The organism is Bradyrhizobium sp. RP6, from assembly GCF_003837805.1.
In the GTDB taxonomy this organism is placed as follows: Bacteria; Pseudomonadota; Alphaproteobacteria; order Rhizobiales; family Xanthobacteraceae; genus Bradyrhizobium.
The window spans coordinates 1-54,015 of record NZ_RQIT01000007.1; the positions used below are offsets into that span (position 1 = coordinate 1).

57 protein-coding genes and 1 riboswitch (1 of these 58 only partly in view) are annotated in these 54,015 nt (G+C 65.4%); of the genes, 21 read left to right on the plus strand and 36 right to left on the minus strand.

The window, feature by feature from the left end:
* Positions 1 to 53: 53 nt before the first annotated feature.
* Complete coding sequence (gene purD, locus EHH60_RS15550; RefSeq protein ID WP_124160346.1) at positions 54 to 1,337, plus strand: phosphoribosylamine--glycine ligase; 1,284 nt, start codon at positions 54 to 56, stop codon at positions 1,335 to 1,337.
* A gap of 203 nt (positions 1,338 to 1,540) precedes the next feature.
* Positions 1,541 to 2,443, plus strand: a complete 903-nt coding sequence (locus EHH60_RS15555) for an alpha/beta fold hydrolase (RefSeq protein WP_124160347.1) — start codon at positions 1,541 to 1,543, stop codon at positions 2,441 to 2,443.
* A gap of 104 nt (positions 2,444 to 2,547) precedes the next feature.
* Here the strand turns inward: EHH60_RS15555 and EHH60_RS15560 are convergent, their stop codons facing one another.
* Positions 2,548 to 3,006, minus strand: coding sequence for a nucleoside deaminase (locus tag EHH60_RS15560; RefSeq protein ID WP_124160348.1), 459 nt, complete (start codon positions 3,004 to 3,006; stop codon positions 2,548 to 2,550).
* 120 nt (positions 3,007 to 3,126) lie between these two features.
* On the opposite strand from EHH60_RS15560, the gene EHH60_RS15565 reads away from it, so the two are divergent.
* Together EHH60_RS15565 and rsmD are read left to right on the plus strand one after the other, a co-directional pair.
* Positions 3,127 to 5,178: a pseudouridine synthase gene (locus EHH60_RS15565; RefSeq protein ID WP_199751495.1), complete on the plus strand. Its 2,052-nt coding sequence runs from the start codon at positions 3,127 to 3,129 to the stop codon at positions 5,176 to 5,178.
* A 1-nt stretch (position 5,179) separates the two neighbouring features.
* Positions 5,180 to 5,737 carry a 16S rRNA (guanine(966)-N(2))-methyltransferase RsmD gene (gene rsmD, locus EHH60_RS15570; RefSeq protein ID WP_124160350.1) on the plus strand — a complete coding sequence of 186 codons (558 nt, stop codon included), beginning with the start codon at positions 5,180 to 5,182 and terminating at the stop codon, positions 5,735 to 5,737.
* Between the two features lie 85 nt (positions 5,738 to 5,822).
* Here rsmD and mutL read toward each other — a convergent pair whose 3' ends face one another.
* Positions 5,823 to 7,634 carry a DNA mismatch repair endonuclease MutL gene (gene mutL / locus EHH60_RS15575; RefSeq protein WP_124160351.1) on the minus strand — a complete coding sequence of 604 codons (1,812 nt, stop codon included), beginning with the start codon at positions 7,632 to 7,634 and terminating at the stop codon, positions 5,823 to 5,825.
* 250 nt (positions 7,635 to 7,884) lie between these two features.
* On the opposite strand from mutL, the gene EHH60_RS15580 reads away from it, so the two are divergent.
* Positions 7,885 to 8,202: a ribbon-helix-helix domain-containing protein gene (locus EHH60_RS15580; RefSeq protein ID WP_124160352.1), complete on the plus strand. Its 318-nt coding sequence runs from the start codon at positions 7,885 to 7,887 to the stop codon at positions 8,200 to 8,202.
* A 107-nt stretch (positions 8,203 to 8,309) separates the two neighbouring features.
* On the opposite strand, the gene EHH60_RS15585 is transcribed toward EHH60_RS15580, so the two are convergent.
* From EHH60_RS15585 to EHH60_RS15600, 4 genes are read right to left on the minus strand one after another with little or no spacing between them, the layout of a single operon-like run.
* Positions 8,310 to 9,878 carry a GMC family oxidoreductase gene (locus EHH60_RS15585; RefSeq protein ID WP_124160353.1) on the minus strand — a complete coding sequence of 523 codons (1,569 nt, stop codon included), beginning with the start codon at positions 9,876 to 9,878 and terminating at the stop codon, positions 8,310 to 8,312.
* A 30-nt stretch (positions 9,879 to 9,908) separates the two neighbouring features.
* Entirely contained in the window at positions 9,909 to 10,457 is a 549-nt protein-coding gene (locus EHH60_RS15590; RefSeq protein ID WP_124160354.1) for a gluconate 2-dehydrogenase subunit 3 family protein, read from the minus strand.
* A gap of 35 nt (positions 10,458 to 10,492) precedes the next feature.
* A complete protein-coding gene (locus tag EHH60_RS15595) occupies positions 10,493 to 10,888 on the minus strand; it encodes a VOC family protein (protein WP_124160355.1) in 396 nt (131 codons plus the stop codon).
* Positions 10,889 to 11,275 (minus strand): c-type cytochrome, encoded by a 387-nt coding sequence (locus tag EHH60_RS15600; RefSeq protein WP_199751520.1) that lies wholly within the window; start codon positions 11,273 to 11,275, stop codon positions 10,889 to 10,891.
* 309 nt (positions 11,276 to 11,584) lie between these two features.
* Between EHH60_RS15600 and EHH60_RS15605 the strand changes: the two genes are divergently transcribed.
* Complete coding sequence (locus EHH60_RS15605; RefSeq protein ID WP_124160357.1) at positions 11,585 to 11,893, plus strand: hypothetical protein; 309 nt, start codon at positions 11,585 to 11,587, stop codon at positions 11,891 to 11,893.
* 62 nt (positions 11,894 to 11,955) lie between these two features.
* Here EHH60_RS15605 and arfB read toward each other — a convergent pair whose 3' ends face one another.
* The 7 genes from arfB to EHH60_RS15640 form a co-directional block, all read right to left on the minus strand.
* Positions 11,956 to 12,372 (minus strand): alternative ribosome rescue aminoacyl-tRNA hydrolase ArfB, encoded by a 417-nt coding sequence (gene arfB / locus EHH60_RS15610; protein WP_028176613.1) that lies wholly within the window; start codon positions 12,370 to 12,372, stop codon positions 11,956 to 11,958.
* Between the two features lie 118 nt (positions 12,373 to 12,490).
* Positions 12,491 to 13,855 carry a M16 family metallopeptidase gene (locus EHH60_RS15615; RefSeq protein WP_199751496.1) on the minus strand — a complete coding sequence of 455 codons (1,365 nt, stop codon included), beginning with the start codon at positions 13,853 to 13,855 and terminating at the stop codon, positions 12,491 to 12,493.
* The gene (locus EHH60_RS15620; protein WP_502697408.1) at positions 13,852 to 15,246 is read right to left on the minus strand and encodes a M16 family metallopeptidase; all 1,395 of its coding nucleotides are present in this window, start codon (positions 15,244 to 15,246) and stop codon (positions 13,852 to 13,854) included. The genes EHH60_RS15615 and EHH60_RS15620 overlap by 4 nt, the downstream gene beginning before the upstream one ends.
* 195 nt (positions 15,247 to 15,441) lie before the next feature.
* The gene (locus tag EHH60_RS15625) at positions 15,442 to 16,164 is read right to left on the minus strand and encodes a hypothetical protein (protein ID WP_199751521.1); all 723 of its coding nucleotides are present in this window, start codon (positions 16,162 to 16,164) and stop codon (positions 15,442 to 15,444) included.
* Between the two features lie 96 nt (positions 16,165 to 16,260).
* Entirely contained in the window at positions 16,261 to 16,755 is a 495-nt protein-coding gene (lspA, locus tag EHH60_RS15630; RefSeq protein WP_124160361.1) for a signal peptidase II, read from the minus strand.
* Between the two features lie 10 nt (positions 16,756 to 16,765).
* The gene (gene ileS, locus EHH60_RS15635; protein WP_124160362.1) at positions 16,766 to 19,774 is read right to left on the minus strand and encodes an isoleucine--tRNA ligase; all 3,009 of its coding nucleotides are present in this window, start codon (positions 19,772 to 19,774) and stop codon (positions 16,766 to 16,768) included.
* Positions 19,775 to 19,975: 201 nt separating this feature from the next.
* Positions 19,976 to 20,947, minus strand: coding sequence for a bifunctional riboflavin kinase/FAD synthetase (locus EHH60_RS15640; protein ID WP_124160363.1), 972 nt, complete (start codon positions 20,945 to 20,947; stop codon positions 19,976 to 19,978).
* A 229-nt stretch (positions 20,948 to 21,176) separates the two neighbouring features.
* Here EHH60_RS15640 and EHH60_RS15645 point away from each other — a divergent pair, with 229 nt between their 5' ends.
* The gene (locus EHH60_RS15645) at positions 21,177 to 21,572 is read left to right on the plus strand and encodes a response regulator (protein ID WP_008567674.1); all 396 of its coding nucleotides are present in this window, start codon (positions 21,177 to 21,179) and stop codon (positions 21,570 to 21,572) included.
* Positions 21,573 to 21,725: 153 nt separating this feature from the next.
* On the opposite strand, the gene EHH60_RS15650 is transcribed toward EHH60_RS15645, so the two are convergent.
* On the minus strand, positions 21,726 to 22,580 hold the full coding sequence (locus EHH60_RS15650; RefSeq protein WP_124160364.1) for a TIGR01459 family HAD-type hydrolase: 855 nt from the start codon (positions 22,578 to 22,580) through the stop codon (positions 21,726 to 21,728).
* 15 nt (positions 22,581 to 22,595) lie between these two features.
* On the minus strand, positions 22,596 to 24,062 hold the full coding sequence (locus tag EHH60_RS15655) for an EAL domain-containing protein (RefSeq protein WP_124160365.1): 1,467 nt from the start codon (positions 24,060 to 24,062) through the stop codon (positions 22,596 to 22,598).
* A gap of 272 nt (positions 24,063 to 24,334) precedes the next feature.
* Here EHH60_RS15655 and EHH60_RS15660 point away from each other — a divergent pair, with 272 nt between their 5' ends.
* The gene (locus EHH60_RS15660; protein WP_124160366.1) at positions 24,335 to 25,174 is read left to right on the plus strand and encodes a class I SAM-dependent methyltransferase; all 840 of its coding nucleotides are present in this window, start codon (positions 24,335 to 24,337) and stop codon (positions 25,172 to 25,174) included.
* Positions 25,175 to 25,220: 46 nt separating this feature from the next.
* On the opposite strand, the gene EHH60_RS15665 is transcribed toward EHH60_RS15660, so the two are convergent.
* The 7 genes from EHH60_RS15665 to uvrC form a co-directional block, all read right to left on the minus strand.
* Complete coding sequence (locus EHH60_RS15665) at positions 25,221 to 26,351, minus strand: YihY/virulence factor BrkB family protein (RefSeq protein ID WP_124160367.1); 1,131 nt, start codon at positions 26,349 to 26,351, stop codon at positions 25,221 to 25,223.
* A complete protein-coding gene (locus tag EHH60_RS15670) occupies positions 26,351 to 26,935 on the minus strand; it encodes a phage holin family protein (protein WP_124160368.1) in 585 nt (194 codons plus the stop codon). The genes EHH60_RS15665 and EHH60_RS15670 overlap by 1 nt, the downstream gene beginning before the upstream one ends.
* 91 nt (positions 26,936 to 27,026) lie before the next feature.
* Complete coding sequence (prmB, locus tag EHH60_RS15675) at positions 27,027 to 27,986, minus strand: 50S ribosomal protein L3 N(5)-glutamine methyltransferase (protein WP_124160369.1); 960 nt, start codon at positions 27,984 to 27,986, stop codon at positions 27,027 to 27,029.
* Entirely contained in the window at positions 27,986 to 28,453 is a 468-nt protein-coding gene (locus EHH60_RS15680; RefSeq protein ID WP_124160370.1) for a molybdenum cofactor biosynthesis protein MoaE, read from the minus strand. Before EHH60_RS15680 ends, prmB begins: the two co-directional genes overlap by 1 nt.
* A gap of 4 nt (positions 28,454 to 28,457) precedes the next feature.
* Positions 28,458 to 28,709 carry a molybdopterin converting factor subunit 1 gene (gene moaD, locus EHH60_RS15685; RefSeq protein WP_124160371.1) on the minus strand — a complete coding sequence of 84 codons (252 nt, stop codon included), beginning with the start codon at positions 28,707 to 28,709 and terminating at the stop codon, positions 28,458 to 28,460.
* Positions 28,706 to 29,323, minus strand: coding sequence for a CDP-diacylglycerol--glycerol-3-phosphate 3-phosphatidyltransferase (gene pgsA, locus EHH60_RS15690; protein ID WP_124160372.1), 618 nt, complete (start codon positions 29,321 to 29,323; stop codon positions 28,706 to 28,708). Before pgsA ends, moaD begins: the two co-directional genes overlap by 4 nt.
* Before the next feature lie 97 nt (positions 29,324 to 29,420).
* The gene (gene uvrC, locus EHH60_RS15695; RefSeq protein WP_124160373.1) at positions 29,421 to 31,496 is read right to left on the minus strand and encodes an excinuclease ABC subunit UvrC; all 2,076 of its coding nucleotides are present in this window, start codon (positions 31,494 to 31,496) and stop codon (positions 29,421 to 29,423) included.
* Between the two features lie 235 nt (positions 31,497 to 31,731).
* On the opposite strand from uvrC, the gene EHH60_RS15700 reads away from it, so the two are divergent.
* Complete coding sequence (locus EHH60_RS15700) at positions 31,732 to 32,355, plus strand: outer membrane protein (protein WP_199751497.1); 624 nt, start codon at positions 31,732 to 31,734, stop codon at positions 32,353 to 32,355.
* A 170-nt stretch (positions 32,356 to 32,525) separates the two neighbouring features.
* On the opposite strand, the gene EHH60_RS15705 is transcribed toward EHH60_RS15700, so the two are convergent.
* From EHH60_RS15705 to EHH60_RS15720, 4 genes are all read right to left on the minus strand, one after another.
* Positions 32,526 to 32,741, minus strand: coding sequence for a cold-shock protein (locus tag EHH60_RS15705; RefSeq protein WP_008544396.1), 216 nt, complete (start codon positions 32,739 to 32,741; stop codon positions 32,526 to 32,528).
* Between the two features lie 262 nt (positions 32,742 to 33,003).
* Positions 33,004 to 33,864 carry a 23S rRNA (adenine(2030)-N(6))-methyltransferase RlmJ gene (locus tag EHH60_RS15710; protein WP_124160375.1) on the minus strand — a complete coding sequence of 287 codons (861 nt, stop codon included), beginning with the start codon at positions 33,862 to 33,864 and terminating at the stop codon, positions 33,004 to 33,006.
* Positions 33,865 to 34,033: 169 nt separating this feature from the next.
* Positions 34,034 to 34,726, minus strand: a complete 693-nt coding sequence (locus EHH60_RS15715; protein WP_124160376.1) for a ribonuclease T2 family protein — start codon at positions 34,724 to 34,726, stop codon at positions 34,034 to 34,036.
* A 118-nt stretch (positions 34,727 to 34,844) separates the two neighbouring features.
* A complete protein-coding gene (locus tag EHH60_RS15720; protein ID WP_124160377.1) occupies positions 34,845 to 35,306 on the minus strand; it encodes a hypothetical protein in 462 nt (153 codons plus the stop codon).
* A gap of 183 nt (positions 35,307 to 35,489) precedes the next feature.
* Here EHH60_RS15720 and EHH60_RS15725 point away from each other — a divergent pair, with 183 nt between their 5' ends.
* Together EHH60_RS15725 and EHH60_RS15730 are read left to right on the plus strand one after the other, a co-directional pair.
* The gene (locus tag EHH60_RS15725) at positions 35,490 to 35,789 is read left to right on the plus strand and encodes a hypothetical protein (RefSeq protein WP_124160378.1); all 300 of its coding nucleotides are present in this window, start codon (positions 35,490 to 35,492) and stop codon (positions 35,787 to 35,789) included.
* Positions 35,790 to 35,832: 43 nt separating this feature from the next.
* Positions 35,833 to 36,363 (plus strand): DUF3617 domain-containing protein, encoded by a 531-nt coding sequence (locus EHH60_RS15730; protein WP_124160379.1) that lies wholly within the window; start codon positions 35,833 to 35,835, stop codon positions 36,361 to 36,363.
* A 64-nt stretch (positions 36,364 to 36,427) separates the two neighbouring features.
* On the opposite strand, the gene EHH60_RS15735 is transcribed toward EHH60_RS15730, so the two are convergent.
* The 3 genes from EHH60_RS15735 to EHH60_RS15745 are packed head-to-tail and all read right to left on the minus strand — an operon-like array spanning position 36,428 to position 39,111.
* The gene (locus EHH60_RS15735) at positions 36,428 to 37,816 is read right to left on the minus strand and encodes an ATP-binding protein (RefSeq protein WP_124160380.1); all 1,389 of its coding nucleotides are present in this window, start codon (positions 37,814 to 37,816) and stop codon (positions 36,428 to 36,430) included.
* A 24-nt stretch (positions 37,817 to 37,840) separates the two neighbouring features.
* Positions 37,841 to 38,572, minus strand: coding sequence for a response regulator (locus EHH60_RS15740; protein WP_124160381.1), 732 nt, complete (start codon positions 38,570 to 38,572; stop codon positions 37,841 to 37,843).
* Complete coding sequence (locus EHH60_RS15745; protein WP_245454503.1) at positions 38,569 to 39,111, minus strand: MarR family winged helix-turn-helix transcriptional regulator; 543 nt, start codon at positions 39,109 to 39,111, stop codon at positions 38,569 to 38,571. Before EHH60_RS15745 ends, EHH60_RS15740 begins: the two co-directional genes overlap by 4 nt.
* A gap of 335 nt (positions 39,112 to 39,446) precedes the next feature.
* On the opposite strand from EHH60_RS15745, the gene EHH60_RS15750 reads away from it, so the two are divergent.
* The 5 genes from EHH60_RS15750 to EHH60_RS15770 all read left to right on the plus strand — a co-directional run bounded on the left by EHH60_RS15750 (position 39,447) and on the right by EHH60_RS15770 (position 43,689).
* On the plus strand, positions 39,447 to 40,529 hold the full coding sequence (locus tag EHH60_RS15750; RefSeq protein ID WP_124160383.1) for a branched-chain amino acid aminotransferase: 1,083 nt from the start codon (positions 39,447 to 39,449) through the stop codon (positions 40,527 to 40,529).
* A gap of 128 nt (positions 40,530 to 40,657) precedes the next feature.
* Positions 40,658 to 41,182: a YegJ family protein gene (locus EHH60_RS15755; protein WP_124160384.1), complete on the plus strand. Its 525-nt coding sequence runs from the start codon at positions 40,658 to 40,660 to the stop codon at positions 41,180 to 41,182.
* 157 nt (positions 41,183 to 41,339) lie between these two features.
* A complete protein-coding gene (hisS, locus tag EHH60_RS15760) occupies positions 41,340 to 42,854 on the plus strand; it encodes a histidine--tRNA ligase (RefSeq protein ID WP_124160385.1) in 1,515 nt (504 codons plus the stop codon).
* A 67-nt stretch (positions 42,855 to 42,921) separates the two neighbouring features.
* Positions 42,922 to 43,176 carry a tautomerase family protein gene (locus tag EHH60_RS15765; protein WP_276477896.1) on the plus strand — a complete coding sequence of 85 codons (255 nt, stop codon included), beginning with the start codon at positions 42,922 to 42,924 and terminating at the stop codon, positions 43,174 to 43,176.
* 117 nt (positions 43,177 to 43,293) lie between these two features.
* A complete protein-coding gene (locus tag EHH60_RS15770; RefSeq protein ID WP_124160386.1) occupies positions 43,294 to 43,689 on the plus strand; it encodes a thioesterase family protein in 396 nt (131 codons plus the stop codon).
* A gap of 80 nt (positions 43,690 to 43,769) precedes the next feature.
* Here the strand turns inward: EHH60_RS15770 and proC are convergent, their stop codons facing one another.
* Together proC and EHH60_RS15780 are read right to left on the minus strand one after the other, a co-directional pair.
* Entirely contained in the window at positions 43,770 to 44,597 is an 828-nt protein-coding gene (proC, locus tag EHH60_RS15775; RefSeq protein ID WP_124160387.1) for a pyrroline-5-carboxylate reductase, read from the minus strand.
* 197 nt (positions 44,598 to 44,794) lie between these two features.
* The gene (locus EHH60_RS15780; RefSeq protein ID WP_028176645.1) at positions 44,795 to 45,295 is read right to left on the minus strand and encodes a type III secretion system chaperone family protein; all 501 of its coding nucleotides are present in this window, start codon (positions 45,293 to 45,295) and stop codon (positions 44,795 to 44,797) included.
* A 544-nt stretch (positions 45,296 to 45,839) separates the two neighbouring features.
* Positions 45,840 to 45,999, plus strand: a riboswitch (FMN riboswitch).
* Positions 46,000 to 46,077: 78 nt separating this feature from the next.
* Between EHH60_RS15780 and EHH60_RS15785 the strand changes: the two genes are divergently transcribed.
* Positions 46,078 to 46,638 (plus strand): 6,7-dimethyl-8-ribityllumazine synthase, encoded by a 561-nt coding sequence (locus tag EHH60_RS15785; RefSeq protein ID WP_124160388.1) that lies wholly within the window; start codon positions 46,078 to 46,080, stop codon positions 46,636 to 46,638.
* 101 nt (positions 46,639 to 46,739) lie between these two features.
* On the opposite strand, the gene EHH60_RS15790 is transcribed toward EHH60_RS15785, so the two are convergent.
* The 5 genes from EHH60_RS15790 to lgt form a co-directional block, all read right to left on the minus strand.
* Positions 46,740 to 47,693: a ribose-phosphate pyrophosphokinase gene (locus EHH60_RS15790; RefSeq protein WP_199751498.1), complete on the minus strand. Its 954-nt coding sequence runs from the start codon at positions 47,691 to 47,693 to the stop codon at positions 46,740 to 46,742.
* Positions 47,694 to 47,887: 194 nt separating this feature from the next.
* Entirely contained in the window at positions 47,888 to 48,514 is a 627-nt protein-coding gene (locus EHH60_RS15795) for a hypothetical protein (protein ID WP_124160390.1), read from the minus strand.
* Positions 48,515 to 48,706: 192 nt separating this feature from the next.
* Positions 48,707 to 49,474 carry a peptidoglycan editing factor PgeF gene (gene pgeF, locus EHH60_RS15800; RefSeq protein ID WP_124160391.1) on the minus strand — a complete coding sequence of 256 codons (768 nt, stop codon included), beginning with the start codon at positions 49,472 to 49,474 and terminating at the stop codon, positions 48,707 to 48,709.
* Positions 49,471 to 50,589: a class I SAM-dependent methyltransferase gene (locus tag EHH60_RS15805; RefSeq protein ID WP_124160392.1), complete on the minus strand. Its 1,119-nt coding sequence runs from the start codon at positions 50,587 to 50,589 to the stop codon at positions 49,471 to 49,473. The genes pgeF and EHH60_RS15805 overlap by 4 nt, the downstream gene beginning before the upstream one ends.
* Before the next feature lie 18 nt (positions 50,590 to 50,607).
* Positions 50,608 to 51,453, minus strand: coding sequence for a prolipoprotein diacylglyceryl transferase (gene lgt, locus EHH60_RS15810; RefSeq protein WP_124160393.1), 846 nt, complete (start codon positions 51,451 to 51,453; stop codon positions 50,608 to 50,610).
* Positions 51,454 to 51,651: 198 nt separating this feature from the next.
* Between lgt and EHH60_RS15815 the strand changes: the two genes are divergently transcribed.
* The 4 genes from EHH60_RS15815 to ychF form a co-directional block, all read left to right on the plus strand.
* Entirely contained in the window at positions 51,652 to 51,915 is a 264-nt protein-coding gene (locus EHH60_RS15815) for an accessory factor UbiK family protein (RefSeq protein ID WP_124160394.1), read from the plus strand.
* Between the two features lie 265 nt (positions 51,916 to 52,180).
* Positions 52,181 to 52,897 carry a 50S ribosomal protein L25/general stress protein Ctc gene (locus EHH60_RS15825; protein ID WP_124160395.1) on the plus strand — a complete coding sequence of 239 codons (717 nt, stop codon included), beginning with the start codon at positions 52,181 to 52,183 and terminating at the stop codon, positions 52,895 to 52,897.
* A 58-nt stretch (positions 52,898 to 52,955) separates the two neighbouring features.
* Positions 52,956 to 53,561, plus strand: a complete 606-nt coding sequence (pth, locus tag EHH60_RS15830) for an aminoacyl-tRNA hydrolase (protein ID WP_124160396.1) — start codon at positions 52,956 to 52,958, stop codon at positions 53,559 to 53,561.
* Between the two features lie 124 nt (positions 53,562 to 53,685).
* Positions 53,686 to 54,015, plus strand: the 5' portion of a protein-coding gene (gene ychF, locus EHH60_RS15835) for a redox-regulated ATPase YchF (RefSeq protein ID WP_124160587.1). It continues 768 nt past the right edge of the window; only the first 330 of its 1,098 coding nucleotides appear in the window; its start codon is at positions 53,686 to 53,688; the stop codon falls past the right edge of the window.

Sequence of the window (54,015 nt, forward strand, 5' to 3'; positions counted from 1 at the left end):
CCCCGATTCATGCGACCTCCGCCCCCAGCCAACCCCCACACTCTGAGCCCTCGATGCACATTCTCCTGCTTGGTTCCGGCGGCCGCGAACATGCCCTGGCGTGGAAGATCGCAGCCTCTCCCCTGGTGACCAAATTCTGGTGCGCGCCCGGCAATGCCGGCATCGCCAGGGAGGCGGAGTGCGTGGCGCTCGATGTCGCCGACCATGCCGCCGTGATCGAGTTCTGCAAGACGAACGCGGTCGAGCTCGTGGTGGTCGGGCCGGAGACGCCGCTGGCGGCCGGCATCGTCAATGATCTCACGGCTAGCGGCATCAAGGCGTTCGGGCCGAGCAAGGTCGCGGCCCAGCTCGAAAGCTCAAAAGGGTTCACCAAGGCGCTGTGCACCGAATTCGGCATTCCCACAGGCGCCTACAAGCGGTTCACCAATCCCGAAAACGCGCGCGCCTATGTGCAGAGCCAGGGCGCGCCGATCGTAGTGAAGGCCGACGGGCTCGCCGCCGGCAAGGGCGTCGTCGTTGCGAAAACCGTGCGCGAGGCCGAGGACGCCATCGCCATGATGTTCGAGGGCGCCTTCGGCGAGGCCGGCGCGGAGGTCGTGATCGAGGAGTTTCTGCCCGGCCGCGAGATCAGCTTCTTTGCGCTGTGCGACGGCGAGACCGCGATTCCGCTGGCTTCCGCCCAGGACCACAAGCGCGTGTTCGACCACGATGTCGGCCCGAACACCGGCGGCATGGGCGCCTATTCGCCGACGCCGCTGGTGACGCCCGCCATCCACGACGCGATCATGGCGAAGATCATCCTGCCGACGGTGGCGGGCATGAAGCAGCGCGGCACGCCGTTCCGCGGCGTGCTCTATGCCGGCATCATGTTGACGACGCAGGGCCCAAAGCTGTTCGAGTTCAACGTCCGCTTTGGCGATCCCGAGTGCCAGGTCCTGATGCTGCGCATGATGAGCGACCTCGTGCCGGCGCTGCTCGCCGCCTGCGACGGGCAGCTGAAGAATTTCGACCTGCGCTGGCACAAGGAATCCGCGCTCACAGTGGTGATAGCGGCGAAGGGCTATCCCGGCGATTATCAAAAAGGGACCCGCATCGAGGGGCTTGAGGAAGCTGCCAAGGTCGAGACGGTCGAGATCTTCCACGCCGGCACGGTGGCGAAGGACGGCGCGATCCTCGCCAATGGCGGCCGCGTGCTCAACGTCTGCGCGCTGGGAGCGACCGTGACGGAGGCGCAAGCCCGCGCCTACCAGGCCGTCGATCGCATCCGCTGGCCGGAGGGTTTTTGCCGCCGCGACATCGGCTGGCAGGCGGTGGAGGCGGAGAAGGCCAAAAATTAGCGCGTCACGCCGGATGGCGCGCGCCAACGCGCCGATTCGGAATCTCGCGTTTACGTCACCGCGCCGCCATATCCGTGTTCCAGAATATGCAATCGGTTGTTGGGGTTAGTGACCCCGATGATAATACCGGTACTGTGCATGGGGTTGTTTTCGAACTTTTGTTTGTCGAGGCCCCCGCGACCGACCAACAAGGATGCAAGAAGATGTCCGATCTCGCCGACCTCTATCCGGGCTTTGCCGCCGAATGGATCGACACCTCGTTCGGCCGCATCTTCGCCCGCGTCGGCGGCAAGGGCCCGCCGCTGCTGCTCCTGCACGGCTTCTCCGAGACCCACGTGATGTGGCATCAGGTGGCGCCTGAGCTGGCCGAGCACTTCACCCTGATCATCGCCGACCTGCCGGGCTACGGCTGGTCCGACATGCCCGCGAGCGATGCGCTGCACATGCCCTACAGCAAGCGCGCGATGGCGAAGGCCATGGTCGAGGCGATGGAGCGGCTCGGCCACGTGCACTTCGCGCTCGCCGGCCATGACCGCGGCGGCCGCGTATCGTATCGGCTCGCGCTCGACCATCCCGGCCGGCTGTCGCGCCTCGCCGTGCTCGATATCTTGCCGACCTATAATTACTGGGAGCGGATGAACCGCGCCTACGCCCTGAAGATCTATCACTGGACGTTCCTGGCGCAGCCCTATCCGCTGCCGGAGACGCTGATCTCGGGCAATGGCGAGTTCTTCCTGCGCATCAAGATGGCGAGCCAGACCAGGTCGAAAACGCTGGACGCCATCGATCCGCGCGCGCTCGAGCATTACCTCGCCCCGTTCCGCGATCCCGCCCGCATCCACGCCATGTGCGAGGACTACCGCGCCGGCGCCTATTTCGACTACGACCTGGACAAGGCCGATTTCGAGGCCGGCAAGAAGATCACGATCCCGATGCTGGCGCTGTGGGGCAATGCCGGGATCGCCCAGGCCGCCGCGACGCCGCTGGACACGTGGAAGCAATGGGCGACGAACGTCAACGGCATGCCGGTGGATTCGGGGCACTTCCTCACCGAGGAGAACCCTGAGGTGACCGCAAAGGCGCTGCGCGAGTTCTTCTTGGCCTGACGATCTTGTAGCCCGGATGGAGCGCAGCGTAATCCGGGATTCTCTCCTCGCCGCGACACTGTCCCGGATTGCGCTTCGCTCCATCCGGGCTACGCGACTCCGACCTACCGCCGCTCGCGAAAGAACTCCCGCAGCAGCCGCGCCGCCTCGCTCTCGCCGACGCCGGAGTACACGTCCGGGGCGTGGTGGCAGGTCGGCGAGGCAAAGAAGCGCACGCCCGACTCGACCGCGCCGCCCTTGGGATCGGCGGCACCGTAATAGAGCCGCCTGACCCTTGCAAACGAGATCGCGCCCGCACACATGGTGCAGGGCTCCAGCGTCACGTAGAGATCGCAATCCACGAGGCGCTCGCTGCCGATCTTCGCGGCCGCCTCGCGCAGTGCGATGATCTCGGCATGGGCGGTCGGATCATGGTCGGTCAGCGTCCGGTTTGCGGCGGTGGCGATGACCTCGTAATTGCGGACCACCACGCATCCGATCGGAACTTCGCCCGATTTTCCGGCATTTTCGGCCGTCTGAAGCGCCAAATCCATGAAAGAAGGGGCTTTCGTGCCTCGTATCATCGCCAGAAACCTGCTACTAGCTCCGCCTTCAGCAAGAGTGGATACCGATTTTGCCTGAGCATGCGGCTCGCAGCGAGCGCGCACAATGCTCATCGCGCTACCCCCTAGGTGAGATTATTCATGCCTCGCGACAGCGACAAAGACAACGATTCCCGCGGCCGGCGAGGCCCGGCCAAAGGCCGTAGCGGCAAGCCGCGTGGCCCCGAGAAGAAATTCGCCAAGCGCGGCTTCGAGGGCAAGGGCGAGCGTAAGGGCGACCGCGACAGCCGCGCGCCCCGTGGCGATCGCGAGAACCGCCCGTTCCGTCGCCGCGAGGAGGGCGATGCCCCGCGCCGCGATTTTTCCGACCGTCCGCGCTTCAAGCGCGACGACCGGGGCGGCGAGGGCCGCGGCGAGCGCAGCTTCAAGCCGCGGGGCGAGCGCCCGTTTTCCGACCGCACCTCGCGCGATGGCGAGAAGCGGCCCTTCAAGCCGCGCGGTGATCGCCCGTCGTATGATCGTGACGACCGTCCGCCGCGTAGCCGTGATCGCGATGAGTCCCGTCCCGCCGGCCGGTTCGGCGACAAGAAGTTCGGCGACAAGCGGCCGTATTCGCCGCGTGGCGACCGCCCCGAACGCAAGTTCGACGGCGAGCGGAAGTTTTCGCGGAGCGGCGACCGTGGCGATCGCGGTGACCGTCCGCGCGATCGTGGCGAGCGCGGCGATTCCAAGCCCTGGCAGAGGCGCGATGACCGTCCGCGCGGTGATCGTCCGCCGCGCAAGGACTTCGGCGGTCGCGATCGCGGCGACGACAAGCCCTGGCAGAAGCGCGAAGGCGGCGAGGACCGTCCGCGTTTCTCGCGTTCGCGCGACGATCGTGCCTCGGGCGACCGTCCGTTCCGCGAGCGGCCCAAATTCGATCGTCCACGCGACGACCGTCCCAAGTTTGATCGGCCCCGTCGCGACAGCGATGGCGAGCGCGGTGGGCGCGGCGGTGATCGCCCGAAATTCAGTCGTCCACGCGAGCGCTCCGAGGGCCGCGCCGACTGGCACGAGCATCCACGCAGCGAAGGCCGTTTCGGCGATCGTCCGCGCCGCGAAAACGAGGATGAGAGCAGGATCTTCGAGAAGCGCCCCGCCTTCGGCGGCCGTGGCGCCTATCGCGAGCGCGATCGCGATTTCGAGGGCCGGCCGCGCCGCGAAGACGTGCCGAAGCCGAAGAAGGCCGGCGAGCGCATCGCAAAAGTGCTGGCGCGCGCGGGCCTTGCCTCGCGCCGCGATGCCGAGGAGATGGTCACGCAGGGCCGCGTCACGGTCAATGGCCGCGTCATCAACTCGCCGGCGCTCGACATCACCAAGAACGACGTCGTCCTGGTCGACGGCAAGCCGTTGCCGGAGCGCGAGCGCACGCGGCTGTTCCTCTATCACAAGCCGCGCGGGCTGATGACGACGCATGACGATCCCGAGGGGCGTCCGACCGTGTTCGACAATCTGCCCGAAGGCCTGCCGCGCCTGATCAGTATCGGCCGGCTCGACTTCAACACCGAGGGTCTGCTCTTGCTCACCAATGACGGCGGGCTCGCGCGCACGCTCGAGCTGCCCGATACCGGCTGGCTGCGCCGCTATCGCGTCCGTGCCTATGGCGACGTCACCCAGGCGCAGCTCGACGAGCTGAGGAACGGTATCGAGGTCGAGGGAGTCAAATACGGTCCGATCGAGGCAACGCTCGAGCGCGACCAGGGGGCTAATGTCTGGCTGGTGTTCGCGATCCGCGAAGGCAAGAACCGCGAGGTGCGCAATGTCTGCGCCCATCTCGGGCTCGAGGTGAATCGGCTGATCCGCGTCTCCTACGGCCCGTTCCAACTCGGCGAGATTGCTGAAGGTCAAGTCGAGGAGGTCCGCTCGCGCGTGCTGCGCGAGCAGCTCGGCGACAAGGTGATCGAGAAGTCGGGCGCGCAGTTCGACGTACCGCAGAAATCGTCTGCGGCCGATGACGATGCGCCCCGCGAGGGCAAGCCCGCCAGCAAGCGCGCCGTGATCAACGACCGCAAGGGCCGCCGCGTGCTGGTGCAGCGCACCGGCAGCGAGGAGGCGCGCGAGCGCAACGAGATGGACGCGAGCGGCTACGGCCCGCCGCGCCGTCCCAAGCGCGGCTATCACGGCAAGCGCGACCTGAAGCCGCGGGAGGACTGACTTGCGCGTCGTCGGCGGCCGCTTGAAGGGGCGCAATCTCGCCTCACCGTCCTCGCGCGACATCCGTCCCACGGCGGACCGGTTGCGCGAGTCCGTGTTCAACATCCTCGTGCACGCCTATGGCGATCCGATCGAGGATGCGCGCGTGCTCGATCTCTTCGCCGGCACCGGCGCGCTCGGCATCGAGGCCGCCTCGCGCGGCGCCAAGTTCACGCTGTTCGTCGACAACGGCGCCGAGGCGCGTGCGCTGCTCCGTAACAACGTCGAGGCGCTCGGTCTCGGCGGCGTCACCAAGGTCTATCGCCGCGATGCCACCGATCTCGGCCCTGCGCATCCCGTCGAGCCATTCTCGCTGGTGTTCCTCGATCCGCCCTATGGCAAGGGGTTTGCCGAGAAGGCGCTGGCGTCCTTGCGCGACGGCGGGTGGCTCACGCCGGGCGCGCTGCTTGTGGTGGAAGAGGCGAAGACCGCACAGTTCGCGACGCCGGAAGGCTATGAGGAGCTGGAGCGGCGGACGTATGACGACACGGAATTCGTGTTCCTGCGTAGGGCGGATTAGCGAAGCGTAATCCGCCGTCTGTCGCGGCATCTGCAGAAGGTGGATTACGCCTTCGGCTAATCCACCCCAGGGCACCACGGCACCGTCACCTTCGCCCGAACAGCTTCTCCACGTCGCTCAGCTTCAACTCCACATAAGTCGGCCGGCCGTGATTGCACTGGCCGGAGTTCGGTGTGTCCTCCATCTCGCGCAGCAGCGCGTTCATCTCCTCCGGCCGCAGCCGGCGGCCGGCGCGCACCGAGCCGTGGCAGGCCATGGTCGCCGCGACGTGCATCAGGCGGCGCTCCAGCGGCAGCGCCTCGTCCCATTCGGCCATGTGCTCGGAAAGATCGCGCAAGAGGCCGCCGGCATTGGCCTTGCCGAGCAGCGATGGCGTCTCGCGCACCGCGACCGCGCCGGGTCCGAAGGATTCGATGGCAAGGCCGAACGAGGCCAGCTCGTCGCTGCGCTCGAGCAGGCGCTCCACCGTCGCCTCGTCCATCTCGACGATCTCGGGGATCAAGAGTATCTGCCGCTGCACGCCGTTGGCCGCCAGCGAGGCCTTCAGCCGCTCGTAGACGATGCGCTCATGCGCGGCGTGCTGGTCGACGATGATCAGGCCGTGGCGGGTCTGCGAGACGATGTAGGTCTCGTGGATCTGCGTGCGCGCAGCGCCGAGCGGGCGATCGACGAGGTCGCCGGTCGGCTGCGATTCGAACCGCACATCCGCGCTGGGCGCGCCGACATCGAATGCAGCCTGTAGGCGCTCGGCGAATGCGGGGGCGGCGGCGCCTTCGAAGGACGGCATGGGCGCGACCGGGGCGGCTGGCGAGGCGCGCCAGTCCCAGCTTGCGGGACGCGGCGTAAAGGCAGGCCGGAACGAGGACAATGCGCTCTCGCCGCTGTTGGCGGCGGTGCGCCGGCCCTCGCGCGCGAGTGCTTCCTTCAGCCCGTGCACGATCAATGCGCGCACAAGGCCGGCGTTGCGGAAGCGCACCTCGGTCTTTGCCGGATGCACGTTGGCGTCGACCTCGCGCGGATCGAGCGTGACGAACAGCGCCAGCACCGGGTGGCGATCGCGCGGCAGGTAGTCGGAATAGGCGGCGCGCACCGCCCCCAAGATCAGCTTGTCGCGCACCGGTCGGCCATTGACGAAGAGATACTGCCCGAGCGCGTTGGCCTTTGTGAGCGCGGGCGCTGCGGCATAGCCGGCGACCACCACGCCCTCGCGCTCCGCATGGACCTCGATGGCGTGGCTGCGGAATTCAGCGCCCAGAATGTCGCCGAGCCGGGTCAGCCGGCCGGCGGCGCCGGGCAGCGCCGCAGCCCAGGTCACCGGCGCGCGCTCCTCGCCCGCCAGCGTAAAGGCGATATCGGGCCGCGCCATCGCGAGCCGGCGCACCACCTCGCGGATGGCTTCCGCCTCGGTGCGGTCCGTCTTCAGAAACTTCAGCCGCGCCGGCGTCGCATAGAAGAGGTCGCCGACCTCGACGCGCGTACCGTGCGCCAGCGCGGCCGGCATGATCTCGGACTTCGCGCCGCCCTCGACGGTGAGAGCCCAGGCATGCGGTTCGCTGGCATGTCGCGTGGTGATCGAGAGACGCGCCACCGAGCCGATCGAGGGCAGCGCCTCGCCGCGGAACCCGAGCGTGCGGATCTGCAGCAGGTCCTCGTCGTCGAGCTTGGAGGTGGCGTGGCGCTCGACCGCGAGCGAGAGGTCCCTCGCGGTCATGCCGCTGCCGTCGTCGGTGATGCCGATCCGCCGCCGCCCGCCGCCGTCGGTGAAGACGTCGATCTGGCTCGCGCCGGCATCAATGGCGTTCTCGACCAGCTCCTTGACGACGCTCGCGGGACGTTCGACCACTTCGCCGGCGGCGATGCGGTTGACGACCTGTTCTGGCAATTGACGGACGGGCATGAATTCGATCGGGGACTCGGCCCTGGATTCGCTGGGAGTGCTATTCTAGGCCGTGTTGCGTCAAAAGCATGGGTTGGGCAATAGTCGCGTGACGGGCTGGGGAAGAAGGCCCCCTATCACATTGAAGACATTGGACGTTCGGGACAATCCCACGGCGTCGATCAGCCGGCTTTCGGCCGTGGTCGCGATTGTGGAGGCCCGGGCAGCGGTGTAGCATCGTGAAAAAACGGCAACAGGACGGGAGGACGCCATGTGCCATCTCTTCGCGCATCAGCCCCAACGCGACTACGAATCCCAGACTCGTTCTTTGCGGATCGGCGGGCACTGCACGTCGATCCGTCTGGAAATGGCGTTCTGGGACACGCTGGAGGAGATCGCGGCCAAGGAGAGCATGAGCCTCGGCAAGTTCCTGACCACGCTCTACAACGAGGTGCTCGACCACCATGGCGAAGTCAACAATTTCGCCTCGTTGCTGCGATGCTCGTGTTTGATCTATCGCTCGAGGAGCATGGTGCCGGTGCAGCAATTCAAGGCCACGGTGGCGCCGATCCTTGATGCGGCCGAGTAGCCGCTCGACCCTCGGTGTCGTCCCGGCGAACGCCGGGACGACAGCTTGAGTGTGGATACGCAATCCCTCCTTAATGCCGTCCCAGCAACCGCAATGGCAACGTCAGATCAAATCTCCTTCTTCTGCATTGCACCTGCGATGTAGTCGGCCTGCCGGATCGCCAGCGCGACGATGGTCAGCGTCGGGTTGCAGGCCGCGCCGCTGGTGAACTGGCTGCCGTCCGAGACGAACAGATTCTTGATGTCGTGGCTCTGCCCGAACTTGTTGACCACGCCGTCCCGGGGCTTTTCGCTCATCCTGTTGGTGCCGAGATTGTGCGTGCTTGGATAGGGCGGTGTCGGATAGGTCACGGTGGCCCCGACGGCGTCATAGACCGCGGCGCCCTGCTTGTAGGCATGCGCGCGCATCGCGACGTCGTTGGGATGGTCGTCGAAATGCACGCTCGCGACCGGCTGACCGAACTTGTCCTTCACGACCGGATCGAGCGTGATGCGATTGGTCTCCTGCGGCATGTCCTCGCCGACCAGCCACATGCCGGCCATCCTGGGATAACCGTCGAGCGCTGACGTGAACGAGCGTCCCCAGGCGCCGGGGTTGAGGAACGCCGCCATGAACGGCAGGCCGATCGACAGCGTCTCCATCTCGTAGCCGCCGACGAAGCCGCGCTTCGGGTTGTTGGCGGCCTCGTCGCGGATGATGCCGGCCATGGTGGTGCCGCGATACATGTGCACCGATTTTTCGAACACCGCGTAGACGCTGCCGGTCATGTGCCTCATGTAGTTGCGGCCGACCTGGCCACTGGAGTTGGCGAGGCCATCGGGGAACATCGTGGAGGCGCTGTTGAGCAGCAGCCGCGGGCTCTCGATCGAATTGCCGGCCACCGCAACGATGCGCGCCTTCTGGCGCTGCATCGCGCCTTGCTCGTCAGCGTAGACGACGCCGGTGACCTTGCCGGTGGCATCATGCTCGATCTTCACCACCATGCTGCCGGGGCGGACCTCGAGATTGCCGGTCGCCTCGCCCTTGGGGATCTCTGTGTAGAGCGTCGACCATTTCGCGCCGGATTTGCAGCCCTGGAAGCAGAAGCCGATCTGCTGGCAGGAGCCGCGTCCGTCGCGCGGCTGACTGTTGATGGCCATGTTGCCGGTGTGTACGGTCTTGTAGCCGAGCTTCCTGGCGCCGGCCTCCAGCACCTTGAAGTTATTGTTGCCGGGAAGTCCGGGAATGCCGTTGGTGCGAGTCACGCCCATCTTGTTCTCGGCCTTGGCGTACCACGGCTCCATCTCGGCAAGCGTGACCGGCCAGTCCAGGAGGTTCGCGCCGGGAATGTTGCCGTAGGTGCTCTTCACCTTGAACTCGTGCTCGTCGAACCGCAGGGAGGCGCCGGCCCAATGCACGGTCGAGCCGCCGACCGCCTTGACGATCCACGCGGGAAGACCCGAAAAGTCCTTGGCGACGCGCCATGTGCCCGACGTGGTGCGCGCATCGGTCCAGGCGAGCTGGGAGAAGCTCTCCCATTCGTCGTTGATGAATTCGTGGTTCTCGATGCGGGGACCTGCCTCGAGAATGACGACCTTGACGCCTTTCTGCGCGAGCTCGTTGCCCAGTGTGCCGCCACCGGCACCGGAGCCGACGATCACCACGACGCTGGAGTCGTTCAGATCGAATTTTGCCATATGCGTTCTCCTGAACCGTTGGGTGGTGATCTAAGCCTTCGGCAGCCAGTCGATGTCGGCGAAGCCGCGGTTGATGTAGCCGCCGAACTCGGCGGAAGAGCCCTCGTATCCGAACCGCGGCCAGATCTCTTTTTGGTTGTAGAGCGAGACGACGAGATCGCCGCGCACCTTCTGGAAAAAGGCGGTTTGCTCGATCTCCTTCAGGAGCACCACGCGGTCGGCTTCCCAGGCCACTTCGACATAAGGCACCTTGTGGCGGTCGCGCGCGTTCTGATCGAGCCGCGCAATGCCGTCGCTGATCAGCGACTTGACGGCAGGATCCTTCGCCGCCTTGCCGTCCCACGGCTTGATCGCGGTGATGTAGTAGCTGTCGCCGAGCACGTCGTGCGGATAGATATCGCGCGCGACCTTCAGCAGCGTCTTCATCGTCGAAGGCGAGAGCGCGCTTGTCTCTTCGGCCCAGGCATTGTCGATGCTGACTCCGGCGCTGGTCGCAACGGCCGCGACCGGCACGGCGGCCGCGGCGCCCTTGATAAAGACGCGGCGGCTGTGCTTGCTTCGACGATCGACTTCTCTCATGGCATGTCCTCCGTAGATTTCTGATTTTGGTTCGGTCAGTTGAAACGGCCGCCCCGCTGGATCACCTCGATCTTGTAGCCATCGGGATCACTGACGAAGAAGAAGCGCGCCAGCGTTCGGCCGTCGTGCTTGAAATCGCGTAAGGGTCCCGGTGCGAGCTTCTCGCGCTCGAAGCGGGCATGCTCGGCATCGAGGTCTTCAACGACCACGGCGAGATGGCCGTAGCCATCGCCGAGCTGGTACGGCTCCTTGCGATCGAAATTGACCGTCAGCTCGACCTCGAACGGTGAGGAGGGGTGACGCAGATAGATCAGGGCGAAATCCGCGAACTTCAGATGGTCGGTGACCTCCAGGCCGAAGGCACGCTTGTAGAAGTCGAGCGAGCGCGCCTCCTCCAGCACGCGGATCATGGAATGGACCGGCTTTGCCATTCAGTTCAGCTCCTTGAGGTAAGTGATGATGGCGGCGCGCGTCTCTGGCCTGGCCTGCCGATAGGCCATGATCGCACCGGGGATCACGGCTTGCGGATTGGCCAGCCACGCGTCCAGCCGGGCCTCATCCCAAGTGAAGTCAGCCTTGGCGAGGCCGTCTGAAAAATGAAAGCCTTCCACCTTGCCGGCGGCCCGGCCCACGATTCGGACCAGCGGCGGACCTTGTCGCATCGGGTCCGAGAGATTGGTGGTATGGCACACCGCGCATTGCTGCTTGAACAGCGTCGCGCCATCCGGCGGCCTTGCCGCCGGCAATGGCATCTGCGCGTCGGCGCCTCGCGCCATCAGCACCATCGCGGTGCACAATCCCAGCACGATCGTGCGCATCGCCAAGAGCTTGCTCATCCACGTCAAATCCAGCGTGTGCAAACTCTAATCGGCGTCAGAGATGAGGTGGTAGTAGCGGGCTGTTTCGCAGCGAACGGAGATAGCTTGGGCCGTGTGATGTTCTAAGCCGCCTTATATGCGGAGCACAATTCCGCGAAACCGCCGTCAAATCCCTAAACGATCACCACACGATGCGCATTGCATGACGTTGCGCCGCTCGAACTCTTTACGCGATGCAATGGTCCGGTGCAGACGAGCGGCGCAAGGAGCCGCCGAGCCATTCATCGCGAAACAATCCAGGAGAAATGGATGAAGTTGGTGAAGACCTCGATGATCGCCTGCGCTCTGTCGGCCCTCATTGCGACACCTGTCCTCGCGCAAAGCGCGCCCCCCACCGCCAAGCCAGGCGGCACCGTGCAGGGCAAACCCATGCAAGGCAGCACCATGGGCAGCGGCGACGAGGAGATGAATGCTCAGACGGGCGCAGCCGGCGAGAAGACCGGCATGAAGTCGACCAAAGGCACCAGGGGCGCGGTCGGCACCACGGGCAGTGCTACGCACAAGGGAACAGCCGACGATGCCGCGACGGGCGGCGCAGCCCCGTCCAAACGTTACTAGTCTCGCCGGGTGAATCGGCAAAGCTCCGGTCGCCTCGCGGCCGGAGCTCTTTGCCGCGCCAGTTAGTCGTCGAAGCTCCGGCCGCGCCCTGCCTTGACGTCGCTGCGGCGCTTCTTGCCCTCGAGCCGGCGCTGCTTGGAGGCGAAGGTCGGTCGCGTCGCGCGCCGCGGCGTCGGCCTGATCATCGCCTCGCGCAGCATCTCCGTGAGGCGGTCGATGGCATCCTGGCGGTTGCGCTCCTGCGTGCGGAAGCGCTGCGCCTGGATCACAATGACGCCGTCCTTGGTCATGCGCTGGCCGGCAAGGCGCGCAAGCCGCAGGGCCGCGTCCTCCGGCAAGGTCAGCTTGCGCGTGTCGAAGCGCAGCTGTGCCGAGGTCGCGACCTTGTTGACGTTCTGCCCGCCCGGGCCGGAGGCGCGGACAAAACCGATCTCGATATCGTCCTCGTCGATGACGAGATTGCGGGATATCCGCAGCATGTAGGCACCATCCGTGATGTCTGGACATATCGCGGACGTTCAGGTTCGGCAATGGTGCTCATGCAAACGCAAATGGCCGGGCAGGGCCCGGCCATTCAGGACGCGCTTGGAGGAGAGATCAGTTCGACTTCGGCGTCGCAGCCGCCGGTTGGGCCGCGGCCTGCGGGGCGCGGCCGACAATGACGGTCAGCAGCCCCTGGCCCCAGAGGCGCTTGGCGGCCGCCTTGGCGTCGTCCAGCGTCACGGCGTCGACGATGGCGTTGCGCTTCTCGATATAGTCGATCGGCAGCTTGTCCTGCTGATATTGCAGCAGCGCCTGCGCCAGCTTGGAGGAGGTGTCGAGCGCCAGCATCTGCGAGCCCTTGAGGTAGGACTTGGCCTCGTCGAGCTCCTTCTGCGTCGGACCCTCCTCGGCCATGCGGCGCACTTCCTTTTCGATCGCGTCGATGGTGTCGCCGGCGCGGTCGGCGCGGGTGCCGGTGTTGCCGATGAAGATCGCCGAATGCTCCATCCAGAGCAGCGATTCGAACACCGAATAGGCCAGCCCACGCTTCTCGCGGACCTCGCGATAGAGCCGGGAGGACAAGCCGCCGCCGCCGAGGATGTGGTTGACGACATAGGCCGCCATGAAGTTCGGATCGCTGCGCTTCACCCCGGGGCCGCCGAAGGTGATCACGGTCTGCGGCACGTCGAGCGTCACGAAGGTGCGTTGCGGCGGCTTTGCAGCCTCGACGTCGGGGACCGGCGTCAGATTGGCCTTGGCAGGCAGGCTTCCGAATGTGTGGTCGAGCAGCTTGCCCAGGGTCGCCGGATCGACGTCGCCGACGACCGCGATCTTCAGCCCGTCCTTGGCGAGGACACGGCCGACATAGTCCCTCATGTCGGCGACCGTGATGGTCGGCACGCTGTCGAGGTTGCCGTTGGTCTGCCGGCCGTAAGGATGCTCGCCGAAGGCGACTTCCAGGAACTTGCGGCTCGCCAGCGAGGTCGGATTGGTGGTCTCGCGGCGCAGCCCCGAGATGACCTGCGAGCGGATGCGTTCTACGTCGGCGGTGTTGAAATGCGGCGAGGTCAGCGCGCTCCTGAGCAGGTCGAAGGCCTCGTCCTTGTTGTCGCGCAGCATGCGCAGGCTGCCGCGAAACGTATCGCGCGTCGCGTTGAAAGAGAGCTCGATGGCGCGGCGGTCGAGCCGTTCATGGAACGTCTTGGAGTCGAGATCGCCGGAGCCTTCATCGAGGAGGTCGCCGACCAGATTGGCGACGCCCGGCTTGTCCTTCGGGTCCTGGGACGAGCCGCCGGCAAAGGAATATTCCATCGCGATCAGCGGTACGGTTGCGTCCTGCACGAACCAGGCTTCGATTCCGCCGGGCGAGATCAGATGCTGGATTTTTGCGGCGGCATGTGACGGCGAGACAGCGGCGAGCGCGAGCATCGCGCCGGTGGCAAGGGAGAATGCAATGCGTCGAAGGAAGGGATAGGTCACGAACGCTTCTCCTCGCGCTTGGCGGTAGCGGTGTCCTTGATCAGATAGCCCGTCACCGAACGCTTCTTCTCGAGCCATTTCTGCGCGACGGCGCGGACCTGCTCGGCGGTCACGGCGCGGATACGGTCGGGCCAGCTCCTGATGTCCTCGATCGACAGGCCCGTGGTCAGCGCGCCGCCGTACCAGCGCGTCAGCACCGCCTGGTTATCCTGGGCGTAGATCGCCTCGGCAATGAGCTGGGTCTTCACGCGCTCCAGATCCTCGGCGCGGATCGGGTTTTGCGCAACGCTGGCAATGACACCGTCGACCGCCTGCTCCACCTCTGCGAAGCTGACGCCGGGTTTCGGCGCAGCGGAGATTGCGAACTGGGTCGGGTCGAGCGAGATGCTCGAATAGCTGGCATTGGCGGAGACCGCGAGCGGCTTGTCGACGACGAGTGCGCGGTAGAGATAGGAATTGCTGCCGCTGCCGATCAGCTGCGCCAGCACGTCGAGGGCCGCGCTCTCGCCGGCTGCCGCCGTGGTCGCGGAGGGCACCAGATAGTAGCGCCGCATGCTCGGCTGCTCGACGCGCGGGTCGGCCAGCGTGACGGTGCGCGGCGCGGCCGGCTCCGGTTCCTGCGGACGGACGCGGCGTGCCGGGATGGCCGGCTGCGCCGGGATGGAGCCGAAATTGCGTTCGACCAGCGGGCGGATTTCGGCGGCGTCGACGTCACCGGCGATCACCAGGATCGCGTTGTTCGGCGCATAAAAGCGGCGATAGAAGGCGAGCGCATCCTCGCGATCGAGCTTCTCGATCTCCTGGTGCCAGCCGATCACCGGACGGCCGTAGGGATGGTTGAGATAGAGCGCGGCCATGATCTGTTCGTTCAGCCGCGCGTCCGGATTGTTGGCGACGCGCATGTTGTATTCTTCGAGCACGACGTCGCGCTCCGGCAGCACGTTCTCGTCCTTGAGGACGAGGCCCGTCATGCGGTCGGCCTCGAACTCCATCATGGTCGGCAGCTGCTCTTTCGGCACCCGCTGGTAGTAGTTGGTGTAGTCGACCGAGGTCGAGGCGTTCTCGTTGCCGCCGACGCGAAGCACGGTCTGGGAGAATTCTCCGGCCGGATGCTTCGAGGTGCCCTTGAACATCAGGTGCTCGAGGAAATGGGCGAGGCCGGACTTGCCGGGTGTCTCGTCGGCCGAGCCGACCTTGTACCAGATCATCTCGGTGACGACGGGCGTGCGGTGATCGGGGATCACCACGACCTGCATGCCATTGCCGAGCGTGAAGCTGGCGGGCGGAGCCGAAGTCACCGTGGTCTGGGCGAGGGACGCGCCGGCAGACAGGACACTCGTCGAAAGCAGCGCAGCAAGGAGGCAGGCAGCCGATCGGTAAGAGGACATCATGATCCTTTTGAAAGGCCGAGCCCGGATGTCCGGCTCGGAGGCACGGCATGCTACACCGTGCGGCTGAGGCTTCGCGTCACGAAGCAGAGAACGCATCTCGTAGGCAAGTTACTGATAGGCAATTTACGATTGCGCCGGGCGCGCAGGAAAGGCGCCGGCTTCGCTTTTGTCAGGATGTCGCAGTCGGCAGGAACGCTATTGTTCCTTCTCCTTGCCGGACATGATGTCGTAGTACATCCGCCGCGACTTGTCGGGCCCGGCGCCATAAGCGTAGTTCGGCGACGGTGTCTGGTAGCCCGGCGGCGGCTCGACCAGCGACTGGCGCGGCGGCTCCGACGTGAACTCCTTGGACTCGGAGCTGTTGCCACCCTTCATCATGTTCCACAGACCGCCGGTGAAGCCGAGTTCGGCGGGGCTTAGCGAGGGGTTGCCGTTGGTGCCTGGCTGAATCGGATCGTTGCTCGTGCGGGGCGCTGCGGCGACCTGGCCGGCCTTCATCTCGGCAGGCGTCAGCGGCTGGGCGGCCTGCCAGTTCTCCGTTGCCTTGGTGGCCTTCTTGCGCGCGGCGATGGCTTCCTTGCGGCGCTTTTCTTCGGGGTCCTTGGGCCAGTTCGGCGCAGCCTTGGCTTCGGTCGCAGGCGGCGGCAGATCGAGCTTGGGCGGCACCACCAGCGGCGAGCGCTCGCGGTATTCGATGCCCTTCTTCTCCATGCTCTTGGCGCCGATGCCGGACATCAGATTGTCGATGAGCCTCTCTTCGAAGGTCATATCGTCTTCCTCGTCGTCGTCACCGGCGCGGGCCGCGCCGGTCGACATGACGAGGCCAACACCGAGCGCGACAGCAGACAATTTCAATGCCCGCCAGAACCCCCACTGGGGATCTCGCACCATCGAACCGCTGGTCTTCGAGCTGCGCATCATGTTACCTGTTCCATATCGTGGCAGATTGCCGCCCGTAAGCGGCTCTAACCCTCGCAAGAGCCGGGTTCCACCTGCCGGTCGTATCGGCCGGGATCAGGGCGCTTTTGCGGCGGGTACCCCCAGGAAGGAATCATACAATAGCGCTGCCACCCCAGCAACGATGGCCACGTCGGCGAGGTTAAACACATACCAATTATAGGTTTTTCCGGCGATCTCGATGTGGAGCAGGGCGAAATCCACCACCGCGCCATAGGCCAGGCGGTCGATGCCGTTGCCGACGGCGCCGCCGATGATCAGGCCGAGCGCGACCGTAGCCAGCACGGTGTGAGAGCGGGCCATCCAGATCGCAAGCGCGATTACCGCGATACCTTTGACGGCCATCAGCGCGATCTGCGCTGCCTGGCTGTCGTTCTGGAGCCAGCCGAAGCTGATGCCGATATTCCAGGCCAGCACGAGGTCGAAGAACGGCGTCACCCGCACCGCGCCGCGACCGGCGAGATCGAACACGTTCAGGAGCCAGAGCTTCGAGGCCTGGTCGGCCACCAGCGTGATCATGGCCGCGAAGATGCCGGCGCGGAGCGGGGTCATGGGCGACCGATCAGACGCTCACGCCCAGCGCCTTCCATTCGCGTAGCGCCTTCGCATCGCGCGGGGTGACGTCGGGGTATTCGGGGTCTTCGCCGACCGTCGGCGAAATTTTCCAGGAGCGGGCGCATTTGGTGCCGACCGCCTTCTCCACCACGACCGCAACGCCGGGCACGGCATCGAGACGGAACGCCGAAGCCGGCGCCTCGCCCTCACGCACCTCGTAGTTCGAGGTGATGCAGATTTCGGCGAGATCGGTGTCGAACAGCGTCATCAGCATGTCGCGGTCGGCGACATAGATGACCGGCGATGCCTCGAGCGAGGAGCCGATGTTCTTGGCGGCGCGTTCGAGCTCGAGCGCGCCGGTGACGACGCGGCGGACGTTGCGGATCGTCTCCCATTTTGCGGCGAGCTTGTCGTCGCGCAGGTCTTCCAGGTCGGTCGGGAACAGCGTCAGATGCACGGACGGCTCGGCGCCGGGCCGGTACATGCGCCAGCCTTCTTCCGCGGTGAAGCTGAGGATCGGCGCCAGCCATTTCAGGATCGAGGCGCACAACAGGTCGATGGTCGTCAGCGCCGCCTTGCGCGTCAGCGAAGAGGGCGGATCGCAATAAAGCGTGTCCTTGCGGATGTCGAAGTAGAACGCGGAGAGCTCGCTGTTCAGGAAGGCGGACAGGATCGCGACCACGGTCTTGTAGTCGAACTCCCGATAGGCCTTGCCGATCGCGGCGGCGCGACCTGAGAGCTCGTGCAGCATCAGGCGCTCCAGCTCGGGCATCTCGGCGGGCGCGATTGCGTCGGCCGGCTTGTAGTGATGCAGCGTGCCCAGCATCCAGCGCACGGTGTTGCGCAGCTTGCGGTAGGTCTCGACGGTGTTCTTCAGGATCTCGGGCCCGATGCGCTGGTCGTCGGTGTAGTCGCTGGATGCGACCCAGAGCCTCAGGATATCGGCGCCGGATTCCTTGATGACGGCCTGCGGCTCGATGGTGTTGCCGAGCGACTTCGACATCTTGCGGCCGTCCTCGGCCTGGGTGAAGCCGTGGGTCAGCACGATGTCGTAAGGCGCGCGGCCGCGCGTGCCGCAGCTCTCCAGCAGGGAGGAGTGGAACCAGCCGCGATGCTGGTCCGAGCCTTCCAGATACATCACCGTGTCGGTGCCGCCGTCGACCTTGCGCTTGATGCCTGACAGGCCCGGGAAATGCACGGGGTCTTCCAGCACGAAGGCGTGGGTCGAGCCGGAATCGAACCAGACGTCGAGAATGTCGTCGACCTTCTGCCAATCCTCGCTGGCGCGTGACCCGAGGAAGCGCTCGCGCGCGCCCGTCGCGTACCAGGCGTCGGCGCCTTCCTTCTCGAAGGCTTCGCCGATGCGCGCATTGACGGCCTCGTCCTGGAGGATCTCGGCGGAGCCGTCACCCTTCTCGCGCACGAACACGGCGATTGGCACGCCCCAGGCGCGCTGGCGCGAGATCACCCAGTCCGGCCGCGCCTCGATCATGCCGTTGATGCGGTTCTGGCCAGAGGGAGGCACCCATTGCGTCACCGAGATCGCGTGCAGCGCGCGGGCGCGCAGCGTGTCGCCGCTCTTGGTCTTGCCGCCCACCGCGATGTCCTTATCCATGGCGATGAACCATTGCGGCGTGTTGCGGAAGATTACCGGTTTCTTGGAGCGCCAGGAGTGCGGATATTGATGCTTCAGCCGGCCGCGGGCGAGTAGCATGCCTCTGTCGACGAGCGCCTTGATCACGGCCTCGTTGGCATCGCCCTTCTCGCCCTTGTCGGTGATGACGCGCTTGCCGGCAAAGCCCGGCGCATGATCGGTGTAGGCGCCGTTCTCGTCGACGGTATAGGGGATCGCGGTGTTGATGCCGCGCGCGTCGAGATCGCGCGCCTGCGCCATCCAGACATCGAAGTCCTCGCGGCCGTGGCCAGGCGCCGTGTGCACGAAGCCGGTGCCGGTGTCGTCGGTGACATGGTCGCCGGGCAAGAGCGGCACGATGAAGTCGTAGCCGCCGCCAAGGCCCTTGAGCGGATGGGCGCATTCGATCGCGTCCATGGTGTCGCCGGGGACGTCGCGGACCTTCTCATAGGCCGTCACCCGCGCCTGCTTGAACACTTCCCCAGCGAGCGCGTCGGCGAGGATCAGGAGATCGCCGGTCTTGGTCCAATTGTCGGCCGGCGCGTCCGTCACCTTGTAGAGGCCATAGGCGATCTTCGGCGAGAACGAGATGGCGCGGTTGCCGGGCAGCGTCCAGGGCGTGGTGGTCCAGATCACGACGCTTGCGGAGGCGAGCGCACCGTGCGCGGGCGAGGTGACCGGGAATTTCACCCACACCGTATCGGAGGTGTGGTCTTCGTACTCCACCTCGGCTTCAGCGAGCGCCGTCTTCTCGACCACGCTCCACATCACCGGCTTGGAGCCGCGATAGAGCGTGCCGTTGGCGGCGAACTTCATCAGCTCACGCGCGATCTGGGCTTCGGCCGGGAAGCTCATGGTGGCGTAGGGATGGTCCCAATCGCCGATCACGCCGAGGCGCTTGAACTCCTCGCGCTGGATTCCGAGCCAGTGCGTGGCGTAAGCGCGGCACTCCTTGCGGAAATCGATCATCGCGGCGGAGTCGCGGAAGTCGGGCTTCTGCTTGCCCTTCTTGCGATAGTGCTCTTCCTCGACCTTCCATTCGATCGGCAGGCCGTGGCAGTCCCAGCCCGGCACGTAGTTGGAATCGAAGCCGAGCATCTGCTGGCTCTTGGTGACGAGATCCTTCAGGATCTTGTTGAGCGCCGTGCCGATATGGATGTTGCCGTTGGCGTAGGGCGGGCCGTCATGCAGCACGAACTTGGCGCGGCCCTTCGCAGCTTGGCGCAGCTTCTCGTAGAGGCCGATCTCGTACCAGCGCTTGAGGATCTCCGGCTCGCGCTGCGGCAGGCCGGCGCGCATCGGGAATTCCGTCTGCGGCAGGAACAGGGTTTTCGAATAGTCTTTGGCTTCGGACTTTTGCGACTTTTGCGGCTTTTCGGACATGAGGCTGACTGGCTCGGAAGGGCGCGGGAACGGATGGCGATGCGGAATCGCGGGTGAACGACGAAATCCCGGTCTTGCGCCGAGCCAAAGGCTCAGGCGGAAGCAGGGCCGCTAATCCCTATGATGCGCCGCGCAAACATGGGCTCTCCCATAGCAGGGGGCCAAGGGAAGCGCAAAGGTTCGGGTAGCCCGGTTTCAGGCTCAATCGATCACGCCCAGCCTCGGAAACGCGTCCGGGGCGGCGGCCAGGATGGCGCGGGCGCGGGCGGAATCGTCGTCCATCTGGCGGATCAGGGCCTCCAGGCTGTCGAATTTCAGCTCCTCGCGGATGAAGCCGATGAAAGCGCAGTCGAGGAGCTGCCCGTAGAGGTCGCCCTTGAAGTCGAACAGGAAGATTTCCAGGAGCGGGGCGCCGTTGTCGAAGGTCGGGCGGCGGCCGAAGCTGGCCACCCCGTCCAGTCGCTCGGGACCCCGGCCGACCCGCACCGCGTAGATGCCGTGCTTGAGCCCGCAATTGGGGTCCAGGCGAATGTTGGCGGTGGGATAGCCGAGATCGCGGCCGCGCTTTTCGCCATGGATGACCTCGCCGGTAATGAACCAGGGCGCGCCCAGCATGGTGGTCGCGTCGTCGAGCTGGCCCTCGGCGAGGGCGATCCGGATCGCGCTGGAGGAGACGGGCCGCTCGTCGATATCGACATGCGGTTGCACGTCGACCTCGATGCCGAGCCGGGGGGCCTCGGTGACGAGAAGGCTCGGCGAGCCGACCCGTCCCTTGCCGAAATGGAAGTCGTAGCCGACCGCGATGCCGCTGACGCCGAGGCGCCCGATCAGGTCATGGTGAATGAAATCTTGCGCGCTGGTTCCGGCGCGCGCCTTGTCGAAGGTCATGACCACAGCGCCGGCCAGTCCGGTGCCAGCCAACAGCCGCAGCTTGGCCCGCTCGTCCGTCAGTCGGAATTGCGGGGTGTTGGGGCTGAAAAACCGCCGCGGATGCGGCTCGAAGGTCAACGCCAGCGCAGGGCGGCCATGCGTCCGGCCCATCTCCAGGGCTGCCGCGATCACGGCGCGATGGCCGAGATGAACGCCGTCGAAATTGCCCATGGCAACCACGGCGCCCCTCGGGATCGCGGAATCCGGCGTTGTGTCGCGGATAACGGTAAAAGGCGGAGCCATCTGGGGAAATTCTCGAACCGGGCAGGACCGGCCCGGACCGTGGCTCGACCGGCCTGATGAAGTCAAGCGGGGGGAGCGCAGACATTGAACACGATCTCAATCCTTCGGAGGCGTCCCCAATTAACGCGCTGTTTAACGCCTCGATGCTAGTCCTTGAGCCGCGGAACTGCCGGGCTCCGGCCTGGCGGGTCTGATCGTAAATTCCTGGGTATGCGTTGGGGGAGTCGAGATGGCGGTTGATTTGTCGATGCCGGTTCTGGTGGTGGATGACTACAGCACCATGATCCGTATCATCCGGAATCTGCTGAAGCAGCTTGGCTTCGAGAACATCGATGATGCCAGCGACGGTTCGGCAGCGCTGAACAAGATGCGTGGCAAGAAGTACGGGCTCGTGATCTCCGACTGGAACATGGAGCCGATGACGGGTTACGACCTCCTGCGTGAAGTCCGCGCGGATCCGAACCTCGCCACCACGCCTTTCATCATGATCACGGCGGAATCCAAGACCGAGAACGTGATCGCGGCCAAGAAGGCCGGCGTGAACAACTACATCGTCAAGCCGTTCAACGCGGCGACGCTGAAGACCAAGATCGAAGCGGTTTTCCCGGACATGGCGAGCGCGTAAGGGCCGCCAAAGCTTTCAGCTCAATTCGAAGGCCCGGGCTCGTCCCGGGCTTTTCAATTGATGCGTCATTCCGGGGCGCCGAAGGCGAGCCCGGAATCTCGAGATTCCGGGTTCAGTGCTGCGCACTGCCCCGGAATGACAGAAGCTATGCCGTCACCACTTCAATTCGCGCATCAGCGCCTTCGGCGGGTGGCCGAACAATTCCGTGACCGATGTCGGGTCGAGCTGGTCAAGACCCTCGAACTCCTCCGCATGGATGCCGCGGGTCACGAACAGGCAGTCGATGCCGAATTCGCGCGCGCCGGTCAGGTCGGTGCGAACGGAATCTCCGATCGCCAGCACTTTCCTGCGATCGATCTGATAGCCCTGCCGTTCCCCGGCGAGCGCCATGGCGCGCTCGTAGATCGGCCGGTGCGGCTTGCCATAGAAGATCACCTCGCCGCCGAGCTCGCGGTAGAGCTCCGCGATCGCGCCGGCGCAATAGATCAGCCGGTCACCGCGTTCCACCACGATGTCGGGGTTGGCGCAGACCAGCGTCAGCTTGCGCTCGCGTGCCTTCAGCATCATGCCGCGATAGTCTTCCGCCGTCTCGGTTTCGTCGTCATAAAGGCCCGTGCAGACGATGTAGTCGGCTTCCCCCAGCGGCGCGGTCACGGCATCGAGGCCGCGGTAGATCGAGTTGTCGCGCTCGGGGCCGAGCCAGAACATCTTGCGGCCGGGATGCTCGGCGACATAGAGCCGGGTCAGGTCGCCTGACGATACGATCGCGTCATAGGTCTCATCGGGGACACCGAGCTTGCGCAACTGCCGCTGCACGGAGTCGGCCGGGCGCGGCGCGTTGGTGATCAGGATCACCGTACCGCCGCGGCTGCGATAGGTGTGCAGCGCCTCGCAGGCTTCTGGGAAGGATTCCAGCCCGTTATGGACCACGCCCCAGATGTCGCTGAGCACGACGTTGACGCCGCCCACGAGCTCGCGCAGGCCTTCGGCAAAATGCAGCGTGGTCATGATGCGCGCGGCCGATCAGATGCGGCGCGCGAGCGCCGCGTTGCCGGTGATGCGTTGTGGCGGAGGCGCAGAAGACGTTGCGCCTGAGCTGGGTGTGCCGGAGCCATGAGGTCCCTGAACATCTTTCGTCTGGTTCGGCGGGGCCCCGGCGGTAGCAGATGCCCCCTCCGGCCGCAATGGCCGCGGCGGCGCGAACAGGAAGCCCTGTCCGAACCGCACGTCGTAGTCGAGCAGGTCGACCACCGCGCGCTCGCCTTCGATCCGCTCGGCGATCAGGTCGATGCCGAAGCGGCCGAGCAGGTCGGAGAGATCGGAGGGGTGGATGTCCGAGGTCGAGGCCTGCCTGGGATCGAGCAGCAGCGTCGCCGGAACCTTGATGAAGCGCACCCCGCGGTCGGCCAGCTCGCGCGGCTCGATGCGCAGGTCCGTGACATGGTCGATCGAGAAACGGAAGCCGCGCTGGGCGAGCGCCGCGAGATTCTCGGTCTCGGCCGGGCCGAGATTGCGGAACGTCGACTGCTTGAACTCCAGCACCAGGGAGGGCGCCAGCGCGCGGTTGGCTTCGAGGAAGTCGAGACATTGCGCGAAGGTGGTGGAATTGCCGAGCGTGGAGGCCGCGAGGTTACAGAACACGCCGACGTCCTTGTTGCGGACCATCAGGCGCCGCAGCACCTGCACGCAGCGCAGCATCACCATATTGTCGATGCGCCCGATCAGCCCGGAGGCTTCCGCGATGCTGATGAACTCCTCGGCGGCGATCAGCTGGTCACGCTCGTCGCGCAAGCGCGTCACCGCCTCGTAGAACCGCACCTTGCGCTGCGGCAGCGTCACCATCGGCTGCAGGAAGATGTCGATACGGTTCTCGTCGATTGCATTGCGCAGCATCGCCAGCAACTGGGTCTGGTTGCGTCCATTGCCGGTCTGAGCCGGGCTGGCAGGCTGGGCCTGGACCGCCGGGGCCGGCCGGGGCGGCGCGGGAAGTGGTGGAGCGGCGACCGGCTTCTCCTCGAAGGGGGCAGCCAGATCGACCGGCGTCTCTGGCTCGGACCTCGTGACCGGGGCGGGAGCCGGCGCGTTGCCGGCCAGCAGATCCTCATGGGCCGACACGGTGGTGGCAAGCTGCCTGACCAATCCGCCCAGTTCGTTGATCTCGCCAATGACCGACTGGACGCGGTCGGAGTTGGCCGAATTGGACGAGGCGATGCGGCCCTCGATCGCGGCAAGCCGGCGGCCGAACTCGGCCACCTGGCGGGCGAGATCGGCGGTGCCCCGCGAGAGGTCGGCGATCTGGCCGCCGACGTCGCTGCGGTCGCGCAGCCGCATCGACACGGCGTTGTAGAGGATCAGGAACGTCAGCGCGGTCAGCGCCACGATCGCCGATTCCGTTCCGCTGATGCCGGCGACCGAATAGAGCACGAGCCCGAGCGAGGCCGCGACCAGGACCATGCAGATGGCGATGAAGATCGTCGAAATGCGAATCATGCCGCGCGCTATGCCTTTAAGAGCTGTCTGCTTCACCCGGGAAAACACAGGTCGCGCTCGAACCCGTCACGCCTCATGCTCCCCCAAGCAATGCATGACCCTAACATCATTGTTGATTCGAGGGGATAGTGACCGTCCGGCAGCCTGTATCAGGCTCGCCGCGGCTCCCATCCGGAAATCAAGGCACTCTCAGCGTAAAATAACGCCGCTCTCAAGGCCAGCGGACCGCATGCGCCCTATCGTCCCGGCGTTTTCAACCACAGGAGATTGCCATGTCGACATCCGCAGCGCTGAAGCCAACCGCAGCCGAACCCGATCTTGCCGCCGTGAAGCAGCGCCAGTACGGCGCCTGGTCGTCGGGCGATTATGCCGTTGTTGGCACCACCCTGCAGATCGTCGGCGAACAGCTCTGTGAGGCCATCGACTTACGCGCCGGCAGCAAGGTGCTTGACGTCGCCGCCGGCAACGGCAACGCGACGCTGGCCGCGGCGCGGCGCTGGTGTGAGGTCACATCCACCGATTACGTGCCGGCACTGCTCAAGCGGGGACGCGAGCGCGCGGCGGCCGAACATCTCATGGTCGAGTTCCGCGAGGCGGATGCCGAAGCGTTGCCGTTTGCCGATGCCACCTACGACGTCGTGCTCTCGACCTTCGGCGTGATGTTCACGCCGGATCAGGACAAGGCCGCCTCCGAGCTCGCGCGGGTCTGCAGATCCGGCGGCAAGATCGGCCTCGCCAACTGGACGCCGCAAGGTTTCATCGGCCAGCTGTTCAAGACCATCGGCCGGCATTTGCCGCCGCCGGCGGGGGTGAAGTCACCGGCGCTGTGGGGCACGGCTGCGCGACTTGAAGAGATGTTCGGAAGCCAGGCTTCCGACATCGCCGCCGAGACGCGCATGTTCGTGTTCCGCTATCGCTCGCCGGACCACTGGCTCGACATCTTCAAGACCTTCTACGGGCCTACGCTGAAGGCGTTTGCCGCCCTCGACGAGAGCGGCCAGGCCGCGCTGAAGCGGGATCTGCTGGCGCTGCTCGGGGAGTTCAACCACGCCGACGACGGCACGATCGCGGTGCACAGCGAATATCTGGAAGCCGTGATCACCAAGCGCTGATGGCCCGGGATGCGGTCGGGGCGGCCTCCGGCCCGACCGCCACCGATCAAAATGGCGCGGTGGCACCGACCGTGTCGGCCGAGACGGCGTCCCGGGTGCCGAGCGGCTTCGGCCGCCCGGTGGTGGTGTCGCGCAGCGTCTGCCGCTCGATCTCCGAATTGAGCTCGGCGCCGAACATGATGACGATCGCCGACATCCACATCCACATCATCAGGCCGATAGCCGCGCCCAGCGAGCCGTAGGTCGCGTTGTAATTGGCGAATTCCGAGAGATACCAGGACAGCAGGGCAGAGCCTGCGATCCAGAGGAGCGCGGCGGTCACGGCGCCGAGGCTCAGCCATTGCCAGCGCGGCGCGTCACGGCTCGGCGCGAAGCGATAGAGGATGGCGAGTGCAACCAGCAGGATGACGAACAGCAGCGGCCATCGAGCCAGCGCCACGATTAGCTTGCTTTCGGGCGCCATGCCGAGATGATTGAGCGCAAGTGGGAAGGCGACGACGGCTCCCACCATCAACAGCAGCGCCAAGATGCCGCCGACGGTGAAGGCCAGCGAGACCATGTTCAGCCGGATAAAGCTGCGCTTCTCGCGTTCCTCATAGGCGACGTTGAGGGCGTCGAAGATCGCCTTGACGCCGGCATTGGCGCTCCAGATCGCAAGCAGCAGGCCGACCAGGAAGGTGACGCCGAGGGTCGTATTGCCGTTCGAGACCACGCGCGCGACCTGGTCCTCGACGATCTGGAACGAGCCCTCGGGCAGCATGGTCGCGAGCGTGTGCAGATTGGCGCTGATCGTGGCGGGATCGGCGAACAGAGCATAAGAGGAGACGAGCGCGGTGACTGCGGGGAAGAGCGCGAGCAGCCCGAAGAAGACGACGCCGCCCGCCGTCGCGAGCAGGCGGTCCTCGTCGATGCGCTGATAGGTCCGCCAGAAGATATCCTTCCAGCCCGACCAGGGAATCTCCAACGGACTTTTCGCGCGGCGGCCGCGGCCCGGCTGCATCGCCGCGCCGGCCGGGTGCGTTTCCGGGGAATTCGCTTCGCCCTTGCGGTGGTCTTGCGGAGGCCCCGGCCTCGCCAGGCCGAAATCCTGAAAGTAGCGCTCCGCGGTCAGCACGAACACTGCCGTCGCCGCCACCAGCAGCCAGGAGTCGATCTGTTCGGGGCGCCGCGCCAGCATCAGGCCTCCAGACTGTGCTTGTTGCGTCGCCGCCGGGCGGCCGTCAGCCCGACCAGGCCGACCGCCGCGAGCATCAGGCCGAGCTGCACGGGACGGTTGGCGCGGGCTGGCCAGGTCTTGATGCCGCCGCGCTCGCCCGGTGCGAGCGGCGCGAGGGGAATCGTCGTTGCGACCTCCTTCACCGCCTCCTTGACCGTTCCACGCGGGATCCGGGGCGTCGCGACCGCCACGCGCAGACGGCTCGCAAGCGGCACGATCGGCTTGGCCTTGCGTTTCATCTGCGCCATTGCCACCCCGGCACAGACCGCAGCCAGCACCAGCAGCAGGGCGCCGACGGCACCAAATCCCCAGAACTGGCCGTAAGTGATCGCGATCCAGCGGTACAGGGCGATCAGTCCGACGAAAAATGCTGCGACAACGAACAGGCCCGCGACCGCGAACAGCCCGCCGGCCATCGCGTAAGATGTCACCTTGCCGGTTGCGTGGCTGGTCTGGTCACGCAAATAGGATTGAGCGGCGCGTTTGACGTGATTGAGCTTGAGCGCCATGCCGGCGCGCAGCAATTCGCCCGATGGCGCGAGCATGCGGACACCCTCCGAAGACTACAGAATTCGTCGGGGGATGAACGTGGCGGTATTTGACTTGTTCCGACGCAGCGTGATCCGTCGTGATGAATCAGGTGAGATCGGCGGCCGCGATCCAGAATACCTCGCCCTCGGACTCTTCCGTGTCCAGCCAGAGCAGCGGCAGTTCCGGAAAGGCTTCGTCGACCAGTTCGCGGCCGCGGCCGACCTCGCAGATCAACCCGCCATGCGGCGTCAGGTGATCGTGCGCATCGCGTAGTATGCGGCGCACCACGTCGAGACCGTCGGCGCCGCCGTCGAAGGCGAGCTTCGGCTCGGCCCGGCACTCCGGCGGCAACGCCGCCATGCCTTCGGCATCGACGTAAGGCGGGTTGGTGATGATCAGGTCGTATCTCCTGCCGCCGAGCGGGGCGAACAGGTCGCCGCGATGGAGGCTGATGCGGTCCTTGAGCCCGTATTCGCCGACATTGCGCGCAGCGACCTCGAGCGCGCCCTTGGAGATGTCGACGGCGTCGATGGTGGCGTTCGGGAAATGATGCGCGGCGAGGATCGCAAGGCATCCCGAGCCCGTGCAGAGATCGAGCACGCGCTCGACGGCCGTCGGGTCGTCGATCAGCGATCCGGCCTCGCCTTCGGCGCCGAAATGCGACTCCAGGAGCTCGCCGATGAAGGAGCGCGGAACGATGACGCGGTCGTCGACATAGAAGGGCAGGCCGCGCATATAGATCTTGTTGACGAGATAGGCGGCCGGTTTGCGTGTGGTGACGCGCCGATGAATCAGATCGAGGATGGTCTTGCCTTCCGCGGCGGTCACGCGGGCACTGGCGAAGCCGTCGAACTGTCCGGGATTGAGATGCAGCGCCTCGCAGACCAGGAAGACGGCTTCCGCGACCGGGTCGGTCGTGCCGTGGGCCAAGGCGAGCCTGGCTTCGACGAAACGGCTCACCGCGTAACGGACGAAGTCGAGCAGCGTGAGAAGCTCCCCGGGCCCCACCTTCGCGAGCTTCGGCGCGGCGCGGCCGCGCGTGGTCTTTTTCGTCACTTTGGCCATCAGGGTTTGGTCCAGCGCGCGGCGGCCTCGTCGTCGCGGGCGTGGGCCTCGACCCAGCCCGTGCCGGTGGCGCTCTCTTCCTTCTTCCAGAAAGGCGCACTGGTCTTGAGATAGTCCATCAGGAACTCGGCCGCGTGGAACGCGGCCTGTCGGTGCTGCGAGGCGGTCAGCACCAACACGATGTTCTGGCCGGGCATGAAGCGGCCGACGCGGTGGATCACCGTGACGCCGTTCAGCGGCCAGCGCGAGGTCGCCTCGTCGACATGGCGCCCGATCTCCTCTTCCGCCATGCCGGGATAATGTTCGAGCGTGAGCGCGGCGACCTTGGCGCTTTCCTCGTCGGCGCGGCAGATACCGGAGAAGCTCACGACCGCGCCGATATCAGTGCGGCTGTTGGTCAGGAGCGCGATCTCGCGCGCGATGTCGAAATCGTCTTCCTGGATGCGGATGGTGACGGGGCAGGTCATACGTCTAGCCGCCGGTCATGGGCGGGAAGAACGCGATCTCGCGGGCGCCTGCGATGGCAGCATCCTGCTTGACGTGAGCGCGGTCGATCGCGGCGCGGATCACCTTCGGCCTCTCGAACGCATGCGCATAAGCCTCGCTTTGGCCGGAGAGCCAGGCGATCAGCTCCTCGACCGTGCGCACGGTCGCGGGGGGCTCGATCGTCTCTTCCGCCTTGCCGACGCGCTCGCGCACCCAGGCGAAATACTTCACCTTCATCCCTCGTCCTCCTTGATGAGGTGATGGATGCCGGCGCGGAAATAGTCGTAGCCGGTGTAGATGGTGAGGATCGCCGAGGCCCACAACAGCGCCAGCCCGATCATCGAGACGACGGGCACCACCTCGTCGCCGGCCGGCCCGGCGAGTAGGAACCCGATCGCGACCAGCTGCACCGTGGTCTTCCACTTCGCAAGCTTGGTCACGGGCACGCTGACGCGGAGCGCAGCCAGATATTCGCGCAGGCCCGAAACCAGGATCTCGCGGCACAGGATCACTATGGCGGCCCACAGTGACCAGCCGTGGATGATGCCGTCCGCAGCCAGCATCAATAGGCACGATGCAACCAGCAGCTTGTCAGCGATCGGATCGAGCATGCGGCCGAACGCCGATTGCTGATTCCATATCCGCGCGTAATAGCCGTCAAGGTAATCAGTCACCGCGGCGCCGATGAAGATGGCCACTGCGACCCAGCGCAGCCAGAGCGGCTGATCCAGAATCGACTGTGCATAGATGCATCCGACCACGACCGGGATCGCGGCGATCCGGCCATAGGTCAGGATGTTGGGGAGGGACATCGCGCGGCTGGTCGTCCCTCGTGTGGTGGCGATGTTCATCCGTCCTACCAATACCGCTGCTGCCTGAACGTCAACCGTTCCGCGCCCCAAATGAGGTGCGGACACGACGTTCATATGACTGCGGTCCCCCTTTAGTTCATCCCGGCTGGGGATGGAAATACTCGAAAATCCTTCGGGCGCTCTCGGCGCTCACCCCTGGAACCTTGCCGAGATCGGCGATCGAGGCCCGTTCGATCTCCTTCAGGGTCCCGAAATGATGCAGCAACGCACGTTTGCGTGACGGGCCGATGCCCGGAATCTCCTGCAAACCGGCGTCGCGGATGTCCTTCTTGCGCAGCTTGCGGTGCGAGCCGATGACGAAGCGGTGGGCCTCGTCGCGCAGGCGCTGAATGAAATAGAGCACGGGATCGCGGGGCTCCAGCTTGATGGCTTCGCGTTCCGGCATGAACAGGGTCTCGCGACCGGCATCCCGGTCCGGTCCCTTCGCGACCGACATCAGCGAGACCTGGGTCAGGCCGAGATTTGCAAAGATCTCCCGGACCGCGTTGAGCTGCCCGCGGCCGCCGTCGATGATCACGAGGTCGGGCCATTGCGGGAAGTCGTCGTCCTTCGCCTTCGCGGCACCCTCCTCGGGCGGATTGATCAGGCGCTTGAAGCGGCGCTCCAGCACTTCGCGCATCATGGCGTAATCGTCGCCGGGCGTCAGTCCTTCCGACTTGATGTTGAACTTGCGGTACTGGTTCTTCACGAAGCCGTCGGGTCCCGCGACGATCATGGCGCCGACCGCATTGGTGCCCTGGATGTGGCTGTTGTCGTAGACCTCGATGCGCTTGGGCGGGTGCGGCAGGTTCAATGTCGCGGCCATGGCGTCCAGCAGGCGGCCTTGCGTCGCGGTGTCCGCGAGCTTGCGGCCGAGCGCCTCGCGCGCATTGGTCAGCGCGTGGGTGACGAGCTCCTTCTTCTCGCCGCGCTTGGGCGCCGCGACCTCGACCTTGTGGCCGGCCTTGATCGACAGCGCATCGGCGAGCAACTCGCTCTCCTCGATCTCGTGCGAGAGCAGGATGTTCTTCGGCGGCGGCTTGTCGTCGTAGAACTGGGCGAGGAAGGAGCCGAGCACCTCTTCCGGTGTGAAGGTCTTTTCCGCGCGTGGAAAATAGGCGCGGTTGCCCCAGTTCTGGCCGGTGCGGAAGAAGAACACTTCGACGCAGGAGAAGCCACCCTCCTGGTGGATGGCGAACACGTCGGCTTCTTCCACCGTGCGCGGATTGATGCCCTGCTGCGACTGGATCGCCGAGAGTGCAGCAAGGCGGTCACGGTAGAGCGCGGCGCGCTCGAATTCGAGCTCACTGGCCGCCTTCTCCATCTCACCGGCAAGCTCCCGCTTCACCGCATGGCTTTTGCCGGAGAGGAAGTCGGTCGCCTCGCGCACCAGTGTCGTATAACCGGGAAAATCGATCTCGCGGGTGCAGGGGCCGGCGCAGCGGCGGATCTGGTAGAGCAGGCAGGGCCGGGTGCGGCTCTCGAAGAAGGAATCGGTGCAGGAGCGGATCAGGAAGGCGCGCTGTAGCGCCGTGATGGTTCGGTTGACCGCGCCCGCGGAGGCGAACGGGCCGAAATAGCGGCCGGGCCGGCTCTGCGCGCCGCGATGTTTCAGGATCTGCGGCGCCCAATGGTCGCCGGTGATCAGGATATAGGGAAACGACTTGTCGTCGCGCAGCTGCACGTTGAAGCGCGGCCGCAATTGCTTGATGAGGTTCGCCTCGAGCAGCAGCGCCTCGGTCTCGGTGCTGGTCGAGACGATCTCCACGGTGGCGGTGGCGGCGATCATGCGCAGGATGCGGGCCGGCAGCGGCGCACTCTGGCGCGCATAGCTGGACAGACGCTTTTTGACGTTCTTGGCCTTGCCGACATAGAGCACGTCGGAACTCGCATTGAGCATGCGATAGACGCCGGCCGAGGTGGGGGCGAGCCGAACCGCGCGTTCGATAGCCTCGTGGCCGGTCGCGAGCGGGCCTTCGGCGACGGCGCCGCTCTCTTCCAGGATATCAGGCAGCCGAGCATCGTCCTCGTCGTCGCCGCTTGCGCTGGCCGGATCGAGGTCGGGCGGCGCCGTCTCCTGCTGGATCTCCCGGGGCGGGGCATCCGGTGCCGTGCCGCGCCGGGATTTGTGCGCGCGTGCGTCGTCCGGATTGTCGGTGGAATCGTGAACCATGGGACGAATTTAGGGGTTGAGGGTGCTGATTTGAAGTTCCGGCCCTGCCGCACGCACAGGTCCCGGTAACGCTTCCTTAAGTCTGTTAAGAGCGCAGTAACCGGACTTAACAGCCCTTTAACTTAAAACTCTCGATAAATCCTACGCGAAAAGTTCTTGGTTCCGTAACCATGCGACAGGCCGGCGCGGCGGCGCAGGCGTCGCGCGGGTTGCGACAGTTGCGTTGGAGTGAGTGATGAAGGGGCTCGTTGTGGGCGCGGCCGCGTTGGTTGCAGCCGGCTGGACGGCTTCGGCAGAGGCCGCCGATCTCAATTATGGGCAGCGTGCGCCCTACACCGTCAACCAGCCGCTCAATGCCTATAGCTGGGCAGGTCCCTATCTCGGCGGCAACATGGGTTATGAATGGGGCTCGGTGGAGAACAACCCCTCGAAGCCGTCGGGCTTCGTCGGCGGCGTGCAGGCCGGCTACAATTTCCAGAACGGCCCGTGGGTGTTCGGTGTCGAGGGTGACATCCAGGCCGCCGGCGCCGACGACACCTTCGCTCCGTGGAAATTCTCCAATCCGTGGTTCGGCACCCTGCGCGGCCGCGCAGGATATGCGTTCAGCAACGTGCTGTTCTACGGCACCGCCGGACTTGCGTTCGGCGAGCTGCGTGGGGAAACCTTCGGCTGGACGGAGTCGCACACCACCGCGGGCTGGACCATTGGTGCCGGCGCGGAAGTGGGCCTCGTGCCGAACTGGAGCGTGAAGCTCGAATATCTCTACATCGATCTGTCCACGAGTCAGTTCGCAATTACGGGCGTGTCAAACGGCTACAGCGCCAGCATTGTCCGCGCAGGCGTGAACTATCACTTCTGACGTCTCAAGAAGAAAATTCCGGACCAGCCTCCCGGCCGCTCACGGCCGGGATTTTTTTTGCGCCAGGCTAGCTAGAGCCTTTCCCGTTCCGATGGAATCGGCCGGGGCCCTGGATTCTCGTTTGACGCGTTTCTTGCCGCGAACCGATGTCCACTTCGCGCGAAAACGCTCTAGGAGAGGATCACCAGATTGACCGCCTTCGGTCCTTTCCCCTTCTTGTCCGGTTCGACTTCGAAAGTGATACGCTGTCCTTCGGCAAGGTCCTTCAGTCCCGCCCGTTCCACAGCGGTGATGTGAACGAAGACGTCGCGACCGCCGTCGTCAGGCTTGATGAAGCCGTAGCCGCGCTCGCCGTTGAAGAACTTGACCGTTCCCGTCATGGCCATCGGGAAACTCCCCCTCATTGCTCCTCCGCCGCGACGCAGACTCACGTCGCGACATGACCGGGCCTTACGGAGCCCGGGAGCTGGCCATCCTTGGACGGACCATCGGTCCGTCCGGATCTTTCTTAGGCCTTCACTCCGCCGCAACCATTCGCGGAAGCGGAACGTAAAGCCAGTCACGGAAACAGCATAATACGGTTCTTCGCGGATTGACTACCGTTCCTGCATATTTTTCCCAAGAATGCCGGAGTGTTACGGCTTGGCTTTAAGGCTTGGGCACTTCCAATCGGAATCTGGCAGCTCCGCCCTGGCCGAGCGGCATTTCCAGTTCGGGCAGGATGGTCTTGAGCTCGCCTTGCAGCGTGTAGGGCGGATTGACAATCAAAAGCCCGCTCGATGTGAGAGGCCCGCCATCGACTTGCGGCGCAGCACTGAATTCGAGGCGCAGGCATTTTCCCGGCGGTTTTGCTGCGGCTGCGAGCCGCGCCACAAGCTGCGCCAGCGTGTCGGTGGCACGTCGGCTCTTGGCGGGATACCAGATTACATAGATACCGGTCGGCCATTTCGCGAAGGCTGTCGAGAAGGCTTCGCCCAGCCGTTCGAACTCGTCCTTGGCTTCGAAGGGCGGGTCGATCAGCACGAGGCCGCGCCGCTCCTTCGGCGGCACGAAGGCCGGCAGTGCCACCCAGCCGTCGAGATCGACCACGCGGGCCTGTTCGTCGCGGCGCAGCACGTCGATCAGCGATTTCCGCGCCTTCGGCTCGAGCTCGCAGGCGACTAGCCGGTCCTGCGGCCTGAGCAGGCCGCGCGCAATCAACGGCGAGCCCGGATAGGCCTTGAGCTCGCCCTTCGGATTGAAGGCGCGGACGATGTCGAGATAGGGCTTGGTCAGCGCCGCGGTCTCGTTCGACAGGCGCGCCTGCAGCAGTCGCGCAATACCGGTCAGCCATTCGCCGCCCCGGCGGGCCTCGTCGCTGTCGAGATGGTAGAGGCCGGCGCCGGCATGGGTGTCGATGACGCGGAACGCCGCCGGCTTGTCCTGCAAGTAGGTGAGGATGCGCGCCAGCACGATGTGCTTGATGACATCGGCGAAGTTGCCGGCATGGAAGGCGTGACGGTAGTTCATGGCGAAGAGTTACGACATCGCGCGATGAAAGTAACTCCCGTCATTCCGGGGCGGTGCGCAGCACCGAACCCGGAATCCATCTGTCAGCAGTGTTTGTGGCGAGATGGCTTCTCGGATGCGCAACGGCGCATCATAGTTCGCGCTTCCGCGCGCCCCGGAATGACGAACTCTACCCGCCCCTGATCGGCGGCATCGTCACCTGGTCGCGGCGGCAGGCGCGGCGCTCGAACTCGTCACAGGCGCGGAATTGCAGGTCCTTGCTGAGGCAGATGCGGACCTCGGACAGCCGTGTCCGGTTGCAGGTGACCGAGACGCTGGCATTGCTGAGGCCCGGATTGGCCTTGATGAAGGCCTCCTCGACCTCCGCCGGCGCCACGGTCTTGGCCTCCGACAGATCGAGATAGTCGGCCGGGATCTTGATCGCGGCACGCGCCTTCCGGATCGTCTCGAAATAGCTGCGGCCCTCGAGCCCGGAGCAGGTGCCATGCTTGTCCCATTCGTTGAAGATCAGGCCCGGCGCCGGCATCAGATCGAGCATCGAGGACACGATGTTGCGGTTCAGCCGCGGCGCCGGCCGCTGGCAATATTCCGGAAAGCCGTTCTCATATTGCGGCCACAGCCCATGCACCACGAAAGCGTAGGGCCGTCCGCCGCATTGAATCTGGGAGCGGCCGCCGCGCTCGGCCGCCTCCTCGCAGAACGAGGGCGACCACGACAGCGCGAGCACATAGAAATCGAACTCGCCCGGTGCGTTCTGGCGCTTGTCCTGCGCCTTCGCGCCGCCGGCGAGCGTTGCCAGCCCGGCCGCGAGGGTCAGCGAGATCATCAGACGGGACAACGAACGCAATCTGGAATGAAACATGACGACGTCCCTCAACTAGACTGTGCATACAGCCTAGCAGGCAACGAGAACATTTCAAGAACAAAATCCACGCGGCTGTCGTCTAACGGCTGACCAGCCGAATCAGGCGTTCTTCGGATCAGGGCTTGGCGGCGCGGCAGGCCGGATTGTAGGCCCAGTTGCGATCGAGTCCGACCACGCACCATTCGACACCGTCGCCGTAGCCGGCAAAGCCGCCATCCTCCATGATCGAGAAGTGCACCTTGCGCACCTTGCCGTCAGTGAGCAGGGCGTCGCCGGTGCAAAAGCGGCGCGGAATGTTGTCGGACTGCCAGGGTCGGAACGCGACCTCGCGAACGCCGGAGAAGCCGGTGATCTTCAACGAGGAATTCCAGAACGAGCTTTCCTTCTCCCAGAACTGGGTGGCGATCGTCGGCAGGGCCTTGTCGCAATCGACGACGGCGCCGTCATAGCGCGGCCCGCTCAGCCAGAAATTCAACTCGAGCGGATTGGCGGCCCTGGCCTCGCCGAGCGACAGTGCCCCGAACATGAGGCCGAGCAGGGCGGCAAAGCGGAACGACTTCGGGGAGGGCGCGCGCATGATCAATCCGACAGCTAAGGTCTTGCGAAGGTCGGACGGTGCCGCGAAGGCCGGGGGAGGTCAAGTGCAGCGCGGCAACACTTGGCCAGGAGTTGACCAGGATGTCGCGGCCAACAGGGCTTCGGTTCTTTTCACGCCGGTCCCGGCACCGTAAACTGCCGCCAGCCAATTGGAGTGACGGTAATGCGAATCATTGCGGCCGCGGGTTTTCTCGCCAGCCTGGTTGTCTCGGGTCTGATGGCGAGCCAGTCGGCGCGCGCCGATTGGGTGCCGCCGTTCAAGGGCAACGACACCGGCGGGATCATCGCCTATTCCATGGCGACCCAGGTCGATGCCCGCCAGGTCGCGGTCGATCACTGCGCGCGCTACGGCAAGGTCGTCAAATTCCTCGGGGTGCAGGCCTATGACGGCGGCTACATCTCGTTCGCCTGCCGCTGGGTGCCCTATGGCGCCGCCGATCGCCCGATCCGCACGCTCTACTGAGGCGCTATCGTAACGCCGCACTATCTCGGCCGGGAGCCTCCACATGACGCGCAAACTCGCTTTGCTCGGCTCGACGCTTTGCCTCGCGTTGTCGGCAGGCAGCGCCAACGCCGACGACCTGCCGGTGCGCAAGGCCGGTCTTTGGGAAATGAAGCTGGTCACATCAGGCTCGCCGGTGCCCGAGATGACCATGCAGCACTGCACCGACGAGACCATCGACAAGGAGATGAGCAACAACGTCTCCCCGATGGCCAAGCAGATCTGCGCCAAGCAGGAGATCAAGAAGACCGCAACCGGTTATGTCAGCGATTCCGAGTGCAACGTCGCCGGCGTCAGCACGACGTCGCACGCCGAGATATCAGGCGATTTCAACTCGGCCTACACGGTGAAGACTACCTCGCACGCCCAAGGCGGCGTCGCCGGGGCGGCGGGGCGCGATAACACCACGACGCTGCAAGCCAAGTGGTTAGGGGCCTGCAAGCCGGACCAGAAGCCGGGCGACATCGTGATGCCGGGCGGATTCAAGATGAACGTGCGCGACATGGACAAGCTGAAGGCGCTGCTGCCGAAGTAGGATTTGCTCCCGCGCAGGCGATGCGCTCCCTCGCCCGCTCTCACGGGCAGAGGTTAAGAGCAGCCTACACCGGTATCCGCACGCTCGCGCGCAATCCGCCCATCGGGCTGTCACCCAGCGTGATGTCGCCGCCATGCGAGCGGGCGATGTCGCGGGCGATGGCGAGGCCGAGGCCGGTGCCGCCTTCGTCCTGGTTGCGGGCGTTGTCCAGCCGCAGGAAAGGCTTGAACACCTCTTCGCGCAAGTGAGCGGGAATGCCCGGGCCATCGTCGTCGACCGTGACGGTCAAATAACGGTGATCGCGCTGGCCGGTGATGGCGATGTTCTTGCCGTAGCGCGCCGCGTTGGTGACGAGATTGGCGAGGCAGCGCTTGAACGAGGCCGGCTTCACCGTCACCACGGGTAGGCCGTGGAACGCCACGGTCGCGTTGTGGCCGTGGCGTTCGGCATCGCTGCGCAGCTCTTCGAGGGCCTGGGCCATGTCGGTCGGCTGCGACTGCTCGCCGGAATCGCCGCGGGCGAAGGCGAGGTAATCCTCCAGCATCATCGACATCTCGTCGACGTCCTTGCGCATGCCCTCGAGCTCCGGACTGTCGCCGATCAGCGCCAGCTCGAGCTTGAAGCGGGTCAGGATGGTGCGGAGATCATGGCTGACGCCGGCGAGCATCGCGGTGCGCTGCTCCATGGTGCGCTCGATGCGCGACTTCATTTCCAGGAAGGCGACCGCTGCGCGCCGCACCTCGCGCGCGCCGCGCGGCCTGAAGTTCGGCGCCTCGCGGCCCTTGCCGAAGCTTTCGGCGGCATCCGCAAGGCGCAGGATCGGCTTGATCTGGTTGCGCAGGAACAGCACGGCGACGATCAACAGGATCGAGGACGTGCCGACCATCCAGAACAGGAAGATCTCCGAGTTTGAGGCATAGGCGGCGCTGCGCTGCGCGAACACGCGCATCACGGCATCATCGAGCTGGATGCGGATCTCGACCAGGTTGGAGCGGCCGACCGTGTCGATCCAGAACGAGCGCCCGATCTGGCGGCCGAGCTGCACCGACAGCGTCTGGTCGAGCAGCGAGAAGAACGGCTTCGGTCCTGGCGGCGGCATGTCGCCTGCGGGGAGGAAATCGACCACGAGGCCGAGCCGCTGCTGCGCGATGCGGCGGATCTGGTCGCGGTCCTTGTCCTGCGGATAGCCCTTGTAGACGTCAATCAGCGCGGCGATGTCCTGCACCACCGCAGCCGACAGACGGCGCGTCACCGTGTTCCAGTGCCGTTCCATGAACACGAAGGCGACGACCGATTGCAGCACCACCATCGGCACGATCATGATGAGGAGCGCGCGGGCGTAGAGGCCGGTCGGCATCCAGCGCTTGAACGCGTTGCCCATCCAGCCATTGGCGGCGGAGACGCGGCCGGCGGCGCTCTTCAAGAGCGTCAGGCCGGTATCGATCGTGCTCATCGGTCGCGCTTCACTGCTGAGGTCTCAAGGCGAGGCCACCAGCCGGTAGCCGATGCCGCGCACCGCCTGGAGGAACAGCGGATTTGCGGGGTCGGTCTCGATCTTGCGCCTGAGACGGTTGATCTGCACGTCGACGGCGCGCTCGTTGACGCTGCCGTTGCCGGTCAGCGCGCTGCGCGGCACGGTCTCGCCCGGTGTTTCCGAGAGAACCCGCAGCATCTCGCGCTCGCGGTCGGTGAGGTGGATGACCTCCTCGCCCTGGCGCAATTCGCCGCGTTCGAGATGGTAGACGTAGGGACCGAAGGCAATTTTCTCCACGGTCACGGCCTGCGGCGGCGGCGCGGCCCGCTTGAGGATATTGTTGATGCGCAGCGCGAGCTCGCGCGGCTCGAACGGCTTTGCCACGTAATCGTCGGCGCCGATCTGCAAGCCCTCGATGCGGGCTTCCGCCTCGTGCCGCGCCGTCAGCATCACGATCGGCACCGAGGACGACGTGCGGATGAAGCGGGCGAGATCGAAGCCGGTCTCGCCGGGCATCATGACGTCGAGGATCAGGAGATCGAAATGCAGGCCCAGCAGTTTCGAGCGTGCATCGCCGGCGCTCGCCGCGGTGGTGACGCGGTAGCCTTCACTGGCGAGAAAGCGCGAGAGCAGATCGCGGATGCGGCGGTCGTCGTCGACGAGCAGCAGATGCGGGGCATCGTCGGCCGGTTGCACCGGCAGGCGGGCGAGCGTGGCAGCGAGCGGCACGGTCACTCCTTGGCGTCTTGGTTGACGGAAGCGAAGATCGTCTCCAGCACCTTGTCCGGATCGTCGCGGTCGATCATCGCGCGCAGGAAGCGCTTGACCGTCTCGGCGTCCTGCGGAGCCATCTCCGCAAGCGCCCTGGTGATGCGCGTGGTCTGGAGGCCGGCGAGCTTCTGCACCAGCGCCTCGCCCTTCGGCGTCGCGTAGAGCAGCCGCTGGCGGCGATCATTGTCGCCGGTCTTCTGCACGATATAGCCCTCGTCCAGGAGCTGCTTGAGGACGCGGCCGAGCGACTGCTTGGTGATGCGCAGGACGTCGAGGAGGTCGGCGACCTTCAGGCCGGGATAGCGGTAGACGAAATGCAGGACGCGGTGGTGGGCCCGGCCGAAGCCGAACGCCTCCAGCTCCTGGTCGGGATCGCCGACGAAGTCGCGGTAGGCGAAGAACAGCAGCTCGATGATATCCCAGCGCAAATTGCCTCCGCCGTCTGCGGCCGGCCCGGGCTCGGCGGCGTCGTGAGAGGAATTCGCGAAATTTATGTCAGGCATATTGACGTATCTTGGGTTCAATGTTACAAAACGATCGACCCGCACGAAATTTTAGATCGCTTCGTGTCGGGTAGCATCGGAGCAAGGCGCCGGAGAGAGCCGGACAGGCGACGACGGCCGATCAGATCTACCGTGTGATTGTCGAGCGGCATTTCGGCAAAACATACTGGACTTCCGCCTTCCGCAAAAGCATGTCCTCGGTGACATGCTGGCCACGGAAGCCGGCCGTAAAAAGGCTGGCGGTGGTCCGGCAGAAACAATCAAAGCCAGCCGGGCCCCGAAGCGGGCAGGCGGGCGCCAGAACAGCGCCGCCGGCGGCAGCGGGAGGCAAGGACATGAGCATGAAATTCGATATCCAGCCCGCATCCAATCCAACCCCTGAGAAGGACCGCGTCGCCAAGCTAGTGGACCCCGGCTTCGGACGGGTCTTCACCGATCACATGGCCATCGTCCGCTATAGCCAGGCCAAGGGCGGCTGGTATGAGGCCAAGATCGAAGCGCGCGCCAACTTCCAGCTCGATCCGGCCGGCGCCGTCCTGCACTACGCCCAGGAAATTTTCGAGGGCCTCAAGGCCTACAAGCGCGACGACGGCGGAGTGAACCTGTTCCGCCCCGACGCCAATGCGCGGCGCTTCAGGGATTCGGCCGACCGCATGGCAATGGCCCAGCTTCCGGAAGACGTCTTCATCGAGGCGGTCGAGCAGGTCGTGCGCATCGACCGCGCCTGGATTCCTGGCGGCGAGGGCAGCCTTTACCTGCGCCCCTTTATGATCGCGAGCGAGAACTTCCTCGGCGTCAAGCCGTCGTCCGATTACATTTTTGCTGTCATCGCGTCGCCGGTCGGCTCCTACTTCAAGGGCGGGCCTGCGCCGGTCTCGATCTGGGTGTCCGAGAATTATACCCGCGCCGCGATCGGCGGCACCGGCGCCGTCAAATGCGGCGGCAATTATGCCGCGAGCCTGCGCGCCCAGGCCGAAGCGATCCAGCACGGCTGCGATCAGGTCGTCTTCCTCGACGCGGTCGAGCGCCGCTACATCGAGGAACTCGGCGGCATGAACGTGTTCTTCGTGTTCGACGACGGCTCGCTCTCGACGCCGCCGCTCGGCACGATTTTGCCGGGCATCACCCGCGACTCCATCATCACGCTCGCCCGCGATGCCGGCAAGACCGTGCGCGAGGAGCCGTACTCGCTCGATCAGTGGCGCAAGGATGCGGCAAGCGGCAGGCTGAAGGAAGCCTTCGCCTGCGGCACCGCCGCGGTGATCTCCCCGATCGGCAAGGTGCGCTCGGTGAACGGCGACTTCGAGATCTCGGGCGGCGCCGCCGGCCCCGTCGCCATGGGCCTGCGCAAGCAGCTCGTCGACATCCAGTACGGCCGCACCAACGATCCGCACAACTGGATCCGCAAGGTGTTCTGATCAGCGGTAGAAAATTTTCCCTCTCACAAGGAGAGGGGAAACACGCAATATTCTGACTTATTGCGCACTGAACGTGCCATTGCCGACACGCGACAAAGGACACTTCGCGATATTAGGACCTTGGAGTCATGGCAACAAAGCTCTCGCAACCCCTCAAATGGGTCGTGCTCGCCGCAATCACCGGCGTCTCCGTCTTCGGCATCCTGACCATCGGCCCCACGCACGAAGTGGTCGCGCAAGACCGCTCGCCCATCGTGACCGTGCAGACCGCCGATCCCGAGATGAATGCGGCTATCGAGCGGGGTCGCGCTACGCTGCCGACCTTCTGGGCCTCCTACGTATCGCCGAAGCCGTCGGAGACCGGGCACGCCTTGAAGGTGCGCTTCTCGACACGCAAGGGCGGCGAGCACATCTGGGTTGGCGAGGTGAAGAAGCAGCCTGACGGGACCTTTACCGGCCTCTTGGCAAACGAGCCGCGCGATCTGCCGGGCAAGCACGCCGGCGATAAAGTCTCGTTCGGCGAAGCCGACGTCTCGGACTGGATGTTCACGCGCAACGGCAAGATCGTCGGTGGTGAAACCATCAAGCCGACCCTGAAGTCGCTGCCGAAGGCGGATGCGGATGCCATCCGGGCACGAATGGAGCAGCCGTAGATGTAGGGCGTCATTCCGGGGCCCCGAGGGCGAACTATGGTGCGTAATTGCGCACCTGAGAATCTCGAGATTCCGGGTTCTCGCTTCGCGAGCCCCGGAATGACATCGCCCTCCAACACCCGTTGCCGCGTCCCCCGCCGGCTGGTAAACGCCGCGCATGGCCGAGAAACCCAAAAAACCCCAGAAGCTGAAGGCGCGCCTGCCGCGCGGGCTCGAGGATCGCGACCCTGCCGCGATCCGGGCGACGCGCGAGATGGTCGAGAAGATCCGCGCCGTCTACGAGCTCTACGGCTTCGAGCCGGTGGAGACGCCGGCGATGGAATACACCGACGCGCTCGGCAAGTTCCTGCCCGACCAGGACCGCCCGAACGAGGGCGTGTTCTCGTTCCAGGACGACGACGAGCAGTGGATCAGCCTGCGTTACGATCTGACCGCGCCGCTCGCCCGCTATGTCGCGGAAAATTTCGACACGCTGCCAAAGCCCTATCGCAGCTACCGCGCCGGCTACGTGTTCCGCAACGAGAAGCCCGGCCCCGGCCGCTTCCGCCAATTCATGCAGTTCGACGCGGACACGGTGGGCTCGGCGACGCCGGCGGCGGACGCCGAGATCTGCATGATGGCGGCCGACACGATGGAGGCGCTCGGTATTGCGCGCGGCCAGTACGTCGTGAAGGTCAACAATCGCAAGGTGCTCGACGGAGTTCTGGAAGCCATCGGGCTCGCCGGTGACGAGAACGCAGGCCGCAGGCTGACCGTGCTCCGCGCGATCGACAAGCTCGACAAGTTTTCCGCCGACGAAGTGCGGAAGCTGCTCGGTCCCGGACGATGGGACGGCGGTGAAGAAGGCAAGGGCGACTTTACCAAAGGCGCCAACCTAAGCGCGGCGGAAGCCGACGTTGTTCTCGCTATCACCAAGCCGCGCGACGATTGGAAAGAGGCCATTGCTGCGGCAGAAACTTACCTTGCCAAGAGCGACGTCGGTCAGGCGGGCGTGAGCGAGCTGGAAGAGATCGCCAGGCTGGTGACGGGGGCGGGTTATGGTGCGGATCGCATCAAGATCGATCCCTCCGTCGTCCGCGGACTCGAATACTACACCGGCCCCGTCTACGAGGTCGAACTCCTGCTCGACACCAAGGACGAGAAGGGCCGCCCGGTGCGCTTCGGCTCGGTCGGTGGCGGCGGGCGCTATGACGGCCTCGTCTCGCGCTTCCGCGGCGAGCCGGTGCCGGCGACCGGTTTTTCGATCGGCGTGTCGCGCTTGCAGGCCGCGCTGACGCTGCTCGGCAAGCTGGATACGCGGCCGGAATTCGGCCCCGTCGTCGTCACCGTGTTCGACCGCGACCGCGTCGCCGATTACCAGAAGATGGTCGCAAGCTTGCGCACTGCCGGCATCCGCGCCGAGCTCTATCTCGGCAATCCCAAGAACATGGGCAACCAGCTCAAATATGCCGATCGCCGCAACTCGCCTTGCGTGATCATCCAGGGCTCGGATGAAAAGGCGCGCGGCGAGGTGCAGGTCAAGGACCTGATCGAGGGCGCGAAGGCAGCCGCCGCGATCGCCTCCAACCAGGAATGGCGCGAGAGCCGGCCGGCGCAGTTCTCGTGCAGCGAAGCCGACCTCGTGGCGAAAGTGCGCGAGGTGCTGGCGCGCCATGACGTGAGCTGGGGCTAGCTATTCGCTGACGCCGTCATGCCCGGGCTTGTCCCGGGCATTCACGTCTTGTTTGATAGAGGAGAACGTGGATGGCCGGGACAAGCCCGGCCATGACGACAGCAGCAGGGAGAAAACGATGCCTGAGATCACCATCAGCATGGCCGAAGGCCGCACCGACGAGCAGAAGGCCGGCATGATGCGCGACATCACGCAGGCGTTGGTGAAGAATCTCGGCGTCGACGCCGACGCCGTCGTCATCCAGATCAACGAGGCCCCGCTGCGCCACAAGATGAAGGGCGGCAAGACCTTTGTTGAGCGCGCGGCGGCCGCGAAGAAGTGACGCGTTAGACTAGCGTCATTCCGGGGCAGCCCGCCAGGGCTGAACCCGGAATCTCGATCGACGATCTCTGGATTCCGGGTTCGCGCTTTGCGCGCCCCGGAATGACGAGCAAGCACCATGGACGCACGCGACTTCATCAAGGCCGGCATGAGTGCCGAGCGAACGCTGGTGGTCCCGGCCGAGCGCACGGTCGGGCATTTCGTGCCCGGCATGCCCATGGTCTACGCCACGCCGATGATGATCCTCGAGATGGAGATGACGGCGGGCGATGCGATCCGAGCTGCGCTTCAGCCCGGCTGGGTCACGGTCGGCACCGAGGTCGACATCCGCCATCTCGCCGCGGCACTGGTCGGCGCGACGGTTCGGACCACGGCGAAGGTGCTTGCCGTCGAGCGCCGCGTCATCCGCTTCGAGGTCGAGGCCTTCGCGGGGACGCGCAAGCTCGGCGAAGGCCGCCACGCGCGCGGTCTCGTCAATGTCGAGATGTTCAACAAGCGGCTGGGGGCGACGTAGCTTCCGCATGGCCGCGGGGCGAGAGCCGGGCCTTTCATGGTTCGAGACGGCGCTTCGCGCCTCCTCATCATGAGGATCGACTACTTCGCCAATTCCCTCGACCGCTGCGTCGCCGCCGCGATCGCGCGGATCATCAGATCGCGCAGGCCCGGCTCGCCCATCAGCACGCCGAGCGCCGCGGCGGTGGTGCCGCCGGGTGAGGTGACGTTCTGGCGCAGCGTGGCGGAGGGAAGCTCCGACTGGTGCAGCAGCTCGCCGGAGCCGGCGACGGTCTCGCGGGCGAGCTTCGTCGCCAGCGCTTCGGGCAGGCCCGCTTCCACACCGGCGCGCGCGAGCTCCTCGGCGAGCAGGAACACATAGGCCGGCCCCGAGCCGGAGACGGCGGTGACCGCATCCATCAGGCCTTCGTCCTCGACCCATTCGACCGCGCCGGTGGCGCGCAGCAGCGCGTCGGCCACGTCGCGCTGGGCGGCGTTGACGTCCTTGGCTGCGACCGCAACGGTGATGCCGCGGCCGATCGCCGCCGGCGTGTTCGGCATCGCGCGCACGACGGCGCCGCCGCAGACTTCGGCAAGCGAGGCGATCGTGGTGCCCGCCATGATCGAGACCACCGAGGTCTTGTCTGAGACGAACGGCTTCAGCTTGGCGCCGGCCTCGCGGAACATCTGCGGCTTCACCGCGACGACCAGCGTCTCGACGGAGCCGGCGGTGTTTACATCGGGATTGATCGCCACGCCGTTGGCGGCAAGCGCGGTGATCTCGGGCGAGATGTGCGGATCGATCACCGCGACGCGGCGCGGATCGAGCCCGCCGGAAAGCCATCCCGTCAGCATCGCGCCGCCCATCTTGCCGGCGCCGGCGAGCAGGATGGTGCCGGTGATGTTTTGGAGGGGGTTGCTGTTTGCCACTTTGATCACCCAAGCAAGAGGTGTCGTCCCTGCGAACGCAGGGACCCATAAACACGGGCGGTTCTAATGGATGGAGGGCAGAGCAACAAGCACCGCACGCTACGGCGAAATCACGCGGTATGGGTCCTGCGTTCGCAGGCACGCCGATGGGGTGAGAGCAGTGGTCGCCTCACAGCGCCGGGAGAGCGAGGCGCGCCTTACGCCTCGCCCACCGTGTCGAACATTGCCGCGTCCATGGCTTGCGCGGTGGTCTTGCCGGCCCACACTACGAACTGGAACGCCGGGAAGTAGCGCTCGCAGGCGTGGATGGCGCCGGCGAGCATGGCTTCGCACTGCGCGGTCGAGGCGATGAGGCCGCCCGGCAGCACCAGGGCCTGGCGATGCATCACCATGCCGGTGTTGGTCCACAGGTCGAAATGGCCGACCCACAGCTGCTCGTTGACCGCGGCGACGAGCCGCTGCACCTCGCTTCGCCGCGGCAGTGGAATCTTCATGTCGAAGGCGCACGCCAGATGCAGCGCCTCGATCTCGCCCATCCAGGTGAAGGAGAGCTGGTAGTCGGTCCATTGTCCCTTGGAGACAATCGTGAGTTCGTCTTCGCCGGAGCGTTCGAACGGCCAGTTGTTGCTGGCAGCGATGTCCTCGACCACCGCGAGCGGATGGCTTCTGGAATCGATAGTGCCTTCGAGCAGGGACATGCCGTCTCGACCTCTTGCCTTCTTGTTGTCTTTGATACGCACGCGGTTGGGCCCAGCGCGCGCTCCCTAAACGTCGCTGCGGCGATCCCTGGGGTCGCTCTCGCGAGCCCCTCGGATCAGCGCGGGCTTGTCGCGGATCAAGTGATGTGATTTGCGGAATCTGCGCAACGGGGTCGCGAGTCCGTCCACAAGCCAGGACTCGTTCGTCCACAGCTCATCTCCGCCACAATTCTTAACGGGGCGTAGTGCCATTCCCGTCCCAGGGAGAACAAACCGGAATCAAATCGCGGGGAGAGACCCTCAGTGCTAATTCCGTACTGCGAGGGCCGAACCGCCGCCGCGGCATGGCACCATGCGATTTGCCTATGCGGAACACGCTTGCCGCGACTGCTCGCCGGCGGCATATTTCAGGGCAGGCCGTTCATCCCGGGCGGCTGCGCGTATTCCGCAAAAGTGGGTACCGGTTTTGCGACCAGAGTACGCGCAATCTTAAATTTGAGCATTTTTCTGCGACAAACCGGTTCCCACTTTGTCGGAAAAATGCTCGCGTTCTCAGGGCGGGGTGAAAGTCCCCACCGGCGGTAAGGGCCGAAAGGCCTGAAGCCCGCGAGCGCCTTCCACGAGGGGTATCCCGAAGGGAAGGGTCAGCAGATTCGGTGCAACTCCGAAGCCGACGGTTAAAGTCCGGATGAAAGAGAACGGTCGGTGGCAGACGCATCGAGACGATGCGGCTGTTTGTCGTTCCGTGTGCCCTGGTTCTGGTCCTTAAACCGAGGAAAGCCATGAATCAGATGCTGCAAGATCCCCCAACCGAAACGTCCCAAATACAGCCGCCGCCGGTTCCCGCGGACCCGGCACCTTCGCATCCGCGCTTCGCCAAGCCGCAGCGGGTGGCCTTCGTGCAGGCCTGCTGGCACCACGACGTGGTCGAAGAGGCTCGCATCGCCTTCATCAAGGAGGCGGAGGCGCGGCACCTCACTCATGTCGACGTGTTCGAGGTGCCGGGCTCATTCGAGATCCCGCTTCACGCGCAGGTCCTCGCCAAGACGCGGCGCTACACCGCGATCGTCGCTGCGGGCCTCGTCGTCGACGGCGGCATCTACCGGCATGAATTCGTCGCCGACACCGTGATCAAGGCGCTGATGGACGTGCAGCTCCGCACCGAGGTGCCGGTGTTCTCGGCCGTGCTGACGCCGCAGCAATTCCACGAGACCGAGGTGCACTACGACTTCTTCCGCAAGCACTTTGCGATCAAGGGTGTCGAGGTCGCGGCAGCCTGCGCGGAGACGTTGCATGGGCTGGAGCGACTGCGCGGCCAGGTGGCGGCGGGAATCGTAGGGTAGGGTCTGAAGTCATTCCGGGGCTCGCGAAGCAAGAACCCGGAATCTCGAGATTCCGGGTTCGGCGCTGGCGCGCCGACCCGGAATGACGGTGGGGGATCAAATCAGTCGAACAGGCTCGACACCGACTCTTCCGCGGCGGTGCGCGCGATCGCGTCCGATATCAGGCTGGCGATCGGCAGCGTGCGGATGTTCGGCGCCTTGGTCACCGCATCCGTCGGCAGGATCGAATCGGTGATCACCAGTTCCTTCAGCTTGGAGCCGGAGATGCGCGCCGCGGCGCCGCCGGAGAGCACGCCGTGGGTGATGTAGGCGTAGACGTCCTTGGCGCCTTTGGCGATCAGCGCGTCGGCCGCATTCACCAGCGTGCCGCCGGAGTCCACGATGTCGTCGACGAGGATGCAGGTGTAGCCGGCGACGTCACCGATCACGTTCATGACCTCGGACTCGCCGGGTCGCTCGCGGCGCTTGTCGACGATCGCGAGCGGGGTGTTGATGCGCTTGGCAAGGCCACGCGCGCGGGCCACGCCGCCGACGTCGGGCGAGATCACCATCACCTTGGAGAGGTCGAACTTCTCCTTGATGTCGCGCACCATCAGCGGCGCCGCGTAGAGATTGTCAGTGGGGATGTCGAAGAAGCCCTGGATCTGGCCGGCATGCAGGTCGAGCGTCATCACGCGATCGACGCCAGCCTGCGTGATCAGATTGGCGACGAGCTTGGCCGAGATTGGCGTGCGCGAGCCCGATTTACGGTCCTGTCTTGCGTAGCCGAAATAGGGCAGCACCGCCGTGATGCGGCGCGCCGAGGAGCGGCGCAGCGCGTCGGTGATGATCAGCAGCTCCATCAGATGATCGTTCGCCGGGAACGAGGTCGACTGGATGATGAAGGCATCCGAGCCGCGGACATTCTCCTGGATCTCGACGAAGATCTCCATGTCGGCGAAGCGCCGCACCACCGCCTTGGTCAGCGGCAGGTGGAGGCCTTGCGCGATGGCCTGTGCGAGAGCCGGATTGGAGTTGCCGGCGACGAGCTTGATGGAGCCGTTCTTGGCCGACATGGATGCTTCCTCCCGCGCTTTGCTGGATACGACGTTCAACATCAGAAAATACCCACTGGAAGCACGGTTACGACGGGCGAGGAAATATCAGGCCGGAGGCTGCAATGGCAACCCGGGATGCTACGTTTTCCCTTTGAAAATCCTGAGTCGGGCCAACGGCTTGGCGCCAATTTGAGGCCGTGGTTTAGCGGGGGTTATCGCTCGGCATAGCCGAGGGCCGAAGTCGGCATATCCGGCAGCGGAGCGTCCTTGAGGACGCTCGCCACCGCCGGTCCGCGCAGAGCCGGAGCCGCGCCCGGAGCATCCGGCGTTCCGTTGATCATATTGGAAAGTCCGCTGAATCCGGCCTGGGCGATCTTCCGCAACACGAGGTCGTCGGCCGCCGCCCAAGCATCACGTGTCGCGTCGCGGCCGCCCTTGGCCGAGGTCGGTTCCTCGCCGGAGAGGCGCAGCGCCCGCTGCTGGTTGGCGTCGTAGACGTCCCAGACCCAGGCGATCACGGTCTTGCCGCGCACCACCTGGGCGGAGAGGTAGCTGCGCACGCGGTAGGCGGCCGTTCCCTCGCGGGAGACCACGGACAGGCTGCGCAGCTTGGATTCGCTGTCGAGCACCCCGACCATGCGGTCGAACACCTGCGGCGGCGGTCCGTCGATCGATTCGAACGCCACCGTCGCGCCGCTGCCACCGCTCGGCGCCATCGCATAGGAATTGCCCGGCGCGTTGCCGCCGGCGCAGCCGCCAAGCGCGGTCGCCGCCGCCAGCAGCATGACCGCCAGCACGCGCGAACCTGCGCGGCGCAGAAAAGATGACGCTTCCCTCATTATGGAGGGCAGCGATATCGTTAAAACGGGTTAACGTCTAGGGCGGCGGGGCCACAGGCTGCTGTCATCGCTCTAAGCACCGTCGTTCCGGGGCGATGCGAAGCATCGAACCCGGAATCTCGAGATTCTCTGGTGCACAAGGGCGCACCATAGTTCGGCTCTTCGAGGAATGACGGCGTGTTGCCTCTGTGTTCACTCTTCCAGCGCGATGGCATGAACATGCCGGCCGTAGTCCGGCTCCTTGCGATGCACCGAGCGGCGATAGCTGAAGAAGCGTTCGTCGGCATAGGTGTCGAGGCCGAGATCGTCGATCATCAGGATGCCCGCCATTTCCAGCCGCTTGCGGATGAAGCCGGCGAGATCGAACATCGCGTGGCCCTCGCGCACGGACGGGATGAAGAACACCGTGTTCTCGGCGTCCGCCTCGATGAAGCGCGTCACGAACTCGTTGCCGACTTCGTAGCTCTCCTGCCGGATCAGGGGACCGATCGCGGCGATGATGCCGCTGCGCGTGGCGCCGACCTTCTCCATCGCCGAGATCGTCGCTTCCAGCACGCCGGTGAGTGCGCCCTTCCAGCCGGCATGGGCGCCGCCGATCACGCGCGCATTGGGATCGACGAACAGCACCGGCCCGCAATCGGCCGTGGAGACGCCGAGCGCGATGCCCGGCGTCTTCGTCACCAGCGCGTCGCCCTTGGGCCGCGGCCCGTTCGGCCACGGCGCGTCAGCGACGAGCACGTCGGGCGAATGGACCTGGTGCAGGCTGAGGAAACGTTCCGGCGCGACGCCGACATGCTCGGCCATGCGGCGGCGGTTCTCGGCGACGAGGGTTTGATCGTCATTGGAGCCGAGCCCGCCGTTCAGCGCGGAATAGATGCCGCCGGAAACGCCGCCCTCGCGCGTGAAGAAGGCATGGCGCAGGCCGGGCACGGCGGACAGCAGCGACGAGGCAACCGTCATGAGGTCTCTCCAGCCTGTTCGAGATCGCTGAGGCCGGCAAGGCCCGTCAGCCGCGGCTCGGAGATGCCGAGCACCTTGAACATCGAGCCCATGCCGCCGCGCCCGGTATCGGTCAGGCGCTTGAGTGCGACCGAAATGTCGGTGGCGACCTCGGGTGTCGCCTTCTGCATCAAGGCCGCGGCGCGGGTGTCGATGCCGATACGCTTGAGGAAGTCGCCTTGCGTCACCGGGCCGTGCACGCGGGCGCCGACATCCTCGGCCGCGCGCGCCAGTGCCTGGAAGTCGACATGGGCGGTGACGTCGGCCTGGCCCGGGGCTTTCAAGGGATCGGCGAAGGTGTGGCGCGCGATGGCCTGGAAGGTGTCGCCGGCGTCGCTGCGCAGATGGCCGTAGTCGATGATCAGCGCCGCGCCGTCCTGGTCGCGCACGCGCGTGGCGAGCTTCATGATCTCGCCGTCGGGCCGCCACTCGAAGACCGCCCCGATGGGCGCCGCGCGCACCAAGGGCGGCAGCAGCACGTCGAAGCGCGGCGTCGGCTCCGGCGCAGCGCCGAACTGAAGCTTGCCGTTGGGGTCGATCTCGATCACACGCTCGTGCCAGCCGTTCTCGAGCCTGACCATCTGGCGGACCGGCAGCACGTCGAAATATTCGTTGGCGAGGATAATGCTTGGGCCGTCCGGTACGTCGTCGACGCTGTCATGCCAGGCGATGTTGCGCACGTTCGCCAGCGTCGCACTCTGCCGTTCGCGCAGGACCGGGTTGACCTCGACCAGGTGGATGTTGAGCGCCTGGTAAAGCGGCGGCAGCACGCGCAATGCGCGCAGCGCATCCGCCATCATGGTGCCGCGGCCGGGGCCGAGCTCGATCAGCCGCAGCAATTGCGGCGAGCCCATCTGCTTCCAGACCGAGGCGGTCCACAACCCTAAGAGCTCGCCGAACATCTGGCTGACCTCGGGGGCGGTGGTGAAGTCGCCCTCACGCCCGAGCGGATCGCGCGAGATGTAGTAGCCGTGGCGCGGATGCATCAGGCACAATTCCATGTACCGCCAGACCGGCATCGGGCCTGAGGATTTGATCAGCGCCTTGATCTCGTTGAGGAGCGGCGAGTCTGTCACGGCTATCTTCTCGAAAAACTAGCGAATGGCCTGGAGGGGCTTCGGCGCCCCCCGCCTGACAGCCCATACAATAAGTATCGCGCCGACGATAAGCATCGGGATCGACAACAGCATGCCCATGGTTAACCCGCCCCAGAGGAAACCGAGCTGCGCGTCCGGCTCGCGGAAATGTTCGCCGGCGATCCGGCTCAGGCCGTAGATCAGGATGAAGGCGCCGAGGATCATGCCGGGGCGCCTCAAGGCGCCGAAGCGGATCATGATGGCGAGCACGGTGAACAGCAGGATGCCCTCCATGCCCGCTTCATAAAGCTGGCTCGGATGGCGCGGCAGCTGCGTGGGATCGTTGGGGAAGATCATCGCCCAGGGCAGGCTCGGGTCCGTGGCGCGGCCCCACAATTCGCCGTTGATGAAATTGGCGATGCGCCCGAGCAGCAGGCCGACCGGGGCGACGGCGGTGGTGATGTCGCCGAGCGACAGGATCGAGATGCCGTTGCGATAGGCGAACCACATTACCGCGACGACGCAGCCGAGGAAGCCGCCATGGAACGACATGCCGCCCTCCCACAGTCTGAAGATCGCGGCGGGATGATCGACGAAGAAGGGCAGATTGTAGAACAGCACGTAGCCGGTGCGGCCGCCGAGGATGATGCCGAGCGTGACCCACAGGATGAAGTCGTCGATCTGCACCAGCGAGATCGGCGCCGGTCCGCCCCACAGGCGCTCGTTCTTCAGGAGCGAGCGCGCATAGAGCCAGCCGAACACGATGCCGCAGATATAGGCCAGCGCATACCAGCGGATCGCGAAGGGACCGATCTCGATCGCGATCGGCTTGAAGGCAGGAAAGTCGATCAGCAGAAAGGGCATCGCGCCTTCTATGTCTGGACCAGTTTGCGGCGAAGGAGCACCAGCGGACGCCGCATGATTCTTCTTATGCAGGCACGGTGAATACGATTGCAAGGAAACCGATTCATGACAAGGATAGCTGCGATCGGCTCTTGAACCGTTCCCTGCGGATTGCCATTGTCTTTTCGAGAGTTCGCGCAAAGTTTATCGGAGGCCGAAATGACCCAGACCAGCAACCGGTTTTTCGACGAGATCGGCCGCCTGATGAACGACGCCGCCGGTGCCGCCCAGGGCGTCAAGCGCGAGTTCGATACCGTGATGCGCACCCAGGCGGAAAAATTCCTGCGCGACATGGACCTCGTCAAGCGCGAGGAGTTCGAGGCGGTCAAGGACATGGCGCGCCTGGCGCGCGAGGAGAACGAAGCCCTGAAGGCGCGGATCGCGGCGCTGGAGGCGAAGCTGGGCGGCACGCCGACGCCCTGAGACGGGCAATAAGGACGAGGTCTCGCCGACTCCTCATGGCCGGGCCTGACCCGGCCATCCATCCCCTTCGGAAGGTGCGGTTCTGCCTGATGGATGCCCGGGTCACGCCCCGGCATGACAGGGACCCATTCTCCTTGTCATTTCCGCATCTTCCGGGTAAAAGCCCGCCACGTTCGCGGCCCCCGCACCCCTGGAGGCTTGCTGCGGATGATGCATGGGCCGCGTTGCGGCCCATTAACTTTTGCAAAAACAAGGACTTAACGACATGGCGACGACCGTCAAGGAATTGAAGGCGACCGCACGTCCGAAGAGCGGCAAGGGGGCCGCCCGGGCTGAGCGTCGCGCCGGCAGAGTGCCCGGAGTGATCTATGGTGACAACCAGCCCCCGCTGACGATCTCGATTGCAGATCGCGAACTGCGCCAGCGCATCCTCGCGGGCCGGTTCCTGACTACGCTGGTCGACATCGACCTCGACGGCAAGAAGCATCGCGTGATTCCGCGCGATTACCACCTCGATCCGGTCAGGGACTTCCCGATCCATGTCGACTTCATGCGGCTCGGCGAAGGCGCCACTATCCGCATCAGCGTGCCCCTGCACGTGGTGAAGGCGGAAACCTCCCCGGGCGTGAAGCGCGGCGGCACCGTCAACATCGTCGCCCACGCGATCGAGCTCGAATGCGGCGTGGAGAGCATTCCGCAATACATCGAGGCCGATGTCGGTTCGCTCGAGATCGGTCACTCCCTGCATCTGACCGACATCAAGTTGCCGGCCGGCGTGAAGGCGCTGACCCGCGAGGACGCGACCCTCGTCACCATCGTGCCGCCGTCCGGCTACGCCGAAGAGCAGAAGGCTGCTGCCGCGGCTGCGGCTGGTGGTGCGGCTCCGGCCGCGGGCGCTGCTCCGGCGGCGGCTCCGGCTGCGGGCGCTGCTGCTCCGGCTGCGGCTGCCAAGGCTCCCGCCGGCGGCGACAAGAAGAAGTAATCTCTCAAGGCTGGCGCGCGGTCCTTGATCGCGCGCCGAGCGAGGGGCGCGCCGCGTCATGCGACTCTTTGTTGGGCTCGGCAATCCCGGCGCGAAATACGCACGTAACCGGCACAATATCGGCTTCATGGCCGTCGACGAGATCGCGCGGCGTCATGGCTTTGCGCCATGGCGCCGCCGCTTTCAGGGCGAGACCTCGGAAGGCACGCTCGGATCCGAGCGCGTGATCCTGCTCAAGCCCACGACCTACATGAACGAGTCCGGCCGCAGCGTTCAGGAAGCGGCAGGCTTCTTCAAGATCGCCGAGGGCGACGTCACAGTGTTCCATGACGAGCTCGAGCTGCCGCCGGGCAAGGTGCGGGTGAAGATCGGCGGCGGCATCGCCGGCCATAACGGCCTGCGCTCGATCTCGGCGCATATCGGCAACGACTACCGCCGGGTCAGGCTCGGCATCGGTCATCCCGGCGTCAAGGAACTGGTGCACGGCCACGTGCTGTCGGACTTCGCCAAGGCCGACAACGAATGGGTGGCGACGCTCTGCGACGCTGTCGCCGAGCACGCCGCGCTGCTTGCCAAGGGCACGGACGCGACCTTCGCCAACAGGGTGCATCTCGCCATGCAGGCGAAGGGATTTTTGACCAAGGACGACAACGGCAAGGACTAACATCCTGTCATCGCCGGACTTGATCCGGCGATCCATCCTTCGAAGACGATGGATGCGCGGGTCAAGCCCGCGCATGACGAGTTCGGAAGACATTGACGCGCGAAGCGCGGAGGCCAGGACCACCATGGGATTCAAATGCGGGATCGTCGGATTGCCCAATGTCGGCAAGTCGACCTTGTTCAACGCGCTGACCGAGACGGCCGCGGCGCAGGCCGCGAACTATCCGTTCTGCACCATCGAGCCGAATGTCGGCGAGGTCGCCGTGCCCGATCCGCGGCTGGAGAAGCTCGCCGCCATCGCCAAGTCCGGACAGATCATTCCGACGCGGCTGACCTTCGTCGACATCGCGGGCCTCGTGCGCGGCGCCTCCAAGGGCGAAGGCCTCGGCAACCAGTTCCTCGCCAATATCCGCGAGGTCGACGCCATCGCGCATGTGGTGCGCTGCTTCGAGGAT

Excerpts from the sequence above, each read along its gene's own strand:
- purD (WP_124160346.1), top strand. The coding sequence starts at position 54 with ATGCACATTCTCCTGCTTGGTTCCGGCGGCCGCGAACATGCCCTGGCG.
- EHH60_RS15555 (WP_124160347.1), top strand. The coding sequence starts at position 1,541 with ATGTCCGATCTCGCCGACCTCTATCCGGGCTTTGCCGCCGAATGGATC.
- EHH60_RS15560 (WP_124160348.1), bottom strand. The coding sequence starts at position 3,006 with ATGATACGAGGCACGAAAGCCCCTTCTTTCATGGATTTGGCGCTTCAG.
- EHH60_RS15565 (WP_199751495.1), top strand. The coding sequence starts at position 3,127 with ATGCCTCGCGACAGCGACAAAGACAACGATTCCCGCGGCCGGCGAGGC.
- mutL (WP_124160351.1), bottom strand. The coding sequence starts at position 7,634 with ATGCCCGTCCGTCAATTGCCAGAACAGGTCGTCAACCGCATCGCCGCC.
- EHH60_RS15580 (WP_124160352.1), top strand. The coding sequence starts at position 7,885 with ATGTGCCATCTCTTCGCGCATCAGCCCCAACGCGACTACGAATCCCAG.
- EHH60_RS15585 (WP_124160353.1), bottom strand. The coding sequence starts at position 9,878 with ATGGCAAAATTCGATCTGAACGACTCCAGCGTCGTGGTGATCGTCGGC.
- EHH60_RS15590 (WP_124160354.1), bottom strand. The coding sequence starts at position 10,457 with ATGAGAGAAGTCGATCGTCGAAGCAAGCACAGCCGCCGCGTCTTTATC.
- EHH60_RS15595 (WP_124160355.1), bottom strand. The coding sequence starts at position 10,888 with ATGGCAAAGCCGGTCCATTCCATGATCCGCGTGCTGGAGGAGGCGCGC.
- EHH60_RS15600 (WP_199751520.1), bottom strand. The coding sequence starts at position 11,275 with ATGCGCACGATCGTGCTGGGATTGTGCACCGCGATGGTGCTGATGGCG.
- EHH60_RS15605 (WP_124160357.1), top strand. The coding sequence starts at position 11,585 with ATGAAGTTGGTGAAGACCTCGATGATCGCCTGCGCTCTGTCGGCCCTC.
- arfB (WP_028176613.1), bottom strand. The coding sequence starts at position 12,372 with ATGCTGCGGATATCCCGCAATCTCGTCATCGACGAGGACGATATCGAG.
- EHH60_RS15620 (WP_502697408.1), bottom strand. The coding sequence starts at position 15,246 with ATGATGTCCTCTTACCGATCGGCTGCCTGCCTCCTTGCTGCGCTGCTT.
- EHH60_RS15625 (WP_199751521.1), bottom strand. The coding sequence starts at position 16,164 with ATGCGCAGCTCGAAGACCAGCGGTTCGATGGTGCGAGATCCCCAGTGG.
- lspA (WP_124160361.1), bottom strand. The coding sequence starts at position 16,755 with ATGACCCCGCTCCGCGCCGGCATCTTCGCGGCCATGATCACGCTGGTG.
- ileS (WP_124160362.1), bottom strand. The coding sequence starts at position 19,774 with ATGTCCGAAAAGCCGCAAAAGTCGCAAAAGTCCGAAGCCAAAGACTAT.
- EHH60_RS15640 (WP_124160363.1), bottom strand. The coding sequence starts at position 20,947 with ATGGCTCCGCCTTTTACCGTTATCCGCGACACAACGCCGGATTCCGCG.
- EHH60_RS15645 (WP_008567674.1), top strand. The coding sequence starts at position 21,177 with ATGGCGGTTGATTTGTCGATGCCGGTTCTGGTGGTGGATGACTACAGC.
- EHH60_RS15650 (WP_124160364.1), bottom strand. The coding sequence starts at position 22,580 with ATGACCACGCTGCATTTTGCCGAAGGCCTGCGCGAGCTCGTGGGCGGC.
- EHH60_RS15655 (WP_124160365.1), bottom strand. The coding sequence starts at position 24,062 with ATGATTCGCATTTCGACGATCTTCATCGCCATCTGCATGGTCCTGGTC.
- EHH60_RS15660 (WP_124160366.1), top strand. The coding sequence starts at position 24,335 with ATGTCGACATCCGCAGCGCTGAAGCCAACCGCAGCCGAACCCGATCTT.
- EHH60_RS15665 (WP_124160367.1), bottom strand. The coding sequence starts at position 26,351 with ATGCTGGCGCGGCGCCCCGAACAGATCGACTCCTGGCTGCTGGTGGCG.
- EHH60_RS15670 (WP_124160368.1), bottom strand. The coding sequence starts at position 26,935 with ATGCTCGCGCCATCGGGCGAATTGCTGCGCGCCGGCATGGCGCTCAAG.
- prmB (WP_124160369.1), bottom strand. The coding sequence starts at position 27,986 with ATGGCCAAAGTGACGAAAAAGACCACGCGCGGCCGCGCCGCGCCGAAG.
- EHH60_RS15680 (WP_124160370.1), bottom strand. The coding sequence starts at position 28,453 with ATGACCTGCCCCGTCACCATCCGCATCCAGGAAGACGATTTCGACATC.
- moaD (WP_124160371.1), bottom strand. The coding sequence starts at position 28,709 with ATGAAGGTGAAGTATTTCGCCTGGGTGCGCGAGCGCGTCGGCAAGGCG.
- pgsA (WP_124160372.1), bottom strand. The coding sequence starts at position 29,323 with ATGAACATCGCCACCACACGAGGGACGACCAGCCGCGCGATGTCCCTC.
- uvrC (WP_124160373.1), bottom strand. The coding sequence starts at position 31,496 with ATGGTTCACGATTCCACCGACAATCCGGACGACGCACGCGCGCACAAA.
- EHH60_RS15700 (WP_199751497.1), top strand. The coding sequence starts at position 31,732 with ATGAAGGGGCTCGTTGTGGGCGCGGCCGCGTTGGTTGCAGCCGGCTGG.
- EHH60_RS15705 (WP_008544396.1), bottom strand. The coding sequence starts at position 32,741 with ATGGCCATGACGGGAACGGTCAAGTTCTTCAACGGCGAGCGCGGCTAC.
- EHH60_RS15710 (WP_124160375.1), bottom strand. The coding sequence starts at position 33,864 with ATGAACTACCGTCACGCCTTCCATGCCGGCAACTTCGCCGATGTCATC.
- EHH60_RS15715 (WP_124160376.1), bottom strand. The coding sequence starts at position 34,726 with ATGTTTCATTCCAGATTGCGTTCGTTGTCCCGTCTGATGATCTCGCTG.
- EHH60_RS15720 (WP_124160377.1), bottom strand. The coding sequence starts at position 35,306 with ATGCGCGCGCCCTCCCCGAAGTCGTTCCGCTTTGCCGCCCTGCTCGGC.
- EHH60_RS15725 (WP_124160378.1), top strand. The coding sequence starts at position 35,490 with ATGCGAATCATTGCGGCCGCGGGTTTTCTCGCCAGCCTGGTTGTCTCG.
- EHH60_RS15730 (WP_124160379.1), top strand. The coding sequence starts at position 35,833 with ATGACGCGCAAACTCGCTTTGCTCGGCTCGACGCTTTGCCTCGCGTTG.
- EHH60_RS15735 (WP_124160380.1), bottom strand. The coding sequence starts at position 37,816 with ATGAGCACGATCGATACCGGCCTGACGCTCTTGAAGAGCGCCGCCGGC.
- EHH60_RS15745 (WP_245454503.1), bottom strand. The coding sequence starts at position 39,111 with ATGCCTGACATAAATTTCGCGAATTCCTCTCACGACGCCGCCGAGCCC.
- EHH60_RS15750 (WP_124160383.1), top strand. The coding sequence starts at position 39,447 with ATGAGCATGAAATTCGATATCCAGCCCGCATCCAATCCAACCCCTGAG.
- EHH60_RS15755 (WP_124160384.1), top strand. The coding sequence starts at position 40,658 with ATGGCAACAAAGCTCTCGCAACCCCTCAAATGGGTCGTGCTCGCCGCA.
- hisS (WP_124160385.1), top strand. The coding sequence starts at position 41,340 with ATGGCCGAGAAACCCAAAAAACCCCAGAAGCTGAAGGCGCGCCTGCCG.
- EHH60_RS15770 (WP_124160386.1), top strand. The coding sequence starts at position 43,294 with ATGGACGCACGCGACTTCATCAAGGCCGGCATGAGTGCCGAGCGAACG.
- EHH60_RS15780 (WP_028176645.1), bottom strand. The coding sequence starts at position 45,295 with ATGTCCCTGCTCGAAGGCACTATCGATTCCAGAAGCCATCCGCTCGCG.
- EHH60_RS15785 (WP_124160388.1), top strand. The coding sequence starts at position 46,078 with ATGAATCAGATGCTGCAAGATCCCCCAACCGAAACGTCCCAAATACAG.
- EHH60_RS15790 (WP_199751498.1), bottom strand. The coding sequence starts at position 47,693 with ATGTCGGCCAAGAACGGCTCCATCAAGCTCGTCGCCGGCAACTCCAAT.
- EHH60_RS15795 (WP_124160390.1), bottom strand. The coding sequence starts at position 48,514 with ATGAGGGAAGCGTCATCTTTTCTGCGCCGCGCAGGTTCGCGCGTGCTG.
- pgeF (WP_124160391.1), bottom strand. The coding sequence starts at position 49,474 with ATGACGGTTGCCTCGTCGCTGCTGTCCGCCGTGCCCGGCCTGCGCCAT.
- lgt (WP_124160393.1), bottom strand. The coding sequence starts at position 51,453 with ATGCCCTTTCTGCTGATCGACTTTCCTGCCTTCAAGCCGATCGCGATC.
- EHH60_RS15815 (WP_124160394.1), top strand. The coding sequence starts at position 51,652 with ATGACCCAGACCAGCAACCGGTTTTTCGACGAGATCGGCCGCCTGATG.
- EHH60_RS15825 (WP_124160395.1), top strand. The coding sequence starts at position 52,181 with ATGGCGACGACCGTCAAGGAATTGAAGGCGACCGCACGTCCGAAGAGC.
- pth (WP_124160396.1), top strand. The coding sequence starts at position 52,956 with ATGCGACTCTTTGTTGGGCTCGGCAATCCCGGCGCGAAATACGCACGT.